The 55,941-nt window shown below is 70.7% G+C and carries 55 protein-coding genes and 2 pseudogenes (1 of these 57 only partly in view); 37 read left to right on the forward strand and 20 right to left on the reverse strand.

Features of this window, described 5'->3' with window-relative positions; genetic code table 11:
- Positions 1-260: 260 nt before the first annotated feature.
- Positions 261-1,544, reverse strand: coding sequence for an alanine racemase (locus ACTWQC_RS29210; protein ID WP_443318835.1), 1,284 nt, complete (start codon positions 1,542-1,544; stop codon positions 261-263).
- Between the two features lie 270 nt (positions 1,545-1,814).
- Here ACTWQC_RS29210 and ACTWQC_RS29215 point away from each other — a divergent pair, with 270 nt between their 5' ends.
- The 4 genes from ACTWQC_RS29215 to ACTWQC_RS29230 all read left to right on the forward strand — a co-directional run bounded on the left by ACTWQC_RS29215 (position 1,815) and on the right by ACTWQC_RS29230 (position 5,945).
- The gene (locus ACTWQC_RS29215; RefSeq protein WP_443318899.1) at positions 1,815-2,972 is read left to right on the forward strand and encodes a sugar kinase; all 1,158 of its coding nucleotides are present in this window, start codon (positions 1,815-1,817) and stop codon (positions 2,970-2,972) included.
- Positions 2,969-3,715, forward strand: coding sequence for an IclR family transcriptional regulator (locus ACTWQC_RS29220; protein ID WP_443318836.1), 747 nt, complete (start codon positions 2,969-2,971; stop codon positions 3,713-3,715). The genes ACTWQC_RS29215 and ACTWQC_RS29220 overlap by 4 nt, the downstream gene beginning before the upstream one ends.
- A gap of 75 nt (positions 3,716-3,790) precedes the next feature.
- The gene (locus tag ACTWQC_RS29225) at positions 3,791-4,204 is read left to right on the forward strand and encodes a RidA family protein (protein WP_443318837.1); all 414 of its coding nucleotides are present in this window, start codon (positions 3,791-3,793) and stop codon (positions 4,202-4,204) included.
- A gap of 241 nt (positions 4,205-4,445) precedes the next feature.
- Positions 4,446-5,945 (forward strand): GntP family permease, encoded by a 1,500-nt coding sequence (locus ACTWQC_RS29230; RefSeq protein ID WP_443318838.1) that lies wholly within the window; start codon positions 4,446-4,448, stop codon positions 5,943-5,945.
- A 288-nt stretch (positions 5,946-6,233) separates the two neighbouring features.
- On the opposite strand, the gene ACTWQC_RS29235 is transcribed toward ACTWQC_RS29230, so the two are convergent.
- Positions 6,234-7,568, reverse strand: coding sequence for a M14 family metallopeptidase (locus ACTWQC_RS29235; RefSeq protein WP_443318839.1), 1,335 nt, complete (start codon positions 7,566-7,568; stop codon positions 6,234-6,236).
- 185 nt (positions 7,569-7,753) lie between these two features.
- On the opposite strand from ACTWQC_RS29235, the gene ACTWQC_RS29240 reads away from it, so the two are divergent.
- Both ACTWQC_RS29240 and ACTWQC_RS29245 read left to right on the forward strand, forming a co-directional pair.
- A complete protein-coding gene (locus ACTWQC_RS29240) occupies positions 7,754-8,608 on the forward strand; it encodes a trypsin-like serine peptidase (protein WP_443318840.1) in 855 nt (284 codons plus the stop codon).
- Between the two features lie 102 nt (positions 8,609-8,710).
- Positions 8,711-9,697: a LysR family transcriptional regulator gene (locus tag ACTWQC_RS29245; protein ID WP_443318841.1), complete on the forward strand. Its 987-nt coding sequence runs from the start codon at positions 8,711-8,713 to the stop codon at positions 9,695-9,697.
- A gap of 16 nt (positions 9,698-9,713) precedes the next feature.
- Here the strand turns inward: ACTWQC_RS29245 and ACTWQC_RS29250 are convergent, their stop codons facing one another.
- Together ACTWQC_RS29250 and ACTWQC_RS29255 are read right to left on the reverse strand one after the other, a co-directional pair.
- Positions 9,714-10,982, reverse strand: a complete 1,269-nt coding sequence (locus tag ACTWQC_RS29250; RefSeq protein ID WP_443318842.1) for an APC family permease — start codon at positions 10,980-10,982, stop codon at positions 9,714-9,716.
- Between the two features lie 209 nt (positions 10,983-11,191).
- Positions 11,192-12,199 carry a chitinase gene (locus tag ACTWQC_RS29255; RefSeq protein WP_443318900.1) on the reverse strand — a complete coding sequence of 336 codons (1,008 nt, stop codon included), beginning with the start codon at positions 12,197-12,199 and terminating at the stop codon, positions 11,192-11,194.
- A 356-nt stretch (positions 12,200-12,555) separates the two neighbouring features.
- Between ACTWQC_RS29255 and ACTWQC_RS29260 the strand changes: the two genes are divergently transcribed.
- From ACTWQC_RS29260 to ACTWQC_RS29280, 5 genes are all read left to right on the forward strand, one after another.
- Entirely contained in the window at positions 12,556-13,059 is a 504-nt protein-coding gene (locus ACTWQC_RS29260) for a hypothetical protein (protein ID WP_443318843.1), read from the forward strand.
- An 88-nt stretch (positions 13,060-13,147) separates the two neighbouring features.
- Entirely contained in the window at positions 13,148-13,378 is a 231-nt protein-coding gene (locus tag ACTWQC_RS29265) for a hypothetical protein (RefSeq protein WP_443318907.1), read from the forward strand.
- A 187-nt stretch (positions 13,379-13,565) separates the two neighbouring features.
- Positions 13,566-14,081: a GNAT family N-acetyltransferase gene (locus ACTWQC_RS29270; protein ID WP_443318844.1), complete on the forward strand. Its 516-nt coding sequence runs from the start codon at positions 13,566-13,568 to the stop codon at positions 14,079-14,081.
- Positions 14,082-14,203: 122 nt separating this feature from the next.
- Positions 14,204-14,593, forward strand: a complete 390-nt coding sequence (locus ACTWQC_RS29275) for a VOC family protein (protein WP_443318845.1) — start codon at positions 14,204-14,206, stop codon at positions 14,591-14,593.
- 122 nt (positions 14,594-14,715) lie between these two features.
- Positions 14,716-16,038 carry an Nramp family divalent metal transporter gene (locus tag ACTWQC_RS29280; protein ID WP_443318846.1) on the forward strand — a complete coding sequence of 441 codons (1,323 nt, stop codon included), beginning with the start codon at positions 14,716-14,718 and terminating at the stop codon, positions 16,036-16,038.
- Between the two features lie 88 nt (positions 16,039-16,126).
- Here the strand turns inward: ACTWQC_RS29280 and ACTWQC_RS29285 are convergent, their stop codons facing one another.
- Positions 16,127-17,833, reverse strand: a complete 1,707-nt coding sequence (locus ACTWQC_RS29285) for a chitinase (RefSeq protein WP_443318847.1) — start codon at positions 17,831-17,833, stop codon at positions 16,127-16,129.
- Positions 17,834-18,094: 261 nt separating this feature from the next.
- On the opposite strand from ACTWQC_RS29285, the gene ACTWQC_RS29290 reads away from it, so the two are divergent.
- From ACTWQC_RS29290 to ACTWQC_RS29355, 14 genes are all read left to right on the forward strand, one after another.
- Entirely contained in the window at positions 18,095-18,970 is an 876-nt protein-coding gene (locus ACTWQC_RS29290; protein WP_443318848.1) for a hypothetical protein, read from the forward strand.
- Between the two features lie 103 nt (positions 18,971-19,073).
- Complete coding sequence (cpaB, locus tag ACTWQC_RS29295; protein WP_443318849.1) at positions 19,074-19,793, forward strand: Flp pilus assembly protein CpaB; 720 nt, start codon at positions 19,074-19,076, stop codon at positions 19,791-19,793.
- Positions 19,790-21,436, forward strand: a complete 1,647-nt coding sequence (locus ACTWQC_RS29300; RefSeq protein ID WP_443318850.1) for an AAA family ATPase — start codon at positions 19,790-19,792, stop codon at positions 21,434-21,436. Before cpaB ends, ACTWQC_RS29300 begins: the two co-directional genes overlap by 4 nt.
- A gap of 402 nt (positions 21,437-21,838) precedes the next feature.
- Positions 21,839-22,168: a TadE/TadG family type IV pilus assembly protein gene (locus ACTWQC_RS29305; protein ID WP_443318851.1), complete on the forward strand. Its 330-nt coding sequence runs from the start codon at positions 21,839-21,841 to the stop codon at positions 22,166-22,168.
- Between the two features lie 229 nt (positions 22,169-22,397).
- Positions 22,398-22,616: a hypothetical protein gene (locus ACTWQC_RS29310; RefSeq protein WP_443318852.1), complete on the forward strand. Its 219-nt coding sequence runs from the start codon at positions 22,398-22,400 to the stop codon at positions 22,614-22,616.
- Positions 22,613-23,950 (forward strand): CpaF family protein, encoded by a 1,338-nt coding sequence (locus ACTWQC_RS29315; RefSeq protein WP_443318853.1) that lies wholly within the window; start codon positions 22,613-22,615, stop codon positions 23,948-23,950. Before ACTWQC_RS29310 ends, ACTWQC_RS29315 begins: the two co-directional genes overlap by 4 nt.
- 6 nt (positions 23,951-23,956) lie before the next feature.
- On the forward strand, positions 23,957-24,904 hold the full coding sequence (locus tag ACTWQC_RS29320; RefSeq protein ID WP_443318854.1) for a type II secretion system F family protein: 948 nt from the start codon (positions 23,957-23,959) through the stop codon (positions 24,902-24,904).
- Between the two features lie 15 nt (positions 24,905-24,919).
- Complete coding sequence (locus ACTWQC_RS29325; RefSeq protein ID WP_443318855.1) at positions 24,920-25,804, forward strand: DUF5936 domain-containing protein; 885 nt, start codon at positions 24,920-24,922, stop codon at positions 25,802-25,804.
- Between the two features lie 32 nt (positions 25,805-25,836).
- Positions 25,837-27,366 (forward strand): sensor histidine kinase, encoded by a 1,530-nt coding sequence (locus ACTWQC_RS29330; RefSeq protein ID WP_443318856.1) that lies wholly within the window; start codon positions 25,837-25,839, stop codon positions 27,364-27,366.
- Positions 27,333-28,070, forward strand: a complete 738-nt coding sequence (locus tag ACTWQC_RS29335; RefSeq protein WP_443318901.1) for a response regulator — start codon at positions 27,333-27,335, stop codon at positions 28,068-28,070. The genes ACTWQC_RS29330 and ACTWQC_RS29335 overlap by 34 nt, the downstream gene beginning before the upstream one ends.
- A gap of 132 nt (positions 28,071-28,202) precedes the next feature.
- Positions 28,203-28,388 (forward strand): hypothetical protein, encoded by a 186-nt coding sequence (locus ACTWQC_RS29340; protein ID WP_443318857.1) that lies wholly within the window; start codon positions 28,203-28,205, stop codon positions 28,386-28,388.
- Entirely contained in the window at positions 28,388-29,047 is a 660-nt protein-coding gene (locus ACTWQC_RS29345; protein ID WP_443318902.1) for a pilus assembly protein TadG-related protein, read from the forward strand. The genes ACTWQC_RS29340 and ACTWQC_RS29345 overlap by 1 nt, the downstream gene beginning before the upstream one ends.
- Positions 29,048-29,088: 41 nt before the next feature.
- The gene (locus ACTWQC_RS29350; RefSeq protein WP_443318858.1) at positions 29,089-29,688 is read left to right on the forward strand and encodes a hypothetical protein; all 600 of its coding nucleotides are present in this window, start codon (positions 29,089-29,091) and stop codon (positions 29,686-29,688) included.
- Positions 29,685-30,359, forward strand: coding sequence for an OmpA family protein (locus tag ACTWQC_RS29355; protein WP_443318859.1), 675 nt, complete (start codon positions 29,685-29,687; stop codon positions 30,357-30,359). The genes ACTWQC_RS29350 and ACTWQC_RS29355 overlap by 4 nt, the downstream gene beginning before the upstream one ends.
- A gap of 528 nt (positions 30,360-30,887) precedes the next feature.
- On the opposite strand, the gene ACTWQC_RS29360 is transcribed toward ACTWQC_RS29355, so the two are convergent.
- On the reverse strand, positions 30,888-31,052 hold the full coding sequence (locus ACTWQC_RS29360) for a hypothetical protein (protein WP_443318860.1): 165 nt from the start codon (positions 31,050-31,052) through the stop codon (positions 30,888-30,890).
- 894 nt (positions 31,053-31,946) lie between these two features.
- Here ACTWQC_RS29360 and ACTWQC_RS29365 point away from each other — a divergent pair.
- Positions 31,947-32,210 (forward strand): hypothetical protein, encoded by a 264-nt coding sequence (locus tag ACTWQC_RS29365; protein ID WP_443318861.1) that lies wholly within the window; start codon positions 31,947-31,949, stop codon positions 32,208-32,210.
- Positions 32,207-32,578 carry a hypothetical protein gene (locus ACTWQC_RS29370; protein ID WP_443318862.1) on the forward strand — a complete coding sequence of 124 codons (372 nt, stop codon included), beginning with the start codon at positions 32,207-32,209 and terminating at the stop codon, positions 32,576-32,578. Before ACTWQC_RS29365 ends, ACTWQC_RS29370 begins: the two co-directional genes overlap by 4 nt.
- Positions 32,579-32,601: 23 nt before the next feature.
- On the opposite strand, the pseudogene ACTWQC_RS29375 reads toward ACTWQC_RS29370, so the two are convergent.
- Positions 32,602-32,805, reverse strand: a pseudogene (locus ACTWQC_RS29375) (transcriptional regulator); the annotation flags it as partial.
- 35 nt (positions 32,806-32,840) lie between these two features.
- On the opposite strand from ACTWQC_RS29375, the gene ACTWQC_RS29380 reads away from it, so the two are divergent.
- Positions 32,841-33,347 carry an ATP-binding protein gene (locus tag ACTWQC_RS29380; RefSeq protein ID WP_443318863.1) on the forward strand — a complete coding sequence of 169 codons (507 nt, stop codon included), beginning with the start codon at positions 32,841-32,843 and terminating at the stop codon, positions 33,345-33,347.
- 107 nt (positions 33,348-33,454) lie between these two features.
- Positions 33,455-34,237, forward strand: a complete 783-nt coding sequence (locus ACTWQC_RS29385) for an SDR family oxidoreductase (RefSeq protein ID WP_443318864.1) — start codon at positions 33,455-33,457, stop codon at positions 34,235-34,237.
- A 257-nt stretch (positions 34,238-34,494) separates the two neighbouring features.
- On the opposite strand, the gene ACTWQC_RS29390 is transcribed toward ACTWQC_RS29385, so the two are convergent.
- A complete protein-coding gene (locus ACTWQC_RS29390) occupies positions 34,495-34,812 on the reverse strand; it encodes a DUF397 domain-containing protein (protein WP_443318865.1) in 318 nt (105 codons plus the stop codon).
- A gap of 66 nt (positions 34,813-34,878) precedes the next feature.
- Entirely contained in the window at positions 34,879-35,298 is a 420-nt protein-coding gene (locus ACTWQC_RS29395; RefSeq protein ID WP_443318866.1) for a DUF192 domain-containing protein, read from the reverse strand.
- 190 nt (positions 35,299-35,488) lie between these two features.
- On the opposite strand from ACTWQC_RS29395, the gene ACTWQC_RS29400 reads away from it, so the two are divergent.
- Positions 35,489-36,400, forward strand: coding sequence for a prepilin peptidase (locus ACTWQC_RS29400; RefSeq protein ID WP_443318867.1), 912 nt, complete (start codon positions 35,489-35,491; stop codon positions 36,398-36,400).
- Positions 36,401-36,649: 249 nt separating this feature from the next.
- On the forward strand, positions 36,650-37,576 hold the full coding sequence (locus ACTWQC_RS29405) for a hypothetical protein (RefSeq protein ID WP_443318868.1): 927 nt from the start codon (positions 36,650-36,652) through the stop codon (positions 37,574-37,576).
- Positions 37,577-37,626: 50 nt separating this feature from the next.
- Here ACTWQC_RS29405 and mgrA read toward each other — a convergent pair whose 3' ends face one another.
- Positions 37,627-38,664: an L-glyceraldehyde 3-phosphate reductase gene (gene mgrA, locus ACTWQC_RS29410; RefSeq protein WP_443318869.1), complete on the reverse strand. Its 1,038-nt coding sequence runs from the start codon at positions 38,662-38,664 to the stop codon at positions 37,627-37,629.
- Positions 38,665-38,786: 122 nt separating this feature from the next.
- Here mgrA and ACTWQC_RS29415 point away from each other — a divergent pair, with 122 nt between their 5' ends.
- From ACTWQC_RS29415 to ACTWQC_RS29430, 4 genes are all read left to right on the forward strand, one after another.
- Positions 38,787-39,548, forward strand: coding sequence for an isoprenyl transferase (locus ACTWQC_RS29415; RefSeq protein WP_443318870.1), 762 nt, complete (start codon positions 38,787-38,789; stop codon positions 39,546-39,548).
- A gap of 630 nt (positions 39,549-40,178) precedes the next feature.
- Positions 40,179-41,516, forward strand: a complete 1,338-nt coding sequence (locus tag ACTWQC_RS29420) for a PhoH family protein (protein WP_443318871.1) — start codon at positions 40,179-40,181, stop codon at positions 41,514-41,516.
- Positions 41,517-41,966: 450 nt separating this feature from the next.
- Positions 41,967-42,677: a transglycosylase SLT domain-containing protein gene (locus ACTWQC_RS29425; protein WP_443318872.1), complete on the forward strand. Its 711-nt coding sequence runs from the start codon at positions 41,967-41,969 to the stop codon at positions 42,675-42,677.
- Positions 42,678-42,806: 129 nt separating this feature from the next.
- Positions 42,807-44,291, forward strand: a complete 1,485-nt coding sequence (locus ACTWQC_RS29430; protein WP_443318873.1) for an AI-2E family transporter — start codon at positions 42,807-42,809, stop codon at positions 44,289-44,291.
- 99 nt (positions 44,292-44,390) lie between these two features.
- Here ACTWQC_RS29430 and ACTWQC_RS29435 read toward each other — a convergent pair whose 3' ends face one another.
- The 3 genes from ACTWQC_RS29435 to ACTWQC_RS29445 form a co-directional block, all read right to left on the reverse strand.
- Positions 44,391-44,924 (reverse strand): alkyl hydroperoxide reductase, encoded by a 534-nt coding sequence (locus tag ACTWQC_RS29435; protein WP_443318874.1) that lies wholly within the window; start codon positions 44,922-44,924, stop codon positions 44,391-44,393.
- Between the two features lie 2 nt (positions 44,925-44,926).
- Entirely contained in the window at positions 44,927-45,481 is a 555-nt protein-coding gene (locus tag ACTWQC_RS29440) for a peroxiredoxin (protein WP_443318875.1), read from the reverse strand.
- Positions 45,482-45,890: 409 nt separating this feature from the next.
- Positions 45,891-46,238, reverse strand: coding sequence for a LysM peptidoglycan-binding domain-containing protein (locus ACTWQC_RS29445; protein WP_443318876.1), 348 nt, complete (start codon positions 46,236-46,238; stop codon positions 45,891-45,893).
- 696 nt (positions 46,239-46,934) lie between these two features.
- On the opposite strand from ACTWQC_RS29445, the gene ACTWQC_RS29450 reads away from it, so the two are divergent.
- Positions 46,935-47,840, forward strand: coding sequence for a hydrogen peroxide-inducible genes activator (locus ACTWQC_RS29450; RefSeq protein WP_443318877.1), 906 nt, complete (start codon positions 46,935-46,937; stop codon positions 47,838-47,840).
- A 329-nt stretch (positions 47,841-48,169) separates the two neighbouring features.
- Here ACTWQC_RS29450 and ACTWQC_RS29455 read toward each other — a convergent pair whose 3' ends face one another.
- From ACTWQC_RS29455 to ACTWQC_RS29480, 6 genes and pseudogenes are all read right to left on the reverse strand, one after another.
- Positions 48,170-50,590 carry an ABC transporter permease gene (locus ACTWQC_RS29455; RefSeq protein WP_443318878.1) on the reverse strand — a complete coding sequence of 807 codons (2,421 nt, stop codon included), beginning with the start codon at positions 50,588-50,590 and terminating at the stop codon, positions 48,170-48,172.
- Positions 50,587-51,273, reverse strand: coding sequence for an ABC transporter ATP-binding protein (locus ACTWQC_RS29460; RefSeq protein WP_443318879.1), 687 nt, complete (start codon positions 51,271-51,273; stop codon positions 50,587-50,589). Before ACTWQC_RS29460 ends, ACTWQC_RS29455 begins: the two co-directional genes overlap by 4 nt.
- Positions 51,270-51,794, reverse strand: coding sequence for a PadR family transcriptional regulator (locus ACTWQC_RS29465; RefSeq protein WP_443318880.1), 525 nt, complete (start codon positions 51,792-51,794; stop codon positions 51,270-51,272). The genes ACTWQC_RS29460 and ACTWQC_RS29465 overlap by 4 nt, the downstream gene beginning before the upstream one ends.
- A 124-nt stretch (positions 51,795-51,918) precedes the next feature.
- Positions 51,919-52,227 (reverse strand): hypothetical protein, encoded by a 309-nt coding sequence (locus ACTWQC_RS29470; protein ID WP_443318881.1) that lies wholly within the window; start codon positions 52,225-52,227, stop codon positions 51,919-51,921.
- A 10-nt stretch (positions 52,228-52,237) separates the two neighbouring features.
- Positions 52,238-52,540 (reverse strand): annotated as a pseudogene (locus tag ACTWQC_RS29475) (SPFH domain-containing protein); the annotation flags it as partial.
- Positions 52,541-52,553: 13 nt separating this feature from the next.
- Positions 52,554-53,153 carry a Uma2 family endonuclease gene (locus ACTWQC_RS29480; protein WP_443318882.1) on the reverse strand — a complete coding sequence of 200 codons (600 nt, stop codon included), beginning with the start codon at positions 53,151-53,153 and terminating at the stop codon, positions 52,554-52,556.
- A gap of 375 nt (positions 53,154-53,528) precedes the next feature.
- Between ACTWQC_RS29480 and ACTWQC_RS29485 the strand changes: the two genes are divergently transcribed.
- Positions 53,529-55,775: a transglycosylase domain-containing protein gene (locus tag ACTWQC_RS29485; RefSeq protein WP_443318883.1), complete on the forward strand. Its 2,247-nt coding sequence runs from the start codon at positions 53,529-53,531 to the stop codon at positions 55,773-55,775.
- Positions 55,776-55,855: 80 nt separating this feature from the next.
- Here ACTWQC_RS29485 and ACTWQC_RS29490 read toward each other — a convergent pair whose 3' ends face one another.
- A protein-coding gene (locus ACTWQC_RS29490) for a catalase (RefSeq protein ID WP_443318884.1) crosses the window boundary here: on the reverse strand, positions 55,856-55,941 show its final stretch. Its footprint extends 1,378 nt past the window's final position; 86 of the gene's 1,464 nt are visible here — the last part of the coding sequence; its start codon lies beyond the right edge, outside the window — the gene reads right to left on this strand; it ends in the stop codon at positions 55,856-55,858.

The raw sequence follows: 55,941 nt of genomic DNA on the forward strand, positions 1-55,941 counted from the left end.
CCCTTTATGTGGGGGCTGCGCCCCGACACCCCTGGGGGCTGTGCTCCGGAACCTCGCCGGGCTGGACCGATCCTTGGGGGACCGGAGGTGATTCCGCCCCCGGGGGGCGGGCCGGGGCGTTGTAGTGGGGCCGCGGCTCTCCAGGGCCCCGTGGGCGGAGTCCGGGTCGGGTGGGGCGGGCTTCCCGGTTCGGCCGGAGTCCGCGCTGACCGGTGCGCGCCCCGAGTCCGAGGGCGCCCCGGGGCCGGGGCGGGGGTGGATTAGAAGAAGGTGCGGATGAAGTCCGTGACCGTGGCTTCGGTTGTGGTCAGGGGGATCAGTTGCCACTTGTCGAAGGACGTGCAGGGGTGGGAGAGGCCGAGGCCTACCCAGTCGCCGACCTCCAGGTCCGCGTCGTTCGCGACCTTCAGCCACGTGTGCTGGTCGGAGAGCGCCGAGACCGTGATGCCCGTCGCGGGGCGGATCGCGCCGTCGCGGGCGGAGCGGACGAGTTGCGGCTCCGGGAGGTCCAGGTCGTAGGCCGCGTCCCGCTTGCCCGCGTTCAGGAAGGCCTGGCCCGGTTCGGGGCGGGAGACGACCTGGGCCCAGAGTCGGAATGCGGGCCGCAGCGCTCCCTCCTCCGGCACCCGGTTGAAGGGCGTGAGATGGCGGTAGTGGCCGTCGTCGTGGGAGACGTAGGCGCCGGAGCGCAGGAGCTTGAGGACGGGGCGGGAGAGTTCCGGGACTGCCGCGAAGACGTCCGCCACCGCGTCGAACCACGCGCTGCCGCCCGCGCTCAGCACGATCTCGCCGACGTCCGCGCCGAAGCGCCCCGCCTTGTCGAAGTCGGCGGCGAGCGCGACCAGGCGGCGCAGCCAGGCCCGTACGCGTTCGCCGTCCGCCTGCGGGACTTCGCCCTCGTAGCCCGCCACGCCGACGAGGCGCAGTGTCGGGACGCCCGCGACCGCGTCGGCGACCGCGGCGCAGTCGGCCTCCGTACGGGCGCCCGTACGCGCTCCCGCCCCCGCGCCCAGCTCGACCACCACGTCCACCGGCCGCCGCCCCCCGCGCTCCCGCAGCGCCTCGTCCATCAGCGCGACCCCGCGAACCGAATCCACGTAACAGATGAAGTGGAACTCCGGGTCGGCGTCGAGCTCGGAGGCGAGCCAGTGCAGCGCGGCCGCGTCGACCAGCTCGTTGGCGAGGAAGATCCGCTGGATGCCGAAGGCGCGGTAGACGCGGACCTGGTGCGGCACCGCGGCCGTGATGCCCCAGGCGCCGCGCGCGAGTTGGCGCTCGAACAGCTGCGGGGACATGGAGGTCTTGCCGTGCGGCGCGAAGGCGAGCCCGTGCGCCGCCGCGTAACGCTCCATCAGGGCGAGGTTGTGCTCCACGGCCTCGGCCGACAGGGCGAGCACCGGGGTGGTGAAGCCACCGGTGAAGAGGTTGCGGCGCTCGGCGGCGAGCTCGCCGACGGTGAGCCCTTCCGCGTCGGGCGGAAGCGCCTTGAAGCGGTGGTCGATCCGTTCACGTGAGAGTCGTCCTGCGGCGCTGTCGGCGGCCATCGAGCCTCCTCCGGGACGGGCGTTGCAATATATGCAACTACCATTGCGTATGTCGCTGGCTGCTGTCTAACATCCACGCAACCACCGGGTCAATGGTGGGCGACGCCACCGGCGAGAGCCCCCTGCGAACCGCTGAGAGCCCGCTGAGAAGCCGCTGAGAACGCGCTGAGAACGCGCTGAGCCGCCGATCAGAGCCGATGACAGCCGCAAGGAGTGCCGAGGACCGTGACCGCACAGCCGAACGCCGACGTCGTCTGCCTGGGTGAGTCCATGGTCACTTTCGTGCCCTCGCGACCGGGCCGCCTCGCCGACGTTCCCGCCTTCGAACGCGGAATCGGCGGAGCGGAGTCGAACGTCGCCTGCTGCCTCGCCCGCGCCGGGCACGCCACGCGCTGGGTCAGCCGGGTCGGGGCCGACGGATTCGGTGAGCATCTGGTGGCGGCGATCGCCGCACACGGCGTCGACACCTCGGCCGTCCGGCGCGACCCGCACCGTCCCACTGGCATCTACTTCCGCACCGCCGGCGAGCGCGCGACCACGACGGACGGCACCACGGACGGCACCACGGACGGCGCCGCGGACTCCGCTTCGGGCGGTACGGACCCGCGCCGCGAACACGCCGAGGTCGTCTACTACCGGGCCGGGTCCGCCGCCTCCGTGATGTCGCCCGGGCTCATGGACGGCCGCGCCCTGTGGAGCACCCGCATCCTCCATGTCACCGGGATCACCGCGGCCCTCTCCGACAGCTGCCTCGAGCTCACACGGATGCTCACCACCCGTATCCCCGCCCGCCCCCTCGTCTCCTTCGACGTCAACTACCGCGTCGGCCTCTGGCGGGACCAGGGAGAGGTCCAGGGGCGGGACCGGGGAGAGAGCGCGGGCTCCGCCGTCCTCCTCGACCTGGCCCGCGGCAGCGACATCGTCTTCGTCGGCGAGGACGAGGCCGAGGCCGCCTGGAACCTGCGCGGCCCGGAAGCCGTACGGGACGCGCTCCCCGAGCCCGAGATCCTCGTCGTCAAGGAGGGCGGCCACGGCGCCACCGCGTACGCCCGCCAGGCGGACGGCACCGACACCATCACCTTCGAACCGGCCCTGGACGTCGACGTCGTCGCCCACGTCGGCGCGGGCGATGCCTTCGCCGCCGGCTTCCTCTCCGGCACGCTGCGCGGCCTGCCCACGGCGGCCCGGCTCCGCCACGGCCACCTCATGGCAGCCGCGGCCCTCACCGTCCCCGGCGACCTCGGCGTGCCGCCCGCCCGGAGCCACGCCGACCGCCTGGCCGCCCTCGACCCCGCGCAGTGGGAGACACTGCGTCTCGGCCCCGGCTGGACGACCGGCGACACGACCGGCGACACGGCCGGCGATACGAACGGCGACCCGGCCGGCGACGGGGCGGGCACCGAACGGGTGGAGGTACGTACGTCATGAGTCAGACCGTCGATCGGGCGCTGAGCATCCTGCCGCTGCTGGCGGAGGGGCCCGCCAACCTGGAGCAGGTGGCGCAGCGCCTCGGCGTCCACAAGTCGACCGCGCTGCGCCTGCTGCGCACCCTGCACGAGCACGGCATCGTCTACCGCCAGCAGGACCAGCGCTACCGGCTCGGGGCGCGCCTCTTCGCGCTCGCACAGGAAGCCGTGGAGAACCTCGACATCCGCGAGATCGCCCACCCCCACCTCGTGGAGCTCAACGAGAAGTGCGGGCACACCGTCCACCTCGCCGTGTACGAGGAGAACGAGGTCCTCTACATCGACAAGGTCGAGAGCCGGTACCCGGTCCGCATGTACTCCCGGATCGGCAAGCCCGTCGCGATAACCGTCGCCGCGGTCGCGAAGCTGCTGCTCGCCGACCTGCCGGAGCCGGAGCGGCGTGCGCTCGCCGAGAAGCTCGACTACCCCATGTACACGGCCCGTTCGACGCCGAACGCCACCGCCTTCCTGAAGGAGCTGGCCGCCGTACGCGAACAGGGCTGGGCCACCGACCTCGGCGGCCACGAGGAGTCCATCAACTGCGTGGGGGCTCCCATCCGCGGTGCGGACGGGCGGGTCGTCGCCGCGTGCTCCGTCTCCGCCCCGAACGTCGTCGTCACCGGCGACGAACTGCTCAAACTGCGCCCGCTGGTGCGCCGTACCGCTGACGCCATCAGCCGCGAGTACTCCGGCAAGACCCCCTAACACCACCCCGTAAGACCAGCTAGAGCCCGTAAGACCCCGTAGGACCGTGTGAGCCCCCCTGAAGGAAGCAGCCTCATGAGCGACAAGCTTCAGAAGACCGCGATCACCCCGGCCACCCACACCACCCCGCCGGCCAAGTTCTCGCACGGCGTCAGGAAGGGCAACATCCTTCAGGTCGCGGGACAGGTCGGCTTCGGCCCCGCGGGGCCCGGCGTGACACCCGCCCCCGTCGGCCCCGGCCTGCGCGAGCAGACGCAGCAGACCCTGCGCAATGTGGAGGCCGTCCTCGTGGAGGGCGGCGCGAGCTGGGAGGACGTGGTGATGATCCGCGTCTACCTCACCGACACGGCCCACTACGTCGAATTCAACGCCCTCTACAACGAGTTCTTCGCCAACCTGAAGGAAGTCCCGGCCGCCCGCACCACCGTGTACGTCGGCCTGCCCGCGGGGCTGCTCGTCGAGATCGACGCGCTCGCCGTCCTCGGCTGAGGCCGCCGCCTACCGCCTACCGCCTACCGCCTACCGCCTACCGCCCGCCGCCTACCGCCCGCCGCCAACCTCCCGCGGCGACCGGCGTTGCCCGGGGCCGCCCACCGCTCGCCCGCACTCACCGCTCACCGCACCCACCGCCGTACCGCCCACCCCCCACGGCACGGCGCCCTTCCCCCACCGGCGCCGTGCCGCGATCCGCCCTGCCTGGAAACCCCTTGCCAGAAACCGGAGTCCCCCTATGCCGCTCGCCGCCCCACCCACGCCCCCGCCACCACCTCACACCGGTGGCCTGCTCGCGCTGATACCCGGCACCGGCGGTCTGCTGACCGTCGCGGCCCTCGGCATCGCGCTGCTCCTCATCCTCATCATCAAGGTCCGGCTGCAGCCCTTCGTCGCGCTGCTCGCCGTCTCCATAGCCGTCGGCCTGGGCGCCGGGCTCTCCGTCACCGAACTCTTCGGCACCGTCCAGAAGTCCGACGCCGTATCCCTCATCGAGACCGGCATGGGCGGCATCCTCGGCCATGTCGCGATCATCATCGGGCTCGGCACCATGCTCGGCGCGATCCTCGAAGTCTCGGGCGGGGCCGAGGTCCTGTCCTCCCGCCTGCTGAACCTCTTCGGCGAGAAGCGCGCCCCGCTCGCGATGGGCCTGACCGGCCTGATCTTCGGTATCCCGGTCTTCTTCGACGTCGGCATCTTCGTGCTCGCGCCGATCGTGTACGCGGCCGCCAAGCGCAGCGGCAAATCGATCCTGCTGTACTGCATGCCGCTGCTCGCCGGCCTGTCGATGACCCACGCCTTCCTGCCGCCGCACCCCGGGCCCGTGGCCGCCGCGGGACTGCTCAAGGTCGACCTCGGCTGGGTCATCCTCATGGGCATCCTCGTCGGCATCCCTTCGGTGCTCGCGGCCTGGGTGTACGCGTCGTGGATCGGCAAGCGTCTCTTCGTCGCCGTACCGCAGGACATGGTCGAGGCCGCGGAGGAGGCCAAGGCGGCCGTGGCCGCCGAGCAGGCCGCGGCGGGCCGCAGGTCGCTGGGAGCCCCCATGCCGGAGGCCAGGAGCGAAGCCCCCGTCCCGCTGAGCACGGTCCTGCTGATCATCGGCACCCCGCTGGTGCTGATCCTCGCCGCGACCTTCTCCTCCATCGCGCTGGACCCGAGCACGGTGCGCAGCGTCATCGAGTTCTTCGGCAACCCGTTCGTGGCGCTGACCCTGGCGCTGCTCCTCGCGTACTACCTGCTGGGCATCAGGCGCGGCTGGTCGCGCAAGTCCCTGGAGAGGGTGTCCACGTCCTCGCTCAAGCCGGTCGGCAACATCCTGCTGGTCGTCGGGGCCGGCGGGGTCTTCGGCGCGGTCCTCAAGGGCAGCGGCGTCGCCCAGGCCCTCTCCGACACCTTCAACGACGTCGGCCTCCCGGTCATCGTGCTGGCCTGGCTGATCTCGGTCGTCCTGCGCGTGGCCCAGGGCTCCGCGACCGTTGCCATCGTCACCACGGCGGGCATCGTCCTGCCCCTGGTCGAGGGCGGCCACCACTCGCAGGCCTTCCTGGCCCTGATCATCATGGCCATCTCGGCGGGTTCGATCTTCGCCTCGCACGTCAACGACGGCGGGTTCTGGATCGTGGCGAAGTACTTCGGGATCTCCGTGCGGGACACGCTGAAGTCGTGGACGGTGCTGGAGACGGTCCTGTCGGTGGCGGGCTTCGCGGTCGCGGCCGCGCTCAGCCTGGTCGTTTAGCGGCGTATCTCGTACGCAGCCCAATGAGCGCCCCCGGACCGGCGATTGCGGTCCGGGGGCGCTGCGCGTGACGACGGTCGGGGCGGCGCTTGCCAGCATTCTGCTGATACGTCGTCCTGGCCGAGGGCTTCGAGGTGCCGCTGATCACGAGCGACGCCCGGATCGCACGCTCGGGCCGAGCCAAGTGCCCGGTCGAGGTCTTCAACGGCCCAGACCGTGAACTGAGGCGTTGGCTGAGGCGTCGGCGCCGGCGCCCTCCGGCGGAGGCCGGAGGGCGACCTGCTGAAGTCAGCCGCTGCTGCAGTACTGCTCCTCCTTGCCTATGGAGCGGTACATGCAGTCCGCGTTCTCCAGCAGCTGGAGCACCGCGTCCCGGTTGCGCTCCGTCTCGCGGCCGATCACCTCGTCGGGCGGGTAGAAGCCGCCGCTCCCGCTGTCCGACGGGTACATCTCGAAGGTGTAGGCGAAGATCTTCTGGTCGCCCCACAGCCAGTCGTCGATCGTGCCGTCCGTGATGTAGAGGTCGCTCGACTGCTCGGGCGTGTAGCCGTTGCTGTCGGCCATGCTCTTGCCGACGGCCGCGAACGCGTCGTGGTCGTCCTGTGTGAGGCCGGGCGCGGTGTCGTCGTAGGTCCAGCCGAACGGCCAGAGCACCAGCTCGCTGTACGTGTGGAAGTCGATCGCGGCCTTGATCTGCTGCTTGCCGCCGACGACCCGGCCGCGGACGAAGTCCGAGACCACCTTCACCTCGGGCGAGGACTCCGCGGACGCACCGCGGTAGGTCTCCGAGCCCGGGCTGCCGGAGGAGCCGCCGCAGCAGCCCCACTTGTAGTCCCAGTTGCGGTTCTCGTCCGTGCCGACCTGCGAGGAGCCGGAGTTGGGCTGCCGGTTCTTGCGCCAGCTGCGGTACGAGCCGGTGGCGATGTCGTACTCGCCGCCGTCCGGGTTCAGGTCCGGGATGATCCAGATCTCCCTGCCGTTGACGGCGTTCGTGATCCGGGAGTCGTTCCCGTAGTCCTCGCCGAACTCGCGCAGCAGATACAGCGCCATCTCGACGGTGAGGTGTTCGCGCGCGTGCTGATGGTGGGTGAAGAGCACTTCGGGCTCGTCCTCGTCCGTGCCGACGTTGTCGCTGATCTTGACGGCGACGATGTCACGGCCCTCGTGGGACTTGCCGATGACCTTCTTGCTCATGATGTCGGGGTACTTGGCGACCTTGTCGTTGATGTCCGCCATGGCCTCGGCGTAGTTGTGGTAACCGGAGTCCCCGGACGGGAAGTCGAACGGCTTGGCCGCCAGGCCGTTCGTACGGTCCGGGGGCGCGGGCAGCGCATGCAGCCGGTAGCCGAGCCTGCGCAGCTTCTTCGCCTGTGCGGTGTCGGCGGTGACGACGACGGAGTGCTCGTCCGCCTCGTCGATGCTGACGCCGGTCCTGGCGAGCGCGGTGCGCTGTGCGGGGGTGGCGGGGCCGTGGATCTCGTACTGCCGCAGGTTCTCGTGGGCGGCCGAAGCCGCTTGGGAGGGGGATGGGTCATCGGCCTGGGCCGTGATGGGCGCGGCCAGGGCGAGCGTGAGGAGCGCGGCGAGGGCGGTGCCCTTTCTGCCGCGTATGGGAAGTCGCATGGAGTCTCCTGGGTGTCCAGTGTGGGGGGTGCTCAAGGCGACTGGCTGGTGCGGGTGTTCGGGTTCATGTTCGAGATCTGACATGGAGCGGTCAAGAGCACGCGCGGTTGTTCTGATGAGCTGTTGCGTCCACAATGCGCATGACATAGCCGAAAGTTGTTCGGTATACGGAGAGGACCCCCCACATGAACAAGCCTCTCGTCGGTGCGCTCACGGCCCTGGTTCTGGCCGTCGGCGCGGCTCCGGCAGGAGCGGCGACGACCGCGCCCGAGAAGCCCGCGAAGCCGCAACAGAAGGTCCAGGCCGTCGACTTCGCAGGAACGGTGGCACTCAGCAACTGCTCGGGCTCGGTGGTGCGTACGCCCGGCTCCGACGCCCAGGATCCGGCCCTCGTGATGTCGAACGGCCACTGTCTGGAGAGCGGCATGCCCGGCGCCGGAGAGGTCGTCGTCGACAAGCCGTCCAACCGCACCTTCGAACTCCTCGACGGGGAGGGCTCGGAGGTCGCCACCCTCCGCGCCACCAAGATCTCCTACGCGACGATGACCGACACGGACGTCTCACTCTACGAACTGGACACCACCTACGCGGAGATCGAGTCCTCCTACGGGATCCGGGCCCTGGAGCTCTCGGCGGACCACCCGCAGCAGGGCACCGCGATCAGCGTGGTCTCCGGCTACTGGAAGCGCATCTACAGCTGCGAGATCGACGGCTTCGCCTACCGGCTGCGCGAGGGCGACTGGACCTGGAAGGACTCGGTCCGCTACACCCCCGCCTGCGACACCATCGGTGGCACGTCCGGCTCGCCCGTCGTCGACACCGCGAGCGGCAAGGTCGTCGCCGTGAACAACACGGGCAACGAGGACGGCGGCGAGTGCACGGTCAACAACCCCTGTGAGGTGGACGAGAACGGGAAGGTGACCGTGCGGCAGGGCATCAACTACGCCCAGCAGACGTACGGGATAACCAAGTGCATCGGCGTCGGCAACAAGGTCGACCTCGGCCTTCCGGAATGTGAACTGCCCAAGCCGCAGCAGTAGTCGGCACATCAGGCTGTCAACCGCCCTGTGGACCACACCGTGGTCCACAGGGCACAAGCCGGTCCCGTCGGGCGGTGATCGCTGATTGGTACGCTGCCGGGGATGGCGGGTGCGAAGGAACCGGGATCGGGACCGGGGGAGTACGGCGGGCCGTACGGGCAGGCGGATCCCAGTGCGCACCAGCTGCGGCTGTTTCTGGCGCTGGTGGACGAGCTGCACTTCGGGCGGGCCGCGAAGCGGGTGTTCATGACGCAGCCCGCGTTCAGCCAGCAGATCCGGTCCCTGGAGCGCCGCCTGGGCCTCGAGTTGGTGGACCGTACGACCCGCCGGGTGGCTCTCACGGCCTCCGGCCGGGCCCTGTTACCCGAGGCGCGCGCGATGGTGGAGGCCGCCGACCGGCTGCGGCAGACCGCCGAGCAAGAGGCGCACGCGGTGTCCGGGTGCGTGGTGATCGGCTCCCTGGAGGCCGTGACCGCGATGCCCCCGATACCGGAGGTGCTGGAGCAACTGCGTTCCCGCTGCCCGCACATGGACATCCAGGTCCTCAGGACGGGCTTCGCCGACTTCGCGGACGCGCTCCTCCAGGGAGAGGTCGACGCCTCGTTCGTCTTCCTGCCGGTGCCGGAGGGGATCCAGGTCCAGACCCTGGACAGCGGTCCGCGGTGTGCCGTGATGGCCGCCCACGATCCTCTCGCCTCCCGGGGACCGCTGACCCTGGATCAGTTGTCGGACCGGACGTTCATCGGCTGGTCCCCGAGGATTCCCAAGGTGTGGCGGGACTTCTGGTCGGCCGACCCGCGCCCGGACGGCAGCCCGGTGCGCTACAGCCCCCACGCGGTGACGGACTACGAGAGCGCGCTGTCGGTCATCGCCCTGGGCGAGGGGATCGAGTTCCCGCCGGACAGCGCGCGCCGGCTGTACCCGCGCCCCGGCGTCTCGTACGTCGACGTCTCCGGCCTGCCCCCGTGGACGACGGCCCTGGCGTGGCTGCCGAAGAACCGCGACAAGCCCTTCGTGGCGGCGCTGCGCCAGGCGGTACGGACGGTGTTGCGCCGGCGGGGCGTCACCGTCGCCGTTCCAGGAAGGTGAGCGGGGCCCGGTCGGCCTAGTCGAGCGGCCAGGGGAACCGGAGCCGGCGCAGGCCGTAGAGGGCCGCTCCCGCTGCCAGCACCGCCGCCCCCGCGACGACCGACGACAGCGGAAGCGTGCATGCCAGGAGCACGCAGCCGCACAGCCCCGCGGCCGGTACGGCGCGCGGAGGTCGTCCCTCCTCCCGGGTCAGCGTCCAGGCCGAGGCGTTCGCGATCGCGTAGTACAGGAGCACCCCGAAGGACGAGAAGCCGATCGCTCCGCGTACGTCGGCGGTCGCGGCGACCACGGCGACGACCGCCCCCACGGCCAGCTCCGCCCGGTGCGGGACGCCGAAGCGCGGGTGGACCGCCGACAGGGCGTACGGCAGGTGCCGGTCCCGGGCCATCGCGAGCGTCGTGCGCGAGACCCCGAGGATCAGCGCGAGCAGCGAGCCGAGCGCCGCGACTGCGGCACCGGCCCGTACGACAGGAGTCAGTTCCGGCACGCCCGCGGCCCGTACGGCGTCGGCGAGCGGCGCGCTCGCCTCCGCCAGGCTCTGCGGGCCCAGCACGCCGAGCACGGCCGCGGCCACGCCCGCGTACACCACCAGGGCGATGCCCAGCGCGACCGCGATCGCGCGCGGAATGGTGCGTGCCGGGTCGCGAACCTCCTCGCCGAGCGTGGCGATGCGTGCGTACCCGGCGAAGGCGAAGAACAGCAGGCCCGCGGCCTGGAGGACCCCGCCGGCCGTGGCGTCGGCGCCGAGTTCGAGCCGCGCGGCCTGCGCCGTCCCGCCGGTGAGGCACACCGTGACGACCGCGGCGAGCACCGCCAGCACGACGGCGACGATCACGCGGGTGAGCCAGGCGGCCTTCTGCACGCCCGCGTAGTTGACGGCCGTCAGGGCGACCACGGCGGCGACCGCCACCGCGTGCGCCTGCCCCGGCCACACGTACGCGCCCACGGTCAGCGCCATCGCCGCGCACGAGGCCGTCTTGCCGACCACGAACGCCCAGCCCGCGAGATACCCCCACAGCTCGCCGAGCCGCTCGCGCCCGTAGACGTACGTGCCGCCGGACGCCGGGTAGCGGGCGGCGAGCCGCGCGGAGGACGTGGCGTTGCAGTACGCGACGGCGGCGGCGACCGCGAGCGCGGGCAGCAGCCCGGAACCGGCCGCCCCGGCGGCGGGGGCGAGCGCGGCGAAGATCCCGGCGCCGACCATCGAGCCGAGGCCGATGACGACGGCATCGGTGAGACCGAGCCGCCGTCGCAGCTCGGAGGCTTCCGCGGGTGTGCTGTTCACGGGGGCAGACGCTACCGGGTGCGGGTGACGGTCGACCGCCGCAGTGCGGCGACAGGCGACAGGGAACAGGGAACAGGGGACAGGGGACAGGGGACAGGGGACAGGGACAGGGGCCGCATCCGGCGGGCGGGCCGCCGCCGTGCGGTGACGGCGACGGCCCTGCGTGGGGGGTGGGTCCGGTAGATCCCCTGGTTGGGCCGGGTGCTCGGTTACGGGAGGCCGTGGACGTGCGGGCCGACCGTCTTGGACCAGTTGCTGCCGTTGCTGGCGTCCCAGTTCGTGGACCAGGTCATCGCGCCCCGGATGCCGGGGTAGGTCTTGTCCGGCTTGAAGCTGCCGCAGCCGCTGCCCTTGGCGAGACAGTCGAGGGCGGCGTTGACGACGCTCGGCTCGACGTATCCGCTGCCCGCGCCGCTGGTGGAGGCCGGGACGCCGATGCCGACCTGGGACGGGTCGAGGCCGTTCTCCAGCTGGATACAGGCGAGGGCGGTGAGGAAGTCGACCGAGCCCTGGCTGTAGACCTTGCCGTCGCAGCCGTTCATGGAACCGCTGTTGTAGTACTGCATGTTGACGACGGTGAGGAAGTCCTTGATGGCCAGCGCCGTCTTGAAGTACTCGCGGTCGGGCGACTGCATGTCGATGGTCTGCGGGGCCATGGTCACGACGACGTCGCTGTGCTTGGCGTGGACGGCCTTCAGCGCCTGTGTCATGTAGGTGGAGTTGAGGCCGTTCTCGAGGTCGATGTCGACGCCGTTGAAGCCGTACTCGTCCATCAGGCCGGAGATGGAGTTGGCGAAGTTGTCGGCGGAGGTGGAGTCGTTGACGGAGACCGCGCCCTTCTCGCCGCCGACGGAGATGATGACGGACTTGCCCGCGTCCTGCTTGGAGGCGATATCGGCCTTGAACTCGTCCTCGGAGCCGTAGCCGACTGCCGGGTCGAGTTTGAAGTCGACCTGGCCGGGGGTACCGGTCGCGTCGGCGAAGGCGACCGCGATGATGTCGTACTCGTCCTGGACGTCCTTCAGCTTCTGGACGGTGGCGCCGTTGTTGAAGTTCTGCCAGTAGCCCGTGACGGCGTGCTTGGGGACGGCGGCCGTTCCGGCGGCGGTCTCGGCCGCCTCCTCGGACGCGTTGGCGGTCCCGAGGCCGATCAGCCCGCCTGCCGCGATCGCGACCGCGGCGAGCCCGCCGACCAGCCGCGACCTCTTCTTGGGCATCCGGTGTGTGCGTGCGCGTTCCACGACTTCCTCCGGTGTGGGGGGGGGGAGTTGGGGGAGTGATACGTGGGTGAACGCTGGGGCCCCTGCGCTGTTGCCGTACAACGTGGTCCAGACCAATGCTCTTGTCAACCCCTGACGCGGTATTACGCGGTGAACCGGCGCATCGTTGTTCAGCAGGCTGTTCCGTTCACCCTGAGCGCATCGGTGGCGGGGCCTACCATCGAAGTGCAGCCACTGAGCCCGAGCCATCCACCGAGGTGATCGTGAGCAACTGGGCCGACCTGACAAACGGCAAGCGCATCAAGCACCTACGGGGCTCCGATCTGACTCAGCAGCGCGGCCACGATTGATGCATGGTCAGCATCGAGAGCGGGCAGAGGCAGGGGCCAACTGCGATCCGTCGAACCGAGGGCGACCTCAGGCGGCGTCAGGCACTCGCGGACGCGGCAGCAGGCATCTCGCCGGGCGAGGCCGACGTACCGGCCGAGGCCGCGAAGATCGAGCGGTTCCGCTGTGTGATCTACCTGTGCGGCGCCCCCAACGCGGACATCGGGACGGCTCGCAAGGAGTGCACCGAGTACGCCGAGGCGTTCGGGTGGGAGATCACGGGCCTGATCGAGGACCGCGCGGGGTTATTGCCGCCAGACGGCCGCGAGGGGCTGAGGCAGGCTATCGACCGCATCAAGAGCGGTGAAGCCGGCGCGGTGCTTACGGCGTGGCGCTCAATGATCTCGCCCGTACCGCAGGAGTACGGCGAGATCGCGCGCGAGATTGAGACGGCAGGCGGTTTCCTTCACCTGATCGCCGGAGGGCGCCCCGGGCCTTCAGGCCGGGGAGGAATCCGGTTTCCCGCGTAGCGGGGCAGGGGAAGCCGAATCGCCGCCGGGAGATTCGGCGTTCGCCAAGGGAGCGCCGAGGCTGGCCTCGAGCCTGTGCAGGACAGCGGTGCGGCTGGACAAGATGCTGACCGAGGCCCGCGCCCGCATGTCGTGGTTGCGTGAGGGCAGCTCGGTTCCGCAGCAGCAGTTGATCCGCGACTTCAGCAAGCCCCGGTGGCGGCGGCCGTCACCACCTGCCGGGCCGGACTCCTGCTTAGCGGGCATCTTCCTCTGGGCTGTCTGGCAATTCGAAGGATCCATCGAAACCTGCGTGCTACGTTGTGCGGGTTCGTACTGATCTAGTTGAGGATGAAAGGGAGATGGGGCTGATGAACGCGCTCAAAACCACTGCGCAGCGCAGCGCCCGGACCGCCCTCACGTCCCGGGCGACGGTCTGACTCAGTCATCCCTGCCTCGCTGAGAGCGTGAGCTCGCGAGGTGAAGCCCATACGAACCTCACCATGAAAACGGATCTGCATCCCGTCATGCGTACACGCAATAACTGGATCACCCGCGCCGAGACCGGTGCCGACATCCCCACCATCCGCGACATCAACCTCGCCGCGTTCGAGACTCAGCTGGAGGCCGACCTCGTCGACGCCCTGCGGGTCGACTCGTCCTGGATCGACGGCCTGTCTATCGTCTCCGCGGACGAGGACGGCAAGCTCATCGGCCACGCACTGCTGACCCGCTGCCACATCGACGACACCCCGGCCCTGTGCCTGGCCCCCGTCGCCGTATGGCCCGAGTACCAGAAGAGCGGCGCCGGCTCGGCCGCCATCCGCGCCGCCCTCACCGAGGCGAGGGACAGGGGGGAGTACTACGTCACCGTCCTTGGGCACCCGACGTACTACCCGCGCTTCGGCTTCACCCGCGCCTCCACCCACGGCATCGGCCTGACCATCGACGTCCCGGACGAAGCCATGATGGCCCTCACCCTGGACCAGGCCCACCCGCTGCCGAGCGGCACCGTCCGCTACGCAGCACCCTTCGGGATCTAGCAGCCCAACCCCTGTGCCGGGGGGCCACGCGCCCCCGCCCAGCGTGCCGAGAGGGAGGCCTCGTCGCCGTACGGCGACAATGGTGGGCCGGCCAGGCCGTTCACCATTCCTGTGGAGGAAACATGCGCGTGATCGACTTCGACCATCTCGTCCTCAGGGTCGCCGACATCGACCGTTCCCTCGCCTTCTACTGCGGCCCGCTCGGCCTGGAGCCTGTACGCGTCGACGAGTGGCGGGCAGGCAAGGCGCCGTTCCCGTCGGTCCGGGTGAGCCCGACGACCATCATCGATCTCGTACCGAGACCGCAGGACGCCCCCACCGGCTCCAATGTCGATCACATCTGTCTGGTCGTCGAGCCCCTCGACTGGCAACAGGTCGTCGACTCGGGCGAGTTCACGGTCGTGGACGGTCCGGGCGGGCGCTTCGGCGCCAGGGGTGTGGCGCAGTCCCTCTACGTACGTGACCCGGACGGCAACACCGTCGAGTTGCGCTGGTATCCGCAGGACGCCTGACGGGTGCACCTGGTGCGACATCCCGCCAGGCACCTCGTATGACGCGGTGCGGCCTCTTGTGCCGCGCGGTGCCCGGCGGTTCAATCCGCGGGTCGGATCGGGGACGAGTGCGGAGGCAGGGCATGGCCAGGACCAGTGAGAGCGGCGCCGGCGAAGTCACCGAAGCGCAAGGGCAAGGGCAAGGGCCGCGGAAGTCGAGTTGGCGCTACATCGGGCCCGGGATCGTCGTCGCCGCCACCGGCGTCGGGGCCGGGGACCTCGTCGCGACGCTGATCGCGGGGAGCAAGTTCGGGTACACCCTCATGTGGGCCGCAGTCATCGGCTGCCTCGTGAAGATCTCGCTCGCCGAGGCCGCAGGCCGCTGGCATCTGGCCACCGGGCGCACGCTGTTCGACGGCTGGCGCAGCCTCGGTTCGTGGACCACCGGCTACTTCGCGGTCTACGTGGTCGTATGGGGCTTCGTCTACGGGGCCACGGCGATGTCGTCCAGCGCCCTGCCCATCGTCGCGCTCTTCCCCGACTTCCTCGGGCTCAAGACGTGGGCGATCATCACCGGCCTGGTCGGCCTGGTCTTCGTGTGGTTCAACCAGTACGCCGTCTTCGAGAAGGTCATGACGGTGCTGGTGGGCGTGATGTTCGTAGTGGTCGTGTACGTGGCTGCGCGGGTCGGGCCCGATGCCGGAGCGGCGTTCGCGGGGCTCGCGCCTGTGCTGCCGGACGGGTCGCTGCTCTACACGCTCGGTCTGGTCGGCGGTGTCGGCGGGACGATCACCATGGCCGCGTACGGCTACTGGGTCAACGCCAAGGGCTGGACCAACAGCGGCTGGATGAAGGTCATGCGGCTCGACAACCGCGTCGCGTACGTCACGACCGGCATCTTCGTCATCGCGATGCTGATCGTCGGCGCAGAGCTGCTGCACTCCGCCGACATTGCGCTGGCCTCGGGCGACAAGGGGCTGCTCGACCTGGGCGATGTGCTGGAGCAGCGGTTCGGCGCGAGCACGGCGAAGCTGTTCCTGGTGGGCTTCTTCGCCACCTCGTTCTCCTCGCTGATCGGCGTCTGGCACGGGGTGAGCCTGATGTTCGCGGACTTCGTGGAGTGGTACCGGAAGGGGCGCAAGGGAGAGGGCCCAGAGGACACCGTCGAGGAGGTCGCGTCCGGTGAGGCCGAGAAGTCGCTGCCCTTCCGGGCGTACCTCCTCTGGCTCACCTTCCCGCCGATCGCGCTCCTCTTCCTGGACCAGCCGTTCGGGCTGGTCATCGCGTACGGCGTGCTCGGGGCCTTCTTCATGCCCTTCCTCGCGCTCACGCTCATCTGGCTGCTGAACTCGGGCCGTACGCCGCGCGAGTGGCGCAACGGCATCGTCAGCAACGTGATGCTGGCGGCGGCCGGGCTGCTGTTCATCGTGCTGTGCGTGCAGCAGGTGCGCGAACTGCCCTGGTAGCGCTGAGAGACAGCGCCGCCGCCGCGGGAGCGGCGGCGCTGCCGGTCAGGGGACGGCCCCGCCCTACGGCAGGCCGTGGACTACGGCCCTACGGCAGGCCGTAGACGTGCGGCCCGACCGCGTTCGACCAGGCGTTGCCGTTCAGCGCGTCCCAGTTCGTGGACCAGGTCATCGCGCCGCGCAGCGACGGGTAGGTGCGGGCGGGTTTGAAGGAGCCGCAGTTGGTGCCCCGGGCGAGGCAGTCCAGGGCGTTCCTGACGATGGACGGGTCGACGTAGCCGCTGCCCGCGCCGCGGGTCGAGGCGGGCAGGCCGAGACCCACCTGGCCCGGGGCGAGGCCGCCTTCGAGCTGGATGCAGGCGAGGGCGGTGAGGAAGTCGACCGAGCCCTGGCTGTAGACCTTGCCGTCGCAGCCGAGCATGGAACCGCTGTTGTAGTACTGCATGTTGACGACGGTCAGGATGTCCTTGATGTTGAGCGCCGTCTTGAAGTACTCGTTCGACGTCGACTGCATGTCGATCGTCTGCGGGGCCATCGTGATGACGAGGTCGCTGCCCGCCTTCCCGGACAGGGAGCGCAGGGCCTGGGTCATGTAGGTGGAGTTGAGGCCGTTCTCGAGGTCGATGTCGACGCCGTCGAAGCCGTACTCCTGCATCAGCGCGTAGACGCTGCCCGCGAAGTTGGCGGCCGAGGCGGAGTCGTTGACGGAGACCGTGCCGCGCTCGCCGCCGACCGAGATGATGACGGACTTGCCCGCGGCCTGCTTGGCGGCGATGTCGTTCTTGAACTCCTGCTCGCTCGAGTAGCCGAGCGCCGGGTCGAGGGTGAAGTCCACGGCCCCCGGCGTTCCGGTCGCGTCGGCGAAGGCGACCGCGATGATGTCGTACTGGCTTTGGACATCCCGGATCTTCTGCACCGTCGCGCCGTTGTTGAAGTTCTGGAAGTAGCCGGTCACGGCGTGCTTCGGGACGGTCCCGCCGCCTCCGCCGCCCCCAGGTGCCGTCGTCCCCGTCACGGCCGCCGACTTGGCCGACTCGCCCGAGGCGTTCGTCGCGGTGACCTGGAACTGGTACGAGGTGGAGGGCGAGAGTCCGCTCACGGTCGCCGAAGCGCCGCTCACGGCCTGCACCTTGGTCCCGTCGCGGTAGACGTTGTAGCCGGTCGCCCCGCTGACCGCGGTCCAGGAGAGCGAGACGGACGAGGACGTGGTGCCGCTGACCTTGAGCCCGCCGGGCGTGGACGGCACGGGGCTGGGCTCGCCGGGGTCGCCGCCGGGACCGGTCAGGCTGATGTCGTCGGCGTGGTACGCGGGCTGGGCGTACCAGCCGTGCGTGTAGATCGTGACCGAGGTGGTCGAGGCCCCGGTCCGGAAGCTCGTGCGCAGTTGCTGCCAGGAGGAGGCGGAGGGCGTCCAGGTGGACACGTCCGTCGTGCCGGTGCCGTTCGCCCCGAGGTAGACGTACGACCCCTGCACCCACGCGCTCAGCGTGTAGTCGGAGCCGGGCTTGACGGCGACGGTCTGTGAGCACTTGGCGTTGTCGGAGCTGCTCGGCGTGGCCTTGAGGGCGGCCGAGCCGCTGTGGACGGGGCTGCTCGCCGTCGTCCCGCTCGCGCCCGAGCAGGTCCAGTCGCCGAGCCCGGACTCGAAGCCGGGGTTCTTGACGAGGTTCGGCTCGGCGGCCCGGGCGGTGGCCCCGGACAGTCCGAGACCGGTGCCCGCGAGGACGGCCGCCGCCGCGGCGGCGAGTGCCGTGGCCGCCCGCCGTCTCCATCTGCTGCGTACTTCTCGAGCCACTACTGCCTCCAGGTGAGGGGAGTTGGGGTGATGGAGGAGCTGTTGTGACGGTGGCCACCGTATGGGCGTACAAGTTGGTCCAGACCAATACGGTTGTCAAGACCTCTGGTAACCGGCCTTCCCGGACTCGGAATCCACCGATACCGGTGAACTGTTCTCTCCCTCTCGACTGGTGGATACAGTGCTGGTGCAGGAGCACAGCGCAGTGTCGATCTGCGGCCGCCGACCACCCGGCGACCGGAGTGAAACGGGGAGACCGACGTGCCCATCGCCATCGCAGTCACCAGCCCGGACCTCGTGCTTCCGTCCCTCGACCCGCAGACGCCGACCGCCGCCGTGATCCCGCCCCCGCAGGCCAGGACTCTGGAGGCCGCGCTCGCGGAGACCCACCGGCTGCTCGAACGGCATGGCTACGCGATCGTGCTCTATCCCGCCGGAGACGCGCAGCGGGACGTCCACCACCGGCTCCACACCGTCCGGTCCGTCCTGGAGAGCGACCGCATCGCCCTGCTCCGGCTCGACCTGCCGCCGCTCGCCGTCGCCGCGCTCGCCCTCCAGCTCCGCCAGCTCTCCGTCTGCGACTTCAGCCCCGGCGTGCTCGCCTCGGCCGCCCGGCTGCTCTCGCACTATGTCTACGCGGGTGCACTGCTCGGCTCCGTGTCCCGGCTCGACCGGATCCCGGTGAGCCTGGCCTCCCACGCCACGTCCTGGGTGCCGGGCACCCAGTTCGGCGTACTGGCCAACCCCGCCCCGCAGATGACCAGACCAGGGGCGGCCGGTGCGGAGCACAGCGGCCTGGCCGGGCCCGGGTTCGCCACCCGGCTGCTCGTGGCGAAGGGCAGACTGCAGTCCGACTGGGTCATGGGCACGCTCGCCCGAGACTGGCGGGTGCAGGGCGTCCGGGAGGTGCCCCTGCCGCGGGACTCGGCCGGCTGGTGGGGCACCGGCAGGCTCGTCGAGTTCGCCGCCGCCATCCCGGACATCTCCGTGCTCTACCAGGTCGTCGCCTCGGTCCGGCGGGACGACTGCCGCTGGTGCGGGCTCGAACTCATCGGCGACCGCTGTGCCTTCTGCTCCGCGCCCCTCGCCCCGCCCTCGTCCTCAGCACCCCTCGCGCTGACCGCAGGACCCCATTGACTGCCCATTGACCGTCCGCAGGCCCCCGGGCCGGCGCACCGCCCCGCTCATCGCTCACTGTCCGTCCACTTTCGGATACGTCCCTGAACGAGGTTGCCCGTCAATGAATTCACGCCAGCGCCGCGGCGTCATCCTCATCCTGCTGTCCGTCCTCTGCGCCCTCGGCGCGTTCGCCGGGGTGCTCTCGGTGATCAGCGACGTGCAGTCGAAGGTGGGGCCCGAGACGACGGCGTACGAGCTCGCTGCGGATGTGCAGCCGTACGAGGAGCTCACCGAGGGCCAGTTCAGGAAGGTGCGGATACCGGAGCGCTGGCTCCCCGAGACCGCGGTCACCGACCTCCGCGGCATCGGCGGCAAGATCGCCGTCACTCCGCTCCGCAAGGGTTCGCTGCTGCAGAGCGACATGGTCGTCGACCGGCCGGCGCTCGAGCAGGGCGAGCAGGAGATCGCCATCATGATCGACGCCGCGACGGGCGTGGCCGGCAAGATCCGCCCCGGCAGCACCGTCAACATCTACGCCACCTTCGACGCCGAGAACGCGGGCGGCAAGCCGCAGTCGAAGGTGATCGTCTCCGGCGCCAAGGTGATCGACGTCGGCCGCCTCACCCCCCTCGACCCGGACCAGGACGAGCGCAGGCGCGGCACCACCGAGGCCGTGCCGATCACCTTCGGACTCGGCACCCTCGACGCCCAGCGCGTCGCGTACGCCGAGTCGTTCGCCTCACACGTCCGCCTCGCCCTGGTCGCCCCCGGCGGCGGCTCCGCCGTCCCGCCCGCCGACCGCACGTACACCCTGGACGGGGACAAGGGGGGCAAAGGATGACGACCAGAATCCTCACCGCCGCCGGTGACCCGGACGCCGCCCGCTCCATCACCACGCTGCTCAGCCAGCTCCCCGACGCCGAACCTTCGCCTCCGGTCGCCGATTCCACCTCCCTCCTCGACACCCTCGCCCGGCTCGCGGCCGAGTCGCTCGAGGAGCTGCCCGAGGTGGTCCTCGTCCACGAGCGCATCGGCCCGGTCCCCGCGCTCGAGCTGATCAGGGAAGTGGCCCTGCGCTTCCCGGCGGTCGGCGTCGTGCTCGTCACGGCCGACACCAGCGCCGGTCTCTTCTCGGCGGTCATGGACTCCGGCGCGCGCGGCCTCATCGCGCTGCCGCTGTCGTACGAGGAGCTGGCGGCCCGCGTCCAGGGCGCCGCGCAGTGGTCCGCGGGCGTGCGGCGCCACCTGGGCGCCGGCGCGGACCTGTTCACCGGGCCCGGCGGCACGGTCGTCGCCGTCGCCGGAGCCAAGGGCGGTGTCGGTGCGACGGTCACCGCCGTGCAACTCGCCCTCGCCGCCCGGGCGTCGGGGCGGACCGTCGCCCTCGTCGACATGGACCTCCAGAGCGGCGACGTGGCCTCGTACCTGGACGTCCAGTTCCGCCGCTCGATCGCGGACCTGGCCGCCATCAGCGACATCTCGCCCCGGGTCCTTCAGGACGCGCTCTTCAGCCACCCCACCGGGCTCGGGCTGCTGCTGGCCCCGGCCGAGGGCGAGCGCGGCGAGGACGTCTCCGACCGCGCGGCCCGCCAGATCGTCAGCGCCCTGCGCACCCGCTTCGAGGTCGTGGTCGTCGACTGCGGCAGCCAGATGAACGGCGCGAACGCGGTGGCCGTCGAGATGGCCGACACGGCCCTGCTGGTCACGACACCGGACGTGGTCGCCGTACGGGCGGCCAAGCGTCTCGTACGGCTGTGGGACCGGCTCCAGATCCGCAAGGCGGAGGAGACGGTGACCGTCGTCAACCGGCACACGCGGCATACGGAGATCCAGCCGCCGCTGGTCGAGAAGATCACCGGTACGCGGGTGGCGCGGGCCGCCGTCCCCGCGAACTTCAAGGAGCTTCAGACCGCGGTGGATGCGGGCCGGATGCAGGATTTGGACAGCCGGAGCGCGGTGAAGCAGGCGCTGTGGGGGCTGGCCGGGGAGCTCGGTCTGCTGGGCGGCGCGGAGGGGGACGGGGCGCGGGGGCACCGCGCGGGGCGGGGCGGGAGGCCCGGGAAGGCCGGGAAGGCCGTGAAGTTCCGCAGCGACCGGGGGGCGTTCGGGCTCGGGCGGCGGCGCGCGGGCGGCGACAGCGGGCAGGTCGCGGTGGAGTTCCTGGGGATGGTGCCGGTCATCCTGCTCGTCCTGGTCCTGCTGTGGCAGTGCGCGCTGCTCGGCTACACGTACGCGCTCGCCGGGAACGCGGCCGACGAGGCGGCGCGCGCCGCGACCGCGGCGGGCAGCCCCGGCCCCTGCGAGGAGGTGGCGACAAAGGAACTCCCGCGGGCGTGGAAGGACAGCGGCCCCGAGATCAACTGTTTCCCGGAGCCCGGCCTGTGGAAAGCCGAGGTCGGGCTGAAAGTTCCGGTGCTCTTTCCGGGAACGGTGGACTTTCCCGTCACGATCACGGGCGAGGCCGGAGCGGCGGAGGAGGGGTGACCCATGGCTGGGGGCTTACGGGTGCGGTGCGCCGACGGCGCGCGGTGCGCCGTCGGCGCGGTGTGCGCGGTGTGCCCGGCATGCGCGGCTTGCGTCGTGGGCGCGGACCCGGAGGACGTGGGCGCGGCTTGCGGGGCGTCTGCGGCGTGTGTCGTGGGCGCCGGCCCGTGCGTCGTGGGTCGGGGCCGCGCCGGGGTATCTCCTCGGGCGGCGAACGTGCGGGTTGTCATGCGGCCTCCCGCCGGTGTCCGTTCTCCCCCAGCTACCACTGGGAGGTGCCCCCAGCCCTGCGGGGACACCCCGCCACACCCCCTTCCCGCCGTTGGCGGGAGTCCGGGGCTCATCCGGACCGGGCAGTCCTTCGGCAGGCTGCCGAGGTCGCGGACATGCGAACTCGGCCAGGTGGCACTGGAGTTCGTCGGCTTCCTGCCCATCCTGTTGCTCCTCGGTCTGGCCGCGATCCAGTTGGGTGTCGCCGCGTACGCCGTCTCGCAGGCGGGGACGGGGGCGCGTGCCGCCGCTCGTACCGAGTCCTACGAGGAGTCCGGCACGGATGGGGCGACGGCGGGACTGGCGGCGATGAGCGGGTGGCTGGCCGACCGGGCGGACATCGCGGTGGGCGGCGGCGCCGACGAGGCCACGGCCACCGCACGGGTCGAGATCCCGTCCGTCATCCCGGGCATCGACAACTTCGGTACGGCCGAGCGCTCGGCCGTCATGCCGCGCGACTGATGGGAGGGGCTGCGGTGGTTGCTCACGGTTGCGGCGGAAAGATTGTCCGGGGGACGGCGTGAAGGGGGTGTGGCGGGGTGTCCCCGCAGGGCTGGGGGCACCTCCCAGCGGTAGCTGGGGGAGAACGGACACCGGCGGGAGGCCGAATGACAACCCGCACGTTCGCCGCCCGAGGAGATACCCCGGCGCGGCCCCGACCCTCGCGACGGCGAGCAACTACCAGGGCGGTGTGCCCCCGACCCTCGCGACGGCGAGCAACTACCAGGGCGGTGTGCCCCCGACCCTCGCGACGGCGAGCAACTACCAGGGCGGTGTGCCCCCGACCCTCGCGACGGCGGGCGACCACCAGGGCGGTGCGCCCCTGCCTCTCGCGATGGAGGGCAGCCACCAGGGCCGAGCCCGGCGGCATCGCACCGACAGCCACCACACAGGAGCGCGTACACCATGAGCCTGCGGGCACGCATCACCGCTCCGGAGGAGAACGGCGGGGCCCGCGAGGACGGTCACCTCGTCGCCGTCTACCGCGCCAAACTGCTCGAGGAGATCGACCTCGCCGAGATGTCCGCGCTGGCGGCCGCCGAGCGCAGGGCCCGCCTCGAGCGCGTTCTCGGCCACATCATCAGCCGCGAGGGCCCGGTCCTCTCCACCGCCGAGCGCTCCCAGCTCATCCGGCGCGTCGTCGACGAGGCCCTCGGCCTCGGCGTGCTCGAACCGCTCCTCGAGGACGCCTCCATCACCGAGATCATGGTCAACGGCCCCGACCAGGTCTTCGTCGAGCGCGGCGGCCGGGTCGAGCAGGTGCCCGTACGGTTCGCCTCCCACGAGCAGCTGATGCAGACCATCGAACGGATCGTCTCCACCGTCAACCGCCGCGTGGACGAGTCGAATCCGATGGTCGACGCCCGCCTGCCGAGCGGCGAGCGCGTCAACGTCATCATCCCCCCGCTGTCCCTGACCGGTGCCACGCTCACCATCCGGCGCTTTCCCCGCTCGTACACGCTCCAGGAGCTGATCGGCCTCGGCACCCTGGACCAGCACATGCTGATGCTCCTGGCCGGGCTGGTGCGGGCGAAGTTCAACGTGATCGTGTCCGGAGCGACCGGCTCCGGGAAGACCACGCTCCTCAACGCCCTCTCCGGGCTGATCCCCGACGGCGAGCGCATCATCACCGTCGAGGACGCGGCCGAGCTGCAGCTCCAGCAGAACCACGTCATCCGGCTCGAGACGCGGCCGCCGAACGTCGAGGGCAAGGGCCAGATCACGGTACGCGACCTGGTCCGCAACTCGCTGCGCATGCGCCCCGACCGCATCATCGTCGGCGAGGTCCGCGGCGGCGAGACGCTCGACATGCTCCAGGCGATGTCGACAGGCCACGACGGCTCGCTCGCCACCGTGCACGCCAACAGCGCCGAGGACGCCCTGATGCGGCTGCAGACCCTGGGCTCCATGTCCGAGGTGAAGATCCCCTTCGAGGCTCTGCGGGACCAGATCAACAGCGCGGTCGACTGCATCGTCCAGCTGACCCGGCACACCGACGGCACCCGCAAGGTCAGCGAGATCGTCATCCTCTCCTCGCGCGGCCGCGAGACCTTCCGGATCGCCACCGTCTGCCGCTTCGACGCCCAGCCCCTGGGCCCGGACCGGATCGTGCACGGCCGCTTCGCGTACTTCCCGCTGCCGCGCCGCATCGCGGAGCGGCTCCACCTGGCGAGCGAGCCGGTTCCGCAGGCCTTCGGCGTCGCCGCCTCCGACGACCAGCTCGCCACGAGAGAGGCGAAGTAGCCGCCCATGGACAAACTTCCGGTCTCCCTGCCCATGCTGACGCTCGGCGTGACCCTGCTGTGCGGGGTGCTCGCGGTCGCGGGCGTGCTCGCGTACGCCTCGGGGCGGGCGCAGCGGCAGGCGCTGGTCGACCGGCTGACCGCGGCCGGGCAGACCGCGGCGGGGCGGCAGCGGCGGTTCGCCGGGGTGGACCGGCGGCTGCGGGGTACGCGGTTCGGCAGGCGCGTCGAGCTGCGGCTGGCCGCGACGGGACTGGACCTCACCCCGGGCGAGTTCGTCGTCTGGATGGCGGCCGGGATCAGCGCGCTGTGGCTGATCGCGGGCTCCTTCCTCGCGGCGTTCTTCGGGCCCGTGGCCGCGCTCATCGGCCTCTGGGCGTCCTTTGCGTTCCTGAACTGGCAGCGGAACAAGCGGATCGAGAAGTTCATCAACCAACTGCCGGAGATCTCCCGGGTGCTGGCCAACGCCACCCAGGCCGGCCTCGCTCTCCGTACCGCCCTCGCCATGGCGGCCGAGGAACTGGAGGACCCGGCGGGAGCGGAACTGGCCAGGGTCGCCGACCGGCTGGCCCTCGGTCACTCGCTCGACGAGGCGCTCGGCGAGCTGGCCGAGCGGCTGCCCTCGCGCGAGCTCGTCGTCCTCGTCACGACGCTCGTGCTGTCCAACCGGGCCGGAGGGACGGTCGTGGAGTCGCTGCGGAATCTCACGCGGACGCTGGAGGAGCGCAAGGAGACCCGGAGGGAGATCCGGACGCAGCTGTCCCAGGTGACCGTCACCGCGTACGCCGTCCCCGCCATCGGAGTCGGCGCGCTGCTGCTGCTCGACCGCGTGATGCCGGGCGCGCTGGACCGCATGACCGGCTCATTCCTCGGCCAGGCCGCCGTGATCGTCGCCATTGGTCTTTACGCGGTGGGCTTCTTCCTGGTCCGCCGCCTGTCCCGGATCGACGTCTGAGAGGGGAGGGGCGACATGGGACTGCTGCTCGCCCTCGTGGTCGGCCTGAGCGTCGCGGGCGCCTGCTGCGGCATCGCGCTCTACCGGCGGGACGTCAAACTCCCCGGCGACCTGGCCCTGGCGCTCGAGGTGGGTGCGACGCGTACCGGCGCGGTGGGCTCGCTCATCGACCGTATGGGAATGCGCTACGCCCCGGCGGTGCTGCGCATGATGGGACCCCAGCGGGTCGGCAAGGTCCGGCGCCGGATCGACCTCGCGGGCAACCCCGGAGGCCTGACGATCGACCGCTACGCCGCCCGCCGCGCCGTCTACGGCTTCCTCGGCTTCTTCGGTGCCTTCGTCCTGCTCCTGCGCGGCCAGGCAGTACTCGCCGCGCTGCTCGTCGCCTTCGGCTTCCTGTGGGTGGAAGTCGGCATCTGGGCCGCGGTCCAGCAGCGCAAGGCAGCCATCGAGCGGACGCTCCCGGACTTCCTCGACGTCCTCGCCGTCGTCGTCAGTGCAGGGCTCGGCTTCCGGCAGGCGCTGGACCGGGTCGCGGAGAGGTACGAGGGCCCGTGGGCCGACGAAGTCCGCATCACGCTGCGCCAGATGGACATGGGCGTGAGCCGCCGTCAGGCCTTCGAGGGGCTGCGCAGGCGCAACGACTCCGAGCAGGTCGCCATGTTCGTCACCGCGCTGCAGCAGGGCGAGGAGCTCGGGGCGCCGATCGTCGACACGCTCATCCAGATCGCGAACGACATGCGGCGGGCCGACGCGCAGAACGCCCGGCGGCGCGCGGCGCGCGCGATCCCCAAGGCGACGCTCACGATCACCACGTTCATGCTCCCGGGCACGCTGCTGCTGCTCGTCGCCGGTTTCGTCTTCGGGGCCGATGTGGACTTCGGATCGATCGCGGGCTGACGGGCGAGAAGGGGGGAGAGGGGAAGCGGGGTATGACCACGGAGCACGGAACGGTGGGGGTTTCGGGCCTCAACCGGCTCGGCGGCCCGCGGCCGCGCCGCGACCGGCCGGGCGTCCTGCGGCCGCGCGGCTCAGGGCATCCGGGCCCCTGGCCCAGACCGTGGCGCACCGGGCGCCGCCCCTTCGTACAGGGCGGTCCGGCGGACACGGCGGGCGCGGCGGCGGGCGGAGCGCGCGACGAGCCGACGCTGAAGATCCAGCTGAACGCCCTGCAGGCACTGTGCCGCCAGGTCTTCGGCTTCCGCCTGGCGATGATCGCGCTCGCCGCGCCGATCGCCCTGGGCCGTACCGAACCCGGGCCCTCGACCTGGCTGATCGGCGCGGCGGTCCTGGTCACCTTCATGGTCTCGTACGTGCTGTTCCGCGACTGGGAACGGTTCGGGCCGCTGCTGCTCAGGCATCCCTCGCTGCTCGCCGCCGACATGCTCTTCGGCGGCCTCCTGCTGATCACCGCAACCCCCGAGTCCACGCTCGCCTTCGTCACGATCTGCACGCCGCTGCTGGCCGGGCTGGTCTACGGGTGGACCGGCGCCGGGTTCTTCGCGGGGCTGCAGATCCTGATCCTCGCGGCCGTCTACGGAGTCGACCCCGACCTCGACGCGAGGGGCCTGGGGTTCCTGCTGCTGCCGGGCTTCTGTGTGGTCGCAGGAGCGGTGGGGGTCTCGCTGCGCAACCTCATGTTCCGCTTCGGCACGGCGAGTCACGCCCTCACCGAGGCTCGCGCCCGGCTGGCCGTGGCCGAGGCGGTCGCCGAGGAACGCGCCAGGCTCGCCCGCGAGATGCACGACTCGGTCGCCAAGACCCTGCACGGCCTGGCGCTGGCGGCGGACGGCCTGGCCGCATCCGCCGACCGGGCCGACCTCCCCCACTCCGCCGACTCCTCCGACGCCCCCGACGGTAAGGACGCGGCGACGAACACGAGCAGGGACACGGACGCGGCCGCGGACATGGCGACCGTACGGCGCCAGGCCGGCCTGGTGGCCCGCTCCGCGCGCAGGGCCGCGGCCGAGACCCGCGAGCTCCTCTCGGACCTGCGGCGCGAGTCCAGCCTCGACGGCCCGGGCGTCCAGATCACGGACGAACTCCCCTCCCGCGTGGCCGACTTCTCGCACCGCTCCGGACTGCCCGCGGTCTTCGAACGCATCGGCACCGCGCCCGTCCCGGTCGTGCCGAACGCCGTCGCCCGGCACCTGCTGACCATCGTCTCCGAAGCCCTGGACAACGCGCACCGCCACGCGGCCGCGACCCATGTGAGCGTGGAGGCGGGCATCACGGACGGAATGCTCCGGGTCAGCGTCATCGACGACGGGCACGGCCTGCCGCCCGGCACGAGCCTCGAACAGCTCCGCAGGTCCGGCCACTTCGGCCTCGTCGGCATGGTCGAGCGGGCGGCGTCCATCGGGGCCCGGATCCGAATCGGCACGGGCTGTACGACGTCGGGCACCGAAGTCCGCCTGGAACTGCCCGTATCGGCGCTGCTGAGAGGGGGCCGGGGCCGGTGAACCAGAGCCGCTCCGCACTGCGGATCGTCGTGGCCGACGACAACCCGGTCGTACGGGCCGGGCTGACCGCGCTCCTCGGCGGCCGCGACGACATCGACGTCGTGGCGGAGGCGGCCGACGGGCGGCAGGCGCTCAGGGCGTCACGGGAGCAGCGGCCCGATGTGGTCCTGCTCGACGTCCGCATGCCCGGCGTCGACGGCCTCGCCGCGCTGCCGCACCTCGCGCGGGTTGCGCCGGTGCTGATGCTCACCTACAGCCGCGAGAGCGAGACCGTTCAGGAGGCGCTCCGCCTGGGCGCGAGCGGCTATCTCGTCCACGGCGAGTTCACGGCGGTCCAACTCGTCCAGGCCGTACGGGACATCAGGGCGGGCCGTACCCACTTCACGGCGACGGCGGTGAACGCCTTGGTCGAGCACGTACGCGGTGAACCAGCCGAAATTCCGGCAACCTCTTCGCAGACGCAATCTGTTGTGGGACAGTCGTTGTTCGAACGGCGTCGTGTCCGCGGGGATTTCGGGCTCAGTCGGCGGGAGGGGGAGGTCATGGACCTGATCGCGTCCGGAATGACGAACCAGCAGATCGCCGCCGCCTGCTTCATCACGGAGAAGACGGTGAAGAACCACATCAACCGGATCTTCGCGAAGCTGGGCTCGGGCAGCCGCAGTGAAGCCATACTGACGTGGTTGGACGGGGGGCGGTCATGAGACAGCGACGGCGGACACCCCGGCCGAAACCCTCGCTCTGGGCCCCGAATTGGGCCCCTGGGCCCTCGGCAGAGCGGGGCATTCGGGCGTACGTTCCGGGTGTCGAGCCGGCCGAACCCGGAGGGGAACCCGATGTTCTGGAAGAACACCGCCGTCAGGGCGATGACGTCCCGTTCGGACAGGGGACAGACGGCGTTCGAGTACCTGGGCATCATTCTCGTCGTGGTCGTGATCATCGGCGCGATCGTGGGCACCGATATCGGCGGGGACATCACCGACAAGATCATCGAGCAGATCGACAAGATCAAGGCGGGCTGATCGCCGTACGCCGCGGCTCCGGCGACCGAGGGCAGGCGTTCCCCATCTACGTCACGGTGGTGGGGGCCCTGCTCTTTCTCGCGTTCGCATTCTTTGCAGTCGGGCAGGCGTCGGCGACGCGGAACGGGGCGCAGACGGCGGCGGACGCGGCTGCCCTCGCGTGGGCCCAGGACGCCCGGGACCAGCTGCGAACAGGTCTGCTGGACGCCGTGGACAGCGGAGATCCGTGGGAGGACTGGCTGGACGGCGACGGGCCCATCGAGACCGCGGACTGCCCCGGCGCGTACGACTTCGCGGATCGCAACAGAGCCGATGTCACCGACTGTGCCGCTGACATCGGGCTGCAGCCCGAATTCACCGTCGAGGTCCGCACCGAATACCCCGTGGGCCAATCCGTGATCCCCGGAACGGAGAAGAAGTACGGGACGGCGCACGCCACCGCCGTCATCGAGCCGCGCTGCCGCCTCAAGAGCGGAGGCGACGGCGAAGGCGAAGGCGACGGCAAGGGCAAAGGCGACGGCAAGGGCAAAGGCGACGGGCCGTCCCGCGTCGAGTTCACCTGCGACGACCGGGACTGGACGATCGATCCCGGCGCCGGCGGTCTCCTGCCCAGCGCGTCCGACCTGTTCTCCGTGCATCTGACCGACCCAGCCGACTGAGCCGAGAGCGACGACCCGCGAGACCGAAGGAAGCAGCGCAGATGAGGACCCGACACTTCAGGACGGCCCGCAGAGGAGCGGCCCTGGTGGCCCTCGCCACCGCACTGACATTCACGGTCGTCGGCTGCGGTGGCGATGCGGAGAACGGCGGCGACGGATCCGCCCCCGCCGCGTCGTCCTCCAAGAAGCCCGGCGGGCACGGCGACAACGCCCCCGCGAACGAGGTGCCGGACGCGAGTCGGACGCTGGCCGTCATCAACGGGTCGGAAGGCCTGGTGCTCACCGTCCATTCGGCACAGCGGGACTCGGGCGGATTCGTCACGGTCAACGCCGAGGTGAAGAACACCGGGAACGAGTCGTTCTACGGCGTCAGCGCCTGGCGTGGCTACGAGCAGGAGATCGTCCAGGGCAGCGGCCGGTCGGTGGGCGGCGCCATGCTCGTCGACCAGAAGGGCAAGAAGCGCTACTACGTCCTGCGCGACACCGAGGGGCGCTGCCTGTGCACCACCGGGCTGAGCAAGGTCGAGGCGGGCAAGTCGGTTGCCGTCTTCATGCAGTTCCCGGCCCCGCCGGAAGAGACCACCGAGGTGGACTTCCAGATGCCGACCTTCCCCAGCGCGACGATCGAGATCTCCCCATGAGCGCCCCGACGCCCCGCCCCGGCCCGCGCAGCGGCCACCGCCTCCCGCGCCTCGCCGCCACCGCCGTGGCCGGCGCAGTGCTCATGACCGGCGTACCCGTCGTGGTGTCGCCGGCCACCACCGCGTACGCCGACGATGAGCCCAGCGTGCCGCCGGGCAGCATCACCAAGCCGTCCCCACCGGTTGAGGTCGACGGGAACGACCCCGACCTGAAGATGGTGGACGGCGGGACCCTCGCCCCCGCCAAGGTGCTCGACATCAAGTCCGTCGTCGAGGACCTCAGCGGCGAGGAGCGGCGCGAGGACACCAACTCCGACGTCAAGTACGCCCTCCAGGCGGAAGTCCTCTTCGGCAAGGACAGCGCCGAGCTCAGCAGCGACGCGCACCGGCGCATCGAGGCGATCGCCGGGGAGATCAAGGCACAGGACGCTGACCGGGTGCGCGTCTTCGGCTTCACCGACAACCTCGGCTCGTCCGCGCACGGCGACGTCCTGTCCAAGCAGCGCGCCAACGCCGTCCACAAGGAGCTCACCAAGAGCCTCGGCGCGGGCATCACCTTCGAGATCCGCGGATACGGCGAGCAGTACCCCATCGCGGACAACAGCATCGAGGAAGGCCGCAAGAAGAACCGCCGCGTCGAGGTCTCCTTCCCACGCGGCGACGCCGGCTGACGGGTTGGTCGCCATTGCGACCCTGATCCGCGCCCAAGTGGCCGAAATTCCGTGTGTGTCAAGGGGCTTCAGCCCGTGTTGGCATGCAATGCAATCGCATGTGATGGAATTGAGGGGCCTCAACGGGGAGGGGGAGGGTGAGTTGGTGGCAGGATGTACAAGCGTTGGCCAACGAACCATGGAGCTTCCGGTGTCGCGAATGACGACAAATCTCTCCACACTTTTGAGTGTGATGTGAGTCACAGTGGACCGGTGTGGCCAGCGTGAATCGCCTCAAGTCGCGTCACTCGGCCCGAACTGACGTGACGTGCGGCATGGCGCTCTCTGCGGGGAGCGGACATGATGGAAAAGTTCCCGTGGGGAGCGTGACGCGGATCACATTCGGGATCCGGGTGTGTGCTCCGGGAAAAAGCTTGCGGACATGGCGGTAGCCCCGCCCCGGTGGTTGACGGCCGGTGGGGCAGGGCTACCTGATACCAACCGCAGGACGCGGCCCTGGCCGGGAACTCCCGGCTGGGGCTGCGGTCGTCAGAGGTGGCGGCCGAGGAACTCGTACAGGCTGATGGCGACCGTGATGGTCGACCCCACCGGTACCGCTGCCCTGGCGGCCTTGCGGGCAATACGTTTCACCCGCTCCCAGACGATCGTGCGCCTGCGTCGGCCCTCGTGGCCCTTTTCCTTTTGGGAGGCCATCTGGGCTCTCCTCCAATCCGGACTCCTTGAGCGTGGAGCCCCGGGGGCTCCACGTTCGCGGTGTCAACATCCGGAAAGGAGGCTTGGTGTGAGAACTCTACTCGCGCTCGTGGACAACTACGGGCGCACGGCGGGCCGTTACCCGTAGGAAGCGACGGATCGTCACGGCACGGGGTGCCGAGCCGGTGGTGCGGTATAGACCGCGAGAGTCGGCATGGCCTGCAATAACGTCGTCCACCGAGCCGAACGGAATGGTGGACTCCGTGCCACTTGGCGGCCGAGTGCAGCGCAGATCACATATACACAAAGTCTCCGGGAGGCGCGCCCCGCGAATGATCGCGAATCCGTGCCATTGCAAAGATCCAAATGGCCCGGGTGAGGCCCGGTGGCGGAAGCGGGTTCCCCCGGCTGTCACATCCGGGTGGTGCGCCGGGCCCATAACGGATGACATGCAAGACGAGGGCGGCACCCGGCGAGCGGGGCCGGAGCAGGTGCCGCCCACCGGGAGGCTGGAGTGGGAGCGGCTGATCGAGCAGTCCGGACAGCCGTGGACCGTGCTGCGCACGACCCCGTTCCACGACTTGATCGCGATGATCACGGAGGCGCAGCGGCGGCTGCCGGGCGGCATGTTTCAAGGCCCCGCGGCAGGGCGGCAACCTGGCACCGGATCAGGCCGCCGGGCGCGGCACATTCGAGGAGTTTCTGAGGGAGAGGGCGGCGAAGCCGGTGTAGCGAGAGCCGGCCCAGCAGGTCCGCCGGACCGGGTCGCCGGGGCCCGGGACCCGTCCACGGCGAAGCCCTCGCGGCCTGCCCGCGAGAGGCTGGGCGACCAACCTCCTTGGCTCTGAAGCCGGAAGAGGTCTCGCGGTCGGTATTCGGTTGTATTCTCAGCTTGTGGCTGACACGACCATAAAGATCACGGAAGAGATTCGGGACCGGTTGCGTCTCCTGGCTGAGGAGCGGAGCATGAGCACGCGCGCCTTCGTCGAGAAGCTGGTCGCCGAGATTCCGACGGAGTCCGAACGAGCGGAGCGCACCGCCCGGGGTATCGCCTACGTGAGTGCCAATCTCGGCGTGGATCTCACCGATGCGGATCTCCGGGACGGCGATGCGTGGCGGCATGCGATCGCCGCGCGCCGGGTCGGGAGCCGCAGGTGATCATTCTCGATCACACAGCAGTCACCGCTCTGTGCCGCGGGCATCGGCTGTTATCCAGCATCGCTGTCGTTGAGGTGGACGACCCGGCGCAACGGGCCCACATTCCGGCACTCTGCCTGGTTGCCGCGAGCCTGGAACTGCCGGGCGCCGCGGCACACGTCGGTACCCTGCCGGGCCTGGAGTTCTTGAACCTCGAATTCGCAGGAACCGCTGCGGTCGAGCAGGTGGTGTCGGCAGGCGTCGACTGGGCGTACGCACACGCTGTTTACGTCGCCGCATCGGGCGCGGTGGAGGGACAGGTGCTGACCGCGACACCCGACGCTTACAACGGAACCGGGGTCTGGGCTGTCGACATCGGCAAGCCGTGAGCGGGTGCGAAAGCGTAGCGTCACAGCTCGAAGGCCTCAGCCTCCATCTTCTTCAGATCCCGTACCTTCTTCGGGTACCGGGCCTCCACCACGTCCTTCTTCATCGCCGCGATCTTGCCGCCCGCGCCCAGGACTTCGTCCGCCTTGTCCAGGAACTCCGGCCGGGGAATCCGCCTGCCCCGCTCGACAGACGAGACCAGCTCCTCCCCGTACCCGATCGCCGAACCGTTCAGCGTAGGCAGGGGTGACCACGCTGAGTGATGTGAACCGAGAAATCCCCAGGACCGAAGCCCCAACCCCCGTACGCCACTTCACGGCACAGCTCTCCGCAACCCGCCGAGGCGCCCGGCTCGCCCGCATGCTCGCGACCGAGCAACTGCGCTCCTGGGAGCTGCCGTTCGATGCGGCCGCGCATCTCGTAGCGGAGCTGGCCGCGAATGCCGTCCTGCACGGGCGCGTACCGGCCCGGGACTTCCGCCTCGGCCTTTTCGTCACCGAGTACGACACGCTCCGTATCGAGGTGACCGACGCCCGGGACGAGCGTGTCCCGTCCGCAGCCCCTGAAGCGGCGGCAGCGGGCAACGCGGAAGCGGGCCGCGGCCTGCTCCTCGTCGAGGCGCTCGCCGACCGCTGGGGCGTGGTCCCGGGCTCGCCGCCCTGCAAGATCGTCTGGGCGGAGCTCGCGGTGGCTCCCCATCCCTCAGGACAAGACACGCCGCGCCCTTCTCGAGGCTGCCGGGGGGCTGAGTGGACCGATGCCTCCACCTAATGGTCCACCCGGTGTCACAGCCGGGTGGTGGATCCGCGTCATAACGGGTGACATTCAAGGACGAGAGGGCTCACCCCTGACGAGCCGCCCGCTGGGAGGCGCTACCCATGAACGGACCCATTCTGGTGACCGGCGGTACCGGCACGCTCGGTAAGCCCGTCGTACGGCGGCTGCTCGACGACGGCCGGGACGTACGCGTGCTGAGCCGGCGGCCGCGGCCGGCCGAGGACCGCAGCCCGTACGAGTGGGCGACCGGGGACATGAAGACCGGGGCCGGGCTGGATGCCGCCGTGGCGGGGGCGAAGGTGGTCGTTCACTGCGCCACGACCGGCGGCAAGGGCGACGTGGAGGCGACGCGGCGGCTGATCGAGGTGGCGCGGCGGCAATCGGCACCTCCGCACCTGGTCTACATCTCGATCGTCGGCATTGACCGAATCCCGTTCTTCTACTACCGCGCCAAGCTCGAATCGGAGCGGCTGATCGAGCAGTCCGGATTGCCGTGGACCGTGCTGCGCACGACCCAGTTCCACGACCTGCTCGCGATGATCACGGAGGCGCAGCGGCGGCTGCCGGTGGCGCTGACGATCTCCGGGGCCCGCTTCCAGCCGGTCGAGGTACGCGAGGTGGCCGACCAGCTCGTCGAGCTCGCGACCGGCGAGCCCGCAGGCCGCGTGCCCGACATGGGCGGGCCGGAGATCCGTACCCACACCGATCTGGCCCGCAGCTATCTCCAGTCGGTGGGTCGGCGCCGCCGCGTAGTGCCTCTGTGGCTGCCGGGCGGCATGTTCAAGGCCCTGCGGCAGGGCGGCAACCTGGCACCGGACCGGGCCGTCGGCCGCGGCACTTTCGAGGAGTTCCTCGCCCAGAGGGTGAAGAAGCCGGTCCAGTAGATGACTGGCCGCCGGTGACTGGCCGCCCCGCGTCCAGCGACGATCTGGCCGCTGGCGGGGGCTGGGCGGGTGGGTGCGGCTCACGGCTTCGCGCCACGGGGCGGCATTCGGCTCGGCCGGCTGCCCCTCCCCCTCCCCCTTCCCGTAGCCCGCCGCTTTGCTCCGAAGGCGCGAGATGAAAGGGAATGACGGTCGAGCCGAATGCCGTCCCACCGGACAGTCGGCTGAGGCCCGGGGGCGCCACCAGGTGGGGGGTGTTACTCCGTCGGCACACCGCCGTTGTGCGGCCCCGGCTCCAGGTCGAACTCCCCGTCCCGCGCGCCGAGTACGAACGCTCGCCACTCCGCCTCCGTGTACCGCAGCACGGTGTCGGGCGCGGCTGTCGACCGCATGGCCACGGCACCGCCCGGGAGGTACGCGACCTCGACGCGCTCGTCGGCGCCGCTGGGCGCGCTGTGCCACTCGACGCCGGAGAGGTCGAGGGCGTAAAGCTCTGCCTTTTCGCGCTCCTTGCGCTCCTTGCGCTCCATGCGCTCCTTACGGTCCTTGAGTTCCTCGTCCCGTGCCTCAGCCATGGTGGAGCGGTCCCTTCCCTACGTGTCCCCACGTGTCCCTACGTGCGAACGAGCTGTGCGCTGAGCCTACTTGGGGCGTCTGCCTCCCCGCCCGTACGCGGCAGACGGGGCTCCGACGACCTCGACGCGCGCCCCGGCCCGCAGCCCCCATTGCGCCATCGCCCCCGCCTCCGCCTCGAGCACGTGCCGCGAGCGGAGCCGCGGCAGCCCGAGACGGCCGGGCCGCATGGTCCGTACGGCGATCACGCGCAGGCCGCCGTCCAGATACGCGACGTCGATCGCGAACCGCATCCGGAAGGTGTGCACGCTCCCGGCCGGGCTGAGCAGGATGGCGCCCTCGATGCCGTCACGCCCGAGGAGCCCGCGGGTACGGGCGCGGTAGGACGCGGCGATCTCGAGCGGGATCGCGGGCCCGGATCCCGTGGCTCCGCGCACGTCACCCGCGAGGCGCAACAGCGCCGCCCCGTCCCGCCAACGACTCCCCATACGAATCCCCTGCCGGTGCCACTGCTTCAGCTGAGCGTTCTACCAGACGGGCGCGGGCAGCCGGACCAGCGAGGGCAGCCGGACCAGCGCGGGGCAGTGCCGTTCCCGCCCGGCAACGGCACCGGCACCGGCCCAGGCCCGCTCGGACCGGGCCCATGACGCCTCGGGCGGCAGTCCGTAAGGTCGGAGGGTGCATCTGCTGCTGATCGTGCTCGCCGCCGCCTTCGGAGGCGTCGCCGGGCTGCTCGTGCCCCGGGCGGTATACCGGCTGGCCGTCGAGCCGGGGGAACCGTGGCGCGCCGCGTGCCCGGCCGGGCACGCGCTCACCGGTGCCGCCCGTGGCTGGCTCGGCCTCGCGCGCTGCCCCGTCTGCGCTCACGTCGGTGCCGAACCGGCAGCCGAGCGCGGCGGGACCCGGAACACCGGCCGCCCCGGCACCGGCGCGCTGCCGGAGACCGCCGACGCCGACACCGGCTCCGTACCGAACGCCGCCGCACGGGCAGATGCGGACGCGCCCCCGACCACCCACGCATGGCCCGCCCGGCGCGGCGGGTGGTACGGGCCCGGGCGCGCCGCCACCGCCATCGGTGCGGCACTCGCCTGCGGCGCGCTCGCCGCCGCCACCGGGCCGCGCCCCGAGCTGGTGGTGTGGCTGCTGCTCGTCCCCTTCCTGCTCGTCCTCGCACTCGTGGACCGGGCCGTGCACCGGCTGCCCGACGTCCTCACCCTCACCCTCCCCGGCGCGGCCGCCGCCCTGCTCGGCGCGGCCGCTCCGCTGCCCGCGCACGCGGGCTCGTGGGCGGGCGCGCTGCTCGGCGGGCTCGGGCTCGGCGGCGCGTACCTCGTCCTGTTCCTGATCCACCCCAGTGGCATGGGCTTCGGCGACGTCAAGCTGGCGCTCACGCTGGGGGTCGCCCTGGGGTGGTACGGCTGGCCGGTGCTCTTCGCGGGCGCGTTCGCCGGTTTCCTGCTCGGGGCCCTCTACGGCGCAGGGCTGCTGCTGACGCGGCGCGCCGGGCGCAAGGCGGCCCTGCCCTTCGGTCCCTTCATGATTTCCGGGGCTCTGCTCGGTGTGCTGCTGGGCGGTATCGGCGCGGCATGAGGCGCCGGAAGGGCTCGCCGGGGCAGGGCCCGGCGGCCCCCGGCGTCAGCCCGCCGCGCACCGTCACCCCCGACGATGCATGGACCACCCCGCACAAGAGGCTATGGTGGAAACCCCCCCTCGGGCCGGTCCGTATCCCCCCCACGGACCGGCCCGCTTTTCTTTCCGCACCCGGAACCCCATACGCCCCGGCGAACTCTTAGTAGAATTCCGGGGCTTGATGGCGCCCGAGTGGGGGAGAGGGAGTCGATGACTTACGGGGGATGGGGGCCGCCCAACGGTCCGGGACAGGGCGGCCCGGGGAACGGGGGCCCGTACTGGGGCCCGCCTCCGCACAACCCGAATCCGTACCCGAACCCGTATCCGGATCCGCACCCCCAGCCCTACGTGCCGCCGCAGCCTGCCAGGCGGCGCAGCGGCTGCGGCTGCCTCGCCTTCGCCTTCGCCCCGGCCTTCGTCTCCGCCAGGAGGCGCGCCGACGCGATCTTCAATACGCCGGGGCCCGGCCGTATCGACGACCCGTCCATCCGCCAGGTCCAGAACTGCCGCGCCCTCGTGGGAGCGTTCGCGACCTTTCTCCTCATCTATACCTATGGCACCGACGGCGGCTGGAGCGACGTGGTCGACGACAGCGCGCTGAAGCTGTTCGCCGCACCCTGGCTGCTGATCTTCACCGGGCCGCTGGTGGTCGCCGGGTTCATCCGCTACGCGCCCCCCGAGCACCGGCCCACCCTCCGCTCCCGGCTGCGGTCGCCGCTCAAGGCGGTGGGGTGGTACCTCGGGGCGCTCCTGCTGTTCATCGGCTGCCTCGCGCTGTTCGCCCTGGTCATGTACAAACAGGGCGCGGGCGGGAGCAGCAGTTTGCTGACCTCGGTCATGGTCCTCGCGTTGTTTTTCCCGGTGGTCTGGCTGGCGTTCTTCCTTCTGTTCGCCTCCGGGAAGGCCGCCCGCTATGCCTTCAACACCGCCGATGTGCATGCCGCGCTGCCGGCGCTGCTGACCCTGGTCCTGGTCTGGGAGCTGACGCTCCTCAGCGTCGCCGTCGACGGCATGCCGCACGGCCCCCTGCCCGTCCGGCTCTGCGGCGTCCTGGGCGGGCCGCTGTCCGTGACCGGGGTGGCGCTCTGGGAGCTGCGGAGGCTACGGATGCGGTACGGCGTCCGCATCCGCCACTGACCACTGACCGCTGACCGCTGACCACTGGTCAGCGGCCATGGGGCCATGGGTCAGCTCCGGCCCGCCCAGATGTTCACGCCCTCCGTCGACTGCGCGAACGAGTCGATCTCCTTCAGCTCCTCGGCCGTGAGCGGCGGTGCACCGAGGGCCGCGACGTTCGCCTCCAGCTGCGCCACGCTCGAGGCGCCGATCAGCGCCGACGTCATCCGCTCGTCCCGCAGCACCCAGTTCAGCGCCATCTGGGCGAGCGACTGGCCGCGGCCCCGCGCGATCTCGTTCAGACCGCGCAGCCGCCGTACGACCTCGTCGGTCAGCAGCCCCGGGTCGAGGGACTTGCCCTGCGAGGCCCGCGAGCCCTCGGGGATGCCGGCGAGGTACTTGTCCGTCAGCAAACCCTGGGCGAGCGGCGCGAAGGAGATGCAGCCCATGCCCTCCGCCTCCAGGGTGTCGAGCAGCCGGTCGTCCTCGGTCCAGCGGTTGATCATGGAGTACGACGGCTGGTGGATCAGCGGGCGCACCCCCATCCCGCGCAGCAGCCGCGCCGCTTCCGCCGTCTGCTCCGCGGTGTACGAGGAGACGCCGGCGTACAGCGCCTTGCCCTGCTGGACGGCGGACGCGAGCGCGCCCATCGTCTCCTCCAGCGGCGTCTCCGGGTCGAACCGGTGCGAGTAGAAGATGTCGACGTAGTCGACGCCCATCCGCTTCAGAGAGGCGTCGAGCGAGGACAGCAGATACTTGCGGGAGCCCCACTCGCCGTACGGGCCGGGGTGCATCAGATAGCCGGCCTTGGTGGAGAGCACCAGTTCGTCCCGGTACGGGCGGAAGTCCTGGGCGAAGAGCTTGCCGAAGTTCAGCTCGGCCGAGCCGGGCGGCGGGCCGTAGTTGTTCGCCAGGTCGACGTGCGTGACGCCGAGGTCGAAGGCGCGGCGCAGGATCGCCCGCTGCGATTCCAGAGCGCGGTCGTCGCCGAAGTTGTGCCACAGCCCGAGGGAGATCGCGGGCAGCTTGAGCCCGCTGCGGCCCGTGCGCCGGTACTCCATGGCGTCGTAGCGCTCGTCGGCGGCGCGGTAGGAAGAGGTCTCTGTCACAGCTTCTTCCCTATCACGCGACAATGACATACCTCCCGGCCCCTGCGTTGGGCCCGGCAGCCGCGGGAGCAGTAGGGTGCAGGCTCCGGGGGCCGCTACGCACGGAGGGGCTGGAGAAGGCAATGAACCTGCGCGACCTGGTGTACAAGCTCTACGCACGCCGGGTGGAAGGCCGCCTCGACCACGCCCAGGTACCGAAGCACATCGGCGTCATCCTCGACGGCAACCGGCGCTGGGCGCGCGCCTCCGGCGGAACCGCGGAGCAGGGTCACCAGGCCGGGGCCGAGAAGATCAGGGAGCTGCTGGGCTGGTGCGCCGAGACGGACGTCGAGGTGGTCACGCTGTGGCTGCTGTCCACGGACAATCTCGACCGGCCGGAGGAGGAGCTCGTACCGCTGCTCGGCATCATCGAGGACGCGGTGCGCGACCTCGCGGCGGACGGGCGCTGGCGCGTGCACCACGTGGGGAACCGGGACCTGCTGCCGGCCCGTACGCAGTCCGTCCTCAAGGAGGCGGAGCAGGCCACGGTCGGCGTCGGCGGGATACTCGTGAACGTGGCCGTGGGCTACGGCGGCCGCCAGGAGATCGCGGACGCGGTGCGGTCGATTCTGCTCGACCACGCGAGCAAGGGGACGTCCTTCGAGGAGCTCGCGGAGATCGTCGACATCGACCTGATCGCCGAGCACCTTTACACACGGGGGCAGCCGGATCCGGACCTGGTGATCCGCACGAGCGGGGAGCAGCGGCTGTCCGGCTTCATGCTGTGGCAGAGCGCGCACTCCGAGTACTACTTCTGCGAGGTCTTCTGGCCCGCGTTCCGGAAGGTGGACTTCCTGCGGGCGCTGCGGGACTACGCGGCGCGGCACAGGCGCTACGGAGCCTGACCCCTCGCCGGTGAGGCCGCTCCGCGCCCCGGCTGTTCCCCACCCAGCCGCCCTGACCCGGGGGCAAGCCCCCGGCCCCCGAGCGGCGGCGCCGCTCCCCGGGGGCAGAGCCCCCCGGCCCCCTTCACGGGGCAAGCTCCGGCCCCCTTCCGGCTGAGCCGCTTCCCCTGGCAGGGGCACCGGCCTCCGAAGCGCTCCCGGACCCTGCGCCTGTGCCGCATGCGCGTGGCAGGCCACCGGGCCCCTGACTGACGGGGCGAGCCCCGCCCCGGAGCTCTCAGCCCCGCTGTCGAAATGTTCAGAATGGGACGATATCGGCCGGCATGAAGCCCGCACTGGGGTCGCAGGCGTTGCCAAACGTTCACAAACGTGGCGTCATATGCCATGGCATGGCGGCGCACGTTCGAGGGAATATCCCTTCCAAGTCGACGCCCGGTCCACGGGCGTCCGGCACACCAGCGGGCGGCATGGGGCCGCCCGCCCGGGAGGCCCTTTGCACACGGACGACCGTGCGGTTCGTACGGACATCGCGGAGGGCCGGTGCCCGGCCCGCGCATTGTGGACCGAGCCCGGCCCATTCCCCGGCGACGCCGTCGCACCCCGACCTCTTCCGAGGGGGTTCGTCCACCCGTGGTGACCAGCACAAAGCGCCGTACGCACGACCGGCGCACCTATGTCATCGACACCAGCGTTCTGCTGGCCGACCCGTTGGCCATGGCCCGCTTCGACGAGCACGAGGTCGTGCTCCCCGTCGTCGTGGTCACGGAGCTGGAGGCCAAGCGGCACCATCCGGAGCTCGGCTACTTCGCCCGGCAGGCGCTGCGTCTGCTCGACGACTACCGCATCCGGTACGGGCGGCTCGACGCGCCGATCCCGATCGGGGACCTCGGCGGGACGCTCAGGGTCGAGCTCAACCACTCCGACCCCACGGTGCTCCCGGCGTCGTTCCTGAACGAGCGGGGCCGACTGGGTGACAACGACACCCGGATTCTGGCCGTGGCCAGGAACCTCCAGGCCGAGGGGTACGACGTGACGGTCGTGTCCAAGGACCTGCCGCTGCGCATCAAGGCCTCGTCCGTCGGCCTGCTCGCCGAGGAGTACCGCGCCGAGCTCGCCATCACCGACTCCGGCTGGACCGGAATGTCGGAACTGACGATTACGGCCGAGCAGGTGGACGAGCTCTTCGCAGCGGAGAGCGTGCACGTACCCGAGGTGGAGGAGCTGCCGGTGCACACCGGCCTCGTGCTGCAGTCCGAGCGCGGCAAGGCGCTCGGCCGGGTCACCGCTGACGGCCGGATCCGGCTCGTCCGCGGCGATCGCGAGGCGTTCGGCATTCACGGCCGGTCCGCCGAGCAGCGGATCGCGCTCGACCTGCTGCTCGACTCGGATGTCGGAATCATGTCGATGGGCGGCCGGGCCGGAACGGGCAAGTCGGCGCTCGCGCTCTGCGCGGGCCTGGAGGCCGTACTGGAGCGCCGGCAGCACCAGAAGGTGATGGTCTTCCGCCCGCTCTACGCGGTGGGCGGCCAGGAGTTGGGTTACCTGCCGGGCAGCGAGGCCGAGAAGATGAGCCCGTGGGCCCAGGCCGTCTTCGACACGCTCTCCGCGGTGACGACCCGGGACGTCATCGAGGAGGTGGTGGGCCGCGGGATGCTCGAGGTGCTGCCGCTCACGCACATCCGCGGCCGCTCGCTGCACGACGCCTTCGTGATCGTGGACGAGGCGCAGTCGCTCGAACGGAACGTCCTGCTGACCGTATTGTCCCGAATTGGCGCCAACTCCCGTGTCGTACTGACCCATGACGTGGCGCAGCGAGACAACCTCAGGGTCGGGCGGTACGACGGCGTGGTCGCGGTCGTCGAGAAGCTGAAGGGTCATCCGCTCTTCGCGCACGTCACGCTCAACCGCTCGGAGCGCTCGCCGATTGCGGCCCTTGTGACCGAAATGCTGGAGGACAGCCACATTTAGCCGGGGAGCGCATTGGGTCCGATTGGATCCCATTTGGCCCTGATCTGGGCCCACTTGGCGCCGCGTGATAAGCCAAAGAGCTTAGCCGCGCGGCGCCGTGCTGTGCGCCGATTTCCATAAAACCCGTGGCGTAAACGGGGTGTGAGGTTTCCCACTCAACGCAGAATTGCCTCGAGACGTCGGCTTCCGGCAGGGTGTGGGTCCTGTCAGGCCCCGCATACGGCACACCAGCACCCCCAGCGGTGCTGCACCACACAACTCAACAAACGTTCGCCGTATGCCGCCCGAGCACCACGCGGAACTCCCGAGGGAGTTCGCACCGGGCCAGTGCCTCCCGTGACCAGCCGGTCCCACCCGCTCAGGGCGGGTCCGGAACAAGGGGAGGCCAGCGCCAGGGGCACGATTGCGTCCGCGAGGTCACCTAAGCGGGCGATGCTGGAAGGAAAGCGTGTGAGCCGGATCTCGGTCCGGGGATTCGCAGTGGCGTCAGCCACCGCGGTCACCACCGTCGGCGCCGTCGTCGGCGTCGCCTCGGGCAGCACTCAGCAGGGCACGGCCGAAGCCGCCGAGCCCGCTGCTGCCGATGCGACGCTGCTTGCAGACATATCCGCCGGCAACCAGACCCAGGCGCAGACCGCGTCGCTGACTCAGCAGGCGGACGCGCAGTCCACCGCTGCGGACGCGGCAGCGAAGAAGGCCGCTGAGGAAGCCGCCCGCAAGCAGGCGGCCGAGGACGCGGCGGCCAAGAAGCTGGCAGCTGAGAAGAAGGCCGCCGCGGAGAAGCTCGCCAAGGAGCGCGAGGCGGAGCTCAAGGCAGCCCGCTCCGAGGCGCGTTCCGACGCAGGCGACTTCGCTCAGCAGGCCTCCTACACCATCGCCGAGGTCCAGGGCATTGCGCGCCAGATGGTCCCGGCGGGCGAGTTCCAGTGCTTCAGCAACATCGTGGACCACGAGTCCAGCTGGAACTACCAGGCCAGCAACCCCTCCTCGGGTGCGTACGGTCTCGTCCAGGCGCTGCCGGGCTCCAAGATGGCCTCGGCCGGCGAGGACTGGAAGACCAACCCGGCCACCCAGATCAAGTGGGGCCTGAACTACATGAACGACCGCTACGGCGGCCCGTGCGGCGCGTGGGAGTTCTGGCAGGCCAACAACTGGTACTAGGCCTCCGCCGCTGCATCGCGTACTCAACGGAGCCCCCGGCCCTCAACCGGCCGGGGGCTCCGTCGCGTCCCTGTCCCGGGTAACGTCGTGCGGTACGACGCCTGGGGGAGTGGGGGTAGAGGTAGAGAGATGTCCAAAATGCCGCAGTGGCTGGGTGGATTGGGGTCGGGGCTGACCCGGATCGCCCAGCGGCTGGACCAGCGCCGCGCGGCTGCCGCTGCCGCGGAGGGATACGACGACTACGCGTACGTGGGCGCACCGGCCCCGCCGTCCGCCGCCGGCGGCCGGAGCGCTTCCGCCGCCGCGGGCGGCGACGGCGACGAGAGCGCAGGGGCCTCCCCGGGCGCCGGAGACGCCCCCGGCCCGGCTCCGGCCGCGGGCGGCGCCTCCGAGGGCGCGGGAGACCGCCGCCCGGCCGGCCGCCGAGCGGACCACGTGCCGCCCCCGCCCTCGTACGCCCCCGCCATAGCCGCGAAGCCCGATCCGGCCGCGGCCGTCCCGTGGGGCGTCCGCGTGGCGGCGGAGGCGGGCTGGCGGCTGCTCGTCCTCGCGGGCACGCTCTATGTGCTGATGCGTGCCATCAGCGCCGTACAGCTGGTGGTGCTGGCCTTCGTTGCCGGCCTGCTCATCACTGCGCTGCTCCAGCCCACCGTGGCCCGGCTCCGGAGGATGGGCCTGCCGCGCGGGGTCGCCACGGCCCTCACCTTCATCACCGGCTTCGTGATCATGGGCCTGGTGGGCTGGTTCGTGGTCTGGCAGGTCATGGAGAACATCGACAATCTCTCCCAGCGCGTCCAGGACGGCATCGACGAGCTGCAGAGGTGGCTCCTGGAGAGCCCGTTCCATGTGACCGAGGATCAGATCAAGGACATCGCGAAGAGCCTGCGCGAGGCGATCGGGTCCAACACCGAGGAGATCACCTCGGCCGGCCTCGAGGGCGTCACGGTGATCATCGAGGTGCTGTCCGGGATCCTGCTCGCGATGTTCAGCACGCTCTTCCTGCTCTACGACGGGCGGCGGATCTGGGAGTGGGCGCTGAAGCTCGTGCCGAGCGCGGCCCGGCCGGGCGTCGCGGGCGCGGGGCCGCGCGCCTGGCGGACCCTCACCGGCTATGTGCGCGGCACGGTTCTCGTGGCGCTGATCGACGCCATATTCATCGGCCTCGGGCTCTACTTCCTCGACGTTCCCATGGCCGTGCCGCTGGCCGTGTTCATCTTCCTCTTCGCCTTCATCCCGCTGGTGGGTGCGGTGGTCTCGGGCGCGCTCGCGGTCATCGTCGGCCTGGTCACGCAGGGCGTGTTCACCGCGCTGATGGTCCTGGTCGTGGTGCTCGCGGTGCAGCAGCTCGAGGGCCATGTGCTGCAGCCGTTCATCCTGGGGCGCGCGGTACGGGTGCACCCGCTGGCCGTTGTGCTGTCGGTGGCCGCGGGCAGCCTGATCGCGGGCATCGGCGGCGCGGTGGTGGCCGTACCGCTGGTGGCGGTGACGAACACGGTCGTCGGCTATCTGCGGGCGTACTCGGCGGAACAGACGCTACCGAAGGCTCCACCGCCGCAGGGGGCGGAGGCGGGGGGCGCCCCGGCGCCGCAGGAGGCGCAGGCGCCGGTGGAGTAGCCGCCGTCCGCCAAGCCGCCACGCTTCCCGTACGCCAACGGGGCGGACTCTCCGGCGGATTGCCGGGGAGGCCGCCCCGTTCGGCTGGGTACGGGCCGGTCAGCCCGCGAGGACGTCTTCGGCGTCCAGCGTGGCGCCGACCGCCTGGATCACCGCGGCGATCTTGAAGGCCTCCTGGATCGTCTCGCGGTCCACGCCTGCCTTGCGGAGCACCTGCTCGTGCGAGTCGAGGCACTGGCCGCAGCCGTTGATCGCCGACACCGCCAGCGACCACAGCTCGAAGTCGGTCTTCTCGACGCCCGGGTTGCCGATGACGTTCATCCGCAGGCCCGCCCGCAGCGTGCCGTACTCCGGGTCCGACAGCAGGTGCCGGGTCCGGTAGAAGACGTTGTTCATCGCCATGACCGCGGCGGCGGACTTGGCCGCGGTGTACGCCTCCGGCTTCAGGTTCTCCCTGGCCTCCGGCTCCAGCTCCCGCAGCACGCGCGGCGAGCGCGAGGCGATGGCGCAGGCGAGCACCGTGCCCCACAGCTGCTGCTGCGGCAGCTCGGAGTTGCCGATCACCGAACCGAGGTTCAGCCTCAGGTCCTTGGCGTAGTCCGGTACGGCGGCCTTCAGCTCATCGAGGGCCATGCTCACTCACCGGCCAGGAGCTTGACCGGGTCGAGGGTGTCCTCGCCCTTGCTCCAGTTGCAGGGGCACAGCTCGTCGGTCTGCAGGGCGTCCAGAACCCGCAGGACCTCCTTGGGGTTACGGCCGACGGAGCCGGCGGTCACCATCACGAACTGGATCTCGTTGTTGGGGTCCACGACGAAGACGGCGCGCTGTGCGAAGCCGTCCTCGCCCTGGACGCCGCAGTCGCTCATCAGCTCGTGCTTGGAGTCCGCGAGCATCGGGAAGGGCAGGTCGCGCAGGTCGGCGTGGTCCTTGCGCCAGGCGTGGTGGACGAACTCGGAGTCGCCGGAGACACCGAGGATCTGCGCGTCGCGGTCGGCGAACTCGTCGTTCAGCTTGCCGAATGCGGCGATCTCGGTCGGGCAGACGAAGGTGAAGTCCTTCGGCCAGAAGAAGACCACTGACCAACCCTTCTCGCGGTCCTTGCTGGAGAAGGTCTTGAACTCCATGGCGCCCGCCGGGCCTACGACGCCGGTCAGTTCGTACGTGGGGAACTTGTCACCAATGGTGAGCATTGTCTGGCTGACTCCAAGATCGTTGGATTGGTCAGCCCCAACATGCCACAACGGAACTGATCACAGAAATCGCCACTTCGGCTGGCGTTGATCGAAGATGGCTATCAGTGCGGGGTGGGCCTTCGGCCGTGTACGAGTCCGCAGGCCTGGCTTCCCCCGGCCGTTACTTCTCCAGCCGGTGGAACACCTTTCCATTACGTGGCTCTGCGCCCAGCGCCTCGTAGAACGCGAGGGCGGGCGCGTGGGAACAGGCCGCGGCATGGTCGGCGGAGCTGGAGGAGGTGCCCGCTGCCGCACGGTTGAGGCGCCCTGACCGCCGGGCAGGCGTCACTGGGTGATGACGGTGATCGTTCCGGTGCCGCCTGCTCGTCTTGGTCGGGCCGCGGCCCAGATTGACGGGTTCCTTCACTCAATCCGACGTGACCATCCGCGACTTGGCGACGATCAGCCGCTGCCCCGGGTGGATGAGATCCGGGTCGGGGATGTTGTTCCACTTGACGAGTTGCTGGACCGTCGTCCCGAACTGGGCGGCGATGGCGGTGAGTGTGTCACCGGGCTTGACCGTGTAGTAGGTCTCCTGGGGCGATTCAGACTTGGCGACGATCAACCGTTGCCCGGGGTGGATGAGATCCGGGTTGGGGATCGCGTTCCACTTGACGAGTTGCGGGACCGTCGTCCCGAACTGGGCGGCGATAGCGGTGAGTGTGTCGCCGGGCTTGACCGTGTAGTACGTGAGGTTCGATGCTTGTGTTGTCATACCGCCAATATTAGCCCGTATGGCCCCATATCGCTCGTCGAGCTACGAGTGGAGGCGTGGGTGCCGAAAATTGCGTCCGCCCTGGTCGGGCCGGGTGTTGGGAGGCTTCCGCACTCGCTGGAAGGTTTCGCAGACCTTCTGCCCTGAGGTGCGACGTGGTTGACCGTAGGCCCATGCCGCAACCGCTCACCGTTCCGCCGAGTCAAGTCAAGCGGCTTCTCGAACTCACCATGGAGGACACGGCCTTAGTTGCTTCGCGCCGCGCGACGGGGCCTGTCGACGGTGATGCGGGCAGGAGAGTTGGGTGCGGTCGCCGCTGGCGCGTAGCTCTTCGAGGACCAGGGGAGCCTCGTCGGCGCCGTGGGTGACCCGCAACGTGTGAACAACCGGCGTGGCGTCGGGGAGTTCTAGGGCGGTGCGCTCGTCGGGGAGGGCATGCGGGCGCGGACGGTCTCCGACCACCACAGCTTGTGCCCCGCCTTGATCGCGGCGGGTGTGGTGGTGGCGCGTACGAAGGAGCCCTTGCCGTGGCGGACTTCGGTGAGCCCTTCTGCTCCACAGGCGGGATTGATCGCAGGAATCGGTAGACTTGTTGGTGTTGATCGGAGGTGGTTATCAGTGGCTGTGGGCAGTGCGAGCGGGAGAGGTGCGGGGCGCGGTGGGAACGGCGGTGCACGGCAGCCCAGTCTGTCCCAGTTGCGCGCTTTCGCCGCGGTCGCCGAGCACCTCCACTTCCGGGACGCCGCGGCCGCCATCGGCATGAGCCAGCCCGCGCTCTCCGGGGCCGTCTCCGCTCTGGAGGACGTACTCGGGGTGCAGCTTCTGGAGCGCACGACGCGCAAGGTGCTGCTCAGCCCGGCGGGGGAGCGGCTGGCGGCCCGCGCCCGTACGGTCCTTGACGCCGTCGGCGCGCTGATGGAGGAGGCGGAGGCGGCGCGGGCGCCCTTCACGGGGGTGCTGCGGCTCGGTGTGATCCCGACGGTCGCGCCGTACCTGCTGCCGACCGTGCTGCGGACCGTCCACGACCGCTACCCGGATCTGGACCTCCAGGTCCATGAGGAGCAGACCGCCTCGCTGCTCGACGGGCTCGCGCACGGGCGGCTGGACCTGCTGCTGCTCGCCGTGCCGCTGGGGGCGCCCGGCGTGACCGAACTCACGCTCTTCGACGAGGACTTCGTGCTGGTGATGCCGGAGGACCACTGGCTGGGCGGGCGCGGCGACATCCCGCGCGAGGCGCTGCGCGAACTGGACCTGCTGCTCCTGGACGAGGGGCACTGCCTGCGCGACCAGGCGCTCGACATCTGCCGCGAGGCGGGCAGGGAGGAGGGGGCACCGGTGACGACGAGCGCGGCCGGGCTCTCGACGCTGGTGCAGCTGGTCGCGGGCGGGCTGGGGGTCACGCTGCTGCCGCGTACGGCGCTGCGGGTCGAGACGGGTCGCAACGACCAGCTCTCGACGGGCTACTTCGCGGACCCGGCGCCGTCGCGCCGCATCGCCCTGGCGATGCGGTCGGGCGCGGCGCGCGCGGACGAATTCGAGACCTTCGCCACGGCGCTCCGCAAGGCGCTCCGCGCCTTGCCGGTCCGCATCTGCGATCCGTAACGCGCCCAGCGGCAATCTTTCCCGCGCCGGAATGGATTCCCCACCGGGACGCAAGCCGCGAAACGCCCAGCCCGCTATCTTTTCGCCGCCGCGACAGTGGATCGCGAGATGGCGCAGCCGACTTTTCCCGCCGCGACGGCGAAACGCGAGATGGCGCAGCCCGGCGGTGCCGAACTGACCGCACCATGGGGGTCCATGGGCCCCGGCCGGATTGGCACCGCCGGGCTGCGCCGTACGCGTTGCTCGCCGTCGCGGCGGGAAAGAGAACGCCGGTGTGGCACCGCAGGGCTACGCCGTAGGAGTTGCTCGCCCTCGCGGCGGGAAAAGAATCACTCCGTGCGGAGGCCGTCCGGGCGCATCATGCGCCATAGCGGCGGCAGGCTGACCAGGGTCACGAGCAGGATCACCGCCGCCCCCGTACCCGTCATCGTGCCAAGGCTCGACCAGTCGATGGCCACCGGCTGGTCGACCATCTCCAGCAGCACCGCCCCCAGCGCGAGCCCGCCCGCCACCGACAGCGCCAGCCCGAGCACCACCGGTACCGCCGTCTGCCAGAAGACGGACCACCCGATGGTCGTGCGGCGCGTGCCGAAGGCGACCAGGACGGACAGCAGCCGCTTCCGCTCCCGCAGCTGCTCCAGCATCGTCACGATCATGCTGGCCCCGATCAGCAGCAGCGTCGCGGTGGCGCCGATGAACAACGCGCGCCGGATGCTCTCGAATTCGTTGCTCACCTCGGTGTCCTGCAGAGTCATGACGTCAATCGTCGGGTTGATGGCCGCGGCGGCGTTGCGGACGTGCTCCACCGCGTCGGGCTGCTTCGGGTCGAGCTTCAGCATGGCGACGGCGTTGGCGTTGCTGAGCCGTGCCACGTCCATCGCGGACGGGGTGGCGAAGATGCCGGTGTGCTCCCAGCCGACCGGGTCGGGCCTGGTGTCCGCCACACGGGCCGAGGCCGGGATGGTCCACGGCTTCGGCTCGCTCGTGGGCGTGCCCGTCTCCGTGAGCTTGAGATCGACCGTGTGGCCCGGCGTCGTGAAGCCGTAGTCCGGATCCGGCTTCGTGACGAAGACGTCCCCGTCCTTGCAGGCGCCGATCCGCAGGAGCTCTCGCAGCGTGGCGCAGTCGCCGATCGTGAGGGTCTCGGTCCAGACGTCCTCCGCCTTACGGGCCTTGCTCTCGGCATCCGCGACGTATGCCTCGGTGAGGCCGAACACCCCCCGTACACCCTCCGTGCCGCGGAACTTCCCGAGGACGTCCCGGGCTTCGGCGCCGCTGGTCACCTCGACGGACACCTGCACCTGAGCCCGGTCCGGGTCCTGGCCGGTCTCCTTGGTGCTGCTGTTCTCCGCGCTGGCGAACAGCATCTGGATGGCGATGGCACCCGCGACGGCGATCGTGATGCCGCTCACCGTGCGCGACGCCGTACCGCTGCTGAGCTGGAGCCGGCGGGTGGCGAGCTGCCAGGGCAGCGGGCCGCCGCCGAACCGGTTGACGACGGCCTCGACGAGCCAGGGCAGTACGGCCGTGACCCCGATGAGCAACAGCACGGCTCCGGCCGCGACTTGGTAGATCTCGCGGTCGCCGGCCCGCCCGAATCCGCCGCCCATCAGCGGGTACAGCAGGCCGAGGCCGAGGGCGGGGAGGGCCAGCCGCCACCACAGGCGCCGACGGCGGGTGGCGGCGTTCCGTACGACTCCCAGCGGCTCGATCGTGACGCCGCGCAGCGCGAAGAGCGTGACCGCGACCGCGCACGCGGGCACGGCGACGGCGATCAGCGCTGTGAGCGCCGGGCTGGGTGTCACATCGGACGGGAAGACGCTGGTGTCGAACAGCGTGACCGAGCTGACGAACTGCCGGCCCACCAGGAACACGGCGCAACCCACCGCCAGTCCGGCGAGCGAGGCGACCAGCGCCTCACCCGCGGCGATCCTGCGGGTCATCCGGGCGTCGGCGCCCACGAGCCGCAGCGCCGCCAGGCGCCGGTCGCGGCGCTCGCCGCCGAAGCGCACTGCGGTCGCGATGAAGATCGCCACGGGCAGCAGCAGGACCACACAAGCGATGATGACGAGCAGGAGCAGCTCGGGCGGGAGCGGATCGCTCTTGCTGGTGGCCCCGAAGTGGTCGAGCCGGGCGCTGTGGCCCTTGGCGAATGTCTCGGGTGTCTCGGGAGCGGCCCCCGCGTAGAAGGCGAGCTCGTTCGGCTCGAGCAGGCCTTCGTCGCCGATCGTGCCCGTGATGCGGTAGTCGAGGCGCTCCTTGAGGAGCTTGCCGTCGGGCGAGGCGAGGAGGTCCGCGAGGGCGGGTGAGACCACCATCTCGCCGGGCCGGGGTATCGCGGAAAGGCCGGGCGGTACGGGCGGGTTGTCGCCGTCGGGCGACATGACGAGGCCCTGGATGTCCTTGCCGTGGTACGTCGTGTTGGCCTGGCCGATCCGGAGCGTCTTCGGGCCCGGTTTCAGGTCAGGGTTCACCATGGTGCTCTCGATGGAGCGGGCGTCACCGCGGGCGTCCCGGGCGGCCTTCAGCGCGGGGACGGCGGATGCGGCCAGCAGGAGCGCGACGCCCAGGCCGACGCCTATGGCGGTGAGGAGGGTGCGCGCCCAGCTCTCGCGGCCGCCGGTGAGCGCGAACCGGGTGCCCATCGCGAGGTCCGCGGCCCACCGGGAGACGCCGGCGCGGGCCGGCGGCTCCCCGGAACCCGTGTGCTCGTGCGTGCCGGCCGGGCGGCCGGTCATGGTGCCGCTCATCCGACGGCCGCCATGTCCCGCGCGCGGCCGTCCCGTACGACGACCTCGCGGTCGGAGTACGCGGCGACGCGCGCCTCGTGCGTGACGAGCACGACCGCGGCCCGGGTCTCCCTGGCCGCCTCGGTGAGGAGCTGCATCACGCGCTCGCCGTTGAGGGAGTCCAGCGCGCCGGTCGGCTCGTCGGCGAAGAGCACGCGCGGCCCGGTCACCAGGGAGCGGGCGACCGCGACCCGCTGACCCTGGCCGCCGGACACCTCGCCGGGCCGTTTGGCCCGTACGTCGCCGACCTCCAGCCGCTCCATCCACTGGAGGGCGCGGGCCTCGGCCTCCTTGCGCCGGACGCCGTTCAGCCGCAGCGGCAGCGCCACGTTCTCCACGCAGGACAGCTCGGGCACGAGCTGGCCGAACTGGAACACGAAGCCGAACTCGCCGCGGCGCAGCGCGCTCCGCTCGGCATCGGTCATCGCCGACAGCTCGCGGCCCCGGTAGTGGACCGTGCCCGTGTCGGGCCGGACGATCCCGGCCAGGCAGTGCAGCAGTGTCGACTTGCCCGAGCCGGAGGGGCCCATGACGGCGACGACCTCGCCGGGGTGAATGCTGAACTCCGCGCCGTCCAGGGCGGGAGTCGGGCCGTACGCCTTGTGCAGGGCGGCGGCGGAGAGCAGGGAACCGGTGGGGGTCACGAGCGGACCTCCTTCGCGAGCTGGTCGAGTCGGGCGGCGGCCAGCTCGAGCCACCGCAGGTCCGCTTCGAGATGGAAGAGTGCGTGATCGCAGATCAGCTGGTCGGCGATGTCGCCGGAGGACTTGCGCCGGGTCAGTTCCCGCATCAGCCGCAGATGCTCGGAGCGCTGCGAGTCGAGCAGCTCGGCGGCGCTGCGGCCGGTGAGCAGCGCGAGCACGACCTTCGTGTAGAGGGTGCTCTGCAGATACGGCTCGGGCTTCTCCGGCTGCGCGAGCCACTGCTCGACGTCGGTGATCCCGGCGTCGGTGATCGCATACCGCTTCCGCTCGGGCCCGCCGCCGGGCTCGATGCCCTCGACCTCGACGAGTCCGTTCTTCAGCAGGCGCGACATGGTCGAGTAGACCTGCCCGTAGTGCAGCGGGCGGTCGTGACCGAAGCGCTCGTCGAAGGCGCGCTTGAGGTCGTAACCGTGGCGGGGGCCGGACTCCAGGAGTCCGAGCAGGGTGTGGCCGATTGACATGTCCGGGACTCTACACCATGCGTATACCTCGCGTGTATAGAGAGAGTGGATAGCTCATTCCCGCAGGTGCAGGGGAGAGTTGGCGCAGGTGCGGGACGTGAGGCGGCCACGCAGCTCGTGGTCGTCAGTCGCGCTGCGGGTCCTGCGGCTGCTCGCTGCCGGCCTCCTCGGCGGAGGAGCGGGGCGGGCGGCCCCGTCTCGGCATCGGGCCCGCCGACTTCGGGAGGCGGCCCGTGTCCGCCAGGGCCCTGCGGAGCAGGAACTCGATCTGGGCGTTCGTGCTGCGCAGCTCGGCCTCCGCCCAGCGCGCGATCGCGTCGTGCACGGCGGGGTCCAGCCGCAGCAGCACCTGCTTGCGCTGCTGCGGCCTCCGCTTCTGCTGGGGGTCCCTCCCGCGCCGATGGCCGTGGGGGAGGTGTTCGTCGTCCGTCACCGGGCCGCCGTCACTGGTAGAGCGTCCCCGTGTTGAGGACCGGCTGCGGGCTGCGGTCGCCGCACAGCACCACCATGAGGTTGCTGACCATCGCCGCCTTCCGCTCCTCGTCGAGGTCCACCATGTCCCGCTCGGAGATCCGCGCCAGCGCGGCCTCGACCATGCCGACCGCGCCGTCCACGATCTGCCGCCGGGCGGCGACGACCGCGCCCGCCTGCTGCCGCTGGAGCATCGCCGAGGCGATCTCGGGCGCGTACGCGAGGTGGGTGAAGCGGGACTCGACGATCCGGGCGCCCGCCGCCTGGACGCGGGCGGCCGGCCCGGGCCTATCCCAGCCCGAGGACGGAATCGACCTGCAGGGTCACCGTGGCGCCGATGGACTCGGGCAGGGTGAAGGACTCGCCGGGAGGATAGACGGCGTGCACCCTGTACTCGCCGAATTCCGGCTCGGTGAGCACGCGGACGCGGCGGTTCTTGCGGTCGACGATCACGTAGACGGGGATGCCGGCGATGGCGTAGGCGAGGACTTTCTTCTTGAGGTCGTTGCCGTAGTTGGAGGACGTGACCTCCAGAACCATGCGGAAGATCGCCGGGTCGTAGCAGTTGTGCTCGATGAGGTGGTCGTCGTAGTCGGCGTCGACGACGGCGAGATCGGGGACGGCGAAGTCGAATGGCCCGTCGGGGAGCCATACGCCCACGGCCTGCATCACCCCTGACTGCTCGCCATGCAGGCCCGCCGCGATAAGCGGGATCATGATGTCTGTCAGCCGATGCGCATGGGGCATGTCGGGCGGTGGCGTCACGGTGATTTCTCCCCCGATGATCTCGACGCGGTGGCCGGGCAGCTTCTGGGCAACCTCCTCAGCTGCCTCAAGCAATGTCGGCTCGTCGTCGTAGCAGGGGTGCTCGACTGATTCGGCGGACATGGCGTTCCTCCTGACGGCCGGATGTCGAGAGCATCATCGTAAGGCGCGGGATCAGCCCGCGTCATGATTGGCGTCCTTCACCCGTACGGGGATGCGGGGCGGGCTCGTGCGTGCGGGGCGCAGCAGGTCGAGCCCACCGTCTATGCGCTGTGCTACCCCTCCACTGACCTGCGGTTTCGGCATCTGTGGCGCGTCCGACACGGGTTTGCCCGTCTCGCCCAGGCAACCCTTCGCCCGCCTCGCCAGTCAGTTCCTGTGAAGCCGGGTGCTGATTCTCACGTCCGGAAAAGCCTTGATCGTTGAGTGTTTGACCCCAGATGTGGTGCTAGCTTCGTGAGGCTTTGTGGGGGCGGACGGAACTGGAGCAGCGAAGAGATGGGACGAGCCGAAGCGAGACGGGCGCGGCAGCGCGGCCGCCGGGGCGGCGCGCGTCGCGCGAAGCCCAAGGGCGGCATACGCCGCTTCTTCACCTGGCGGAAGCTGTTCGGCGCCTTCCTCACCGTGTGCGCCCTCGGCATCGGTGCCTTCATCGCGCTCTACCTCTACGTCGACGTCCCCGGGGCTAACGCCCTGGCCCAGGCGCAGAGCAACGTCTACAAGTACAGCGACGGCACCGTCATCGCGCGGACCGGTGACGTCAACCGCGAGGTCGTCCCGCTGACCAAGGTGCCCAAGGACGTCCAGCGCACCTTCGTCGCCGCCGAGAACAAGACCTTCTACAGCGATTCCGGCGTCGACCTGAAGGGCACCGCCCGCGGCCTGATCAACACCGTCACCGGCAAGGGCAAGCAGGGCGGATCCACCATCACCCAGCAGTACGTCAAGAACTACTTCCTGAGCTCGGAGCAGACCGTCACCCGGAAGGCCAAGGAGCTGATCATCTCGCTCAAGGTCGACCAGGAGCAGACCAAGGACGAGATCCTCGCCGGGTACATCAACACCAGCTACTACGGGCGCGGCGCGTGGGGCATCCAGGCTGCGGCCCGTGCGTACTACGGCGTGGACTCCGACGACCTGACCGTGGAGCAGGGCGCGTACCTCGCCGCGCTGCTCCAGGCACCGAGCCAGTACGAGTGGTCGTCCGCCAGCGAGGCCTCGCGCAAGCTCGCCCTCCAGCGCTGGAACTACGTGCTGAACAACATGGTCGAGATGGACTGGCTGGATCCGGGCGAGCGCTCCCGCATGAAGTTCCCCGAGCCGATCACCCCGAAGCCCGCCCCCGGCCTCGAAGGCCAGGCCGGCTACCTCGTCGAGGCCGCCAAGGCCGAGCTGATCTCCTCCGGCGCCGTCGACGAGAAGGAGCTGGACGCCGGCGGCTGGAACATCACGCTCAACATCGACCGCAAGAAGCAGCAGGCCCTGGAGAAGGCCGTCGATACCGAGCTGATCGACGACCTCGACCTGAAGGGCCGCAAGGCCGACCAGGACGTCCAGCCCGGGGCGGCCTCGGTCGACCCGAAGACCGGCCGGGTCGTGGCGCTCTACGGCGGCCAGGACTTCGTCGAGCACCAGATCAGCAACGCGACCCGCCGCGACTACCAGGCGGCGTCCACTTTCAAGCCGCTCGTCTTCGCGACCGCGCTGGAGAACGGCGCCGAGACCCAGGACGGCGTGCCGATCACCGAGGACACGATCTACGACGGCACCAGCAAGCGCCCCGTCGAGGGCAGCACCACTCCCTTCGCCCCGCCGAACCAGGGCGACAAGGACTGGGGTCAGGTCACCGTCAAGCGGGCGATGAGCAAGTCGATCAACTCCGTCTTCGCGCAGATGGGCGTGGACGCCGGGCTGAAAGACGTCAAGCGGACCGCGGTGGGCCTGGGCATGAAGGAGAACGCGGGCGGCTTCGTGGTACGGCCCTCGATGTCGCTGGGCGTGATGGGCGCCAGCCCGCTCGACATGGCCGGCGTGTACGCGGGCCTGGACAACCACGGCAAGAAGGTCGCCCCGCAGGTGGTGAAGACCGCCGAGCGCGGCGAGCAGACGGCCGAGCTGTCGGAGCCGGTGGGCGAGCAGGTCATCGACCGGGAGACCGCCGACCGGGTCACCTCCGTACTGACCGGCGTGGTCGACGACGGTACGGGCGCGGCCGCCCGGTCGGCGGGCCTGGAGATCGCGGGCAAGACCGGCACCTCGGACGACAAGAAGTCGCTCTGGTTCACCGGCTACACCCCCGACCTCGTCACCTCCGTCGGCCTCTTCGGTGAGGACACCTCCGGAAAGACCACCAAGCAGGTCTCGCTGAAGGACGTCGGCGGCGGTGTGTTCGCCAACGGCGGCGGCTATCCGGCCAAGATCTGGGCCGGCTACACCCGGGCCGCGCTGAAGGGCGAGGCGCCCGCCGAGTTCGACCTGGACACCGGCCAGGGCGCGGGCGTGGCCCCCGCCCCGACGGTTCCCCCGACCACGGCCGACCCCGTCCCTGAGCCGACCCCCACTCCGACCGGTGAGTCCCAGACCCCGGACGAGCCCACCCCCAGCACCTCCGTCCCGCAGGACCCGACTCCCACCCCCTCCTTCCCGAGCCCGACGGCGAGTTCGCGGCCCCCGAGACCGACCGGGGATCCGACGCTGCCGGAGCCCGGAGACGACGATCCCTCGGCGCGATCGCCGGGGGAGTAGTCCGGGGGAAGTGAGATCCGGGCCAGGGGCCGCCGCCCCGGTCGCAACGCGTCGCGCATGAGCCGCGGTTCAGCCGCGCCTCAGTCGCCGTTGACCTCCTTGTTGATGCGGTCGCCCAGGTCCTGGTCCACGTTGCGCCAGTACTGGACCGCCCGCGCGAGGACCG

Source organism: Streptomyces sp. 8N616 (genome assembly GCF_052246385.1).
In the GTDB taxonomy this organism is placed as follows: Bacteria; Actinomycetota; Actinomycetes; order Streptomycetales; family Streptomycetaceae; genus Streptomyces.

Coding starts and splice junctions, on each gene's coding strand:
- ACTWQC_RS29210 (WP_443318835.1), bottom strand. CDS start 1,544: ATGGCCGCCGACAGCGCCGCAGGACGACTCTCACGTGAACGGATCGAC.
- ACTWQC_RS29215 (WP_443318899.1), top strand. CDS start 1,815: ATGGTCACTTTCGTGCCCTCGCGACCGGGCCGCCTCGCCGACGTTCCC.
- ACTWQC_RS29220 (WP_443318836.1), top strand. CDS start 2,969: ATGAGTCAGACCGTCGATCGGGCGCTGAGCATCCTGCCGCTGCTGGCG.
- ACTWQC_RS29225 (WP_443318837.1), top strand. CDS start 3,791: ATGAGCGACAAGCTTCAGAAGACCGCGATCACCCCGGCCACCCACACC.
- ACTWQC_RS29230 (WP_443318838.1), top strand. CDS start 4,446: ATGCCGCTCGCCGCCCCACCCACGCCCCCGCCACCACCTCACACCGGT.
- ACTWQC_RS29235 (WP_443318839.1), bottom strand. CDS start 7,568: ATGCGACTTCCCATACGCGGCAGAAAGGGCACCGCCCTCGCCGCGCTC.
- ACTWQC_RS29240 (WP_443318840.1), top strand. CDS start 7,754: ATGAACAAGCCTCTCGTCGGTGCGCTCACGGCCCTGGTTCTGGCCGTC.
- ACTWQC_RS29245 (WP_443318841.1), top strand. CDS start 8,711: ATGGCGGGTGCGAAGGAACCGGGATCGGGACCGGGGGAGTACGGCGGG.
- ACTWQC_RS29255 (WP_443318900.1), bottom strand. CDS start 12,199: ATGCCCAAGAAGAGGTCGCGGCTGGTCGGCGGGCTCGCCGCGGTCGCG.
- ACTWQC_RS29260 (WP_443318843.1), top strand. CDS start 12,556: ATGGTCAGCATCGAGAGCGGGCAGAGGCAGGGGCCAACTGCGATCCGT.
- ACTWQC_RS29270 (WP_443318844.1), top strand. CDS start 13,566: ATGCGTACACGCAATAACTGGATCACCCGCGCCGAGACCGGTGCCGAC.
- ACTWQC_RS29275 (WP_443318845.1), top strand. CDS start 14,204: ATGCGCGTGATCGACTTCGACCATCTCGTCCTCAGGGTCGCCGACATC.
- ACTWQC_RS29280 (WP_443318846.1), top strand. CDS start 14,716: ATGGCCAGGACCAGTGAGAGCGGCGCCGGCGAAGTCACCGAAGCGCAA.
- cpaB (WP_443318849.1), top strand. CDS start 19,074: ATGAATTCACGCCAGCGCCGCGGCGTCATCCTCATCCTGCTGTCCGTC.
- ACTWQC_RS29300 (WP_443318850.1), top strand. CDS start 19,790: ATGACGACCAGAATCCTCACCGCCGCCGGTGACCCGGACGCCGCCCGC.
- ACTWQC_RS29315 (WP_443318853.1), top strand. CDS start 22,613: ATGAGCCTGCGGGCACGCATCACCGCTCCGGAGGAGAACGGCGGGGCC.
- ACTWQC_RS29320 (WP_443318854.1), top strand. CDS start 23,957: ATGGACAAACTTCCGGTCTCCCTGCCCATGCTGACGCTCGGCGTGACC.
- ACTWQC_RS29325 (WP_443318855.1), top strand. CDS start 24,920: ATGGGACTGCTGCTCGCCCTCGTGGTCGGCCTGAGCGTCGCGGGCGCC.
- ACTWQC_RS29330 (WP_443318856.1), top strand. CDS start 25,837: ATGACCACGGAGCACGGAACGGTGGGGGTTTCGGGCCTCAACCGGCTC.
- ACTWQC_RS29340 (WP_443318857.1), top strand. CDS start 28,203: ATGTTCTGGAAGAACACCGCCGTCAGGGCGATGACGTCCCGTTCGGAC.
- ACTWQC_RS29350 (WP_443318858.1), top strand. CDS start 29,089: ATGAGGACCCGACACTTCAGGACGGCCCGCAGAGGAGCGGCCCTGGTG.
- ACTWQC_RS29355 (WP_443318859.1), top strand. CDS start 29,685: ATGAGCGCCCCGACGCCCCGCCCCGGCCCGCGCAGCGGCCACCGCCTC.
- ACTWQC_RS29360 (WP_443318860.1), bottom strand. CDS start 31,052: ATGGCCTCCCAAAAGGAAAAGGGCCACGAGGGCCGACGCAGGCGCACG.
- ACTWQC_RS29385 (WP_443318864.1), top strand. CDS start 33,455: ATGAACGGACCCATTCTGGTGACCGGCGGTACCGGCACGCTCGGTAAG.
- ACTWQC_RS29390 (WP_443318865.1), bottom strand. CDS start 34,812: ATGGCTGAGGCACGGGACGAGGAACTCAAGGACCGTAAGGAGCGCATG.
- ACTWQC_RS29395 (WP_443318866.1), bottom strand. CDS start 35,298: ATGGGGAGTCGTTGGCGGGACGGGGCGGCGCTGTTGCGCCTCGCGGGT.
- ACTWQC_RS29405 (WP_443318868.1), top strand. CDS start 36,650: ATGACTTACGGGGGATGGGGGCCGCCCAACGGTCCGGGACAGGGCGGC.
- ACTWQC_RS29415 (WP_443318870.1), top strand. CDS start 38,787: ATGAACCTGCGCGACCTGGTGTACAAGCTCTACGCACGCCGGGTGGAA.
- ACTWQC_RS29430 (WP_443318873.1), top strand. CDS start 42,807: ATGTCCAAAATGCCGCAGTGGCTGGGTGGATTGGGGTCGGGGCTGACC.
- ACTWQC_RS29435 (WP_443318874.1), bottom strand. CDS start 44,924: ATGGCCCTCGATGAGCTGAAGGCCGCCGTACCGGACTACGCCAAGGAC.
- ACTWQC_RS29440 (WP_443318875.1), bottom strand. CDS start 45,481: ATGCTCACCATTGGTGACAAGTTCCCCACGTACGAACTGACCGGCGTC.
- ACTWQC_RS29445 (WP_443318876.1), bottom strand. CDS start 46,238: ATGACAACACAAGCATCGAACCTCACGTACTACACGGTCAAGCCCGGC.
- ACTWQC_RS29455 (WP_443318878.1), bottom strand. CDS start 50,590: ATGAGCGGCACCATGACCGGCCGCCCGGCCGGCACGCACGAGCACACG.
- ACTWQC_RS29465 (WP_443318880.1), bottom strand. CDS start 51,794: ATGTCAATCGGCCACACCCTGCTCGGACTCCTGGAGTCCGGCCCCCGC.
- ACTWQC_RS29480 (WP_443318882.1), bottom strand. CDS start 53,153: ATGTCCGCCGAATCAGTCGAGCACCCCTGCTACGACGACGAGCCGACA.
- ACTWQC_RS29485 (WP_443318883.1), top strand. CDS start 53,529: ATGGGACGAGCCGAAGCGAGACGGGCGCGGCAGCGCGGCCGCCGGGGC.